Source organism: Micromonospora sp. WMMD714 (genome assembly GCF_029581315.1).
In the GTDB taxonomy this organism is placed as follows: domain Bacteria; phylum Actinomycetota; class Actinomycetes; order Mycobacteriales; family Micromonosporaceae; genus Micromonospora; species Micromonospora rifamycinica.
This window is the reverse complement of record NZ_CP120744.1, coordinates 5,075,001-5,132,671: the sequence shown is the minus strand read 5'-3', so window position 1 is coordinate 5,132,671 and position 57,671 is coordinate 5,075,001. Positions and strand designations below refer to the sequence as shown.

52 protein-coding genes, 2 rRNA genes and 1 pseudogene (2 of these 55 cut by a window edge) are annotated in these 57,671 nt (G+C 72.5%); 33 read left to right on the top strand and 22 right to left on the bottom strand.

What is annotated here, in order from left to right; translation table 11 throughout:
- A protein-coding gene (locus tag O7625_RS21905; protein WP_282341112.1) for a carbohydrate-binding module family 20 domain-containing protein crosses the window boundary here: on the bottom strand, positions 1-529 show its 5' portion. The gene continues 1,670 nt to the left of window position 1, outside the view; the window shows 529 of its 2,199 coding nt (coding positions 1-529); it begins with the start codon at positions 527-529; its stop codon lies off the left edge, out of view.
- Positions 530-834: 305 nt separating this feature from the next.
- On the opposite strand from O7625_RS21905, the gene O7625_RS21900 reads away from it, so the two are divergent.
- Positions 835-2,130 (top strand): low temperature requirement protein A, encoded by a 1,296-nt coding sequence (locus O7625_RS21900; protein WP_282341110.1) that lies wholly within the window; start codon positions 835-837, stop codon positions 2,128-2,130.
- Between the two features lie 90 nt (positions 2,131-2,220).
- On the opposite strand, the gene O7625_RS21895 is transcribed toward O7625_RS21900, so the two are convergent.
- Positions 2,221-3,651: a pectinesterase family protein gene (locus O7625_RS21895; protein WP_282341108.1), complete on the bottom strand. Its 1,431-nt coding sequence runs from the start codon at positions 3,649-3,651 to the stop codon at positions 2,221-2,223.
- 203 nt (positions 3,652-3,854) lie between these two features.
- Here O7625_RS21895 and O7625_RS21890 point away from each other — a divergent pair, with 203 nt between their 5' ends.
- From O7625_RS21890 to O7625_RS21865, 6 genes are read left to right on the top strand one after another with little or no spacing between them, the layout of a single operon-like run.
- Positions 3,855-4,787, top strand: a complete 933-nt coding sequence (locus O7625_RS21890; RefSeq protein WP_282341107.1) for an STM4015 family protein — start codon at positions 3,855-3,857, stop codon at positions 4,785-4,787.
- A gap of 6 nt (positions 4,788-4,793) precedes the next feature.
- Positions 4,794-5,744, top strand: coding sequence for an STM4015 family protein (locus O7625_RS21885; RefSeq protein ID WP_282341106.1), 951 nt, complete (start codon positions 4,794-4,796; stop codon positions 5,742-5,744).
- A gap of 1 nt (position 5,745) precedes the next feature.
- Positions 5,746-6,822: an STM4014 family protein gene (locus tag O7625_RS21880; protein ID WP_282341104.1), complete on the top strand. Its 1,077-nt coding sequence runs from the start codon at positions 5,746-5,748 to the stop codon at positions 6,820-6,822.
- Complete coding sequence (locus tag O7625_RS21875; RefSeq protein ID WP_282341102.1) at positions 6,810-7,613, top strand: STM4013/SEN3800 family hydrolase; 804 nt, start codon at positions 6,810-6,812, stop codon at positions 7,611-7,613. The genes O7625_RS21880 and O7625_RS21875 overlap by 13 nt, the downstream gene beginning before the upstream one ends.
- The gene (locus tag O7625_RS21870; protein ID WP_282341101.1) at positions 7,610-8,935 is read left to right on the top strand and encodes an STM4012 family radical SAM protein; all 1,326 of its coding nucleotides are present in this window, start codon (positions 7,610-7,612) and stop codon (positions 8,933-8,935) included. The genes O7625_RS21875 and O7625_RS21870 overlap by 4 nt, the downstream gene beginning before the upstream one ends.
- Positions 8,932-9,951: an STM4011 family radical SAM protein gene (locus tag O7625_RS21865; RefSeq protein ID WP_282341099.1), complete on the top strand. Its 1,020-nt coding sequence runs from the start codon at positions 8,932-8,934 to the stop codon at positions 9,949-9,951. Before O7625_RS21870 ends, O7625_RS21865 begins: the two co-directional genes overlap by 4 nt.
- A gap of 100 nt (positions 9,952-10,051) precedes the next feature.
- Here O7625_RS21865 and O7625_RS21860 read toward each other — a convergent pair whose 3' ends face one another.
- From O7625_RS21860 to O7625_RS21830, 7 genes are all read right to left on the bottom strand, one after another.
- Positions 10,052-11,545 carry an MFS transporter gene (locus tag O7625_RS21860; protein ID WP_282341098.1) on the bottom strand — a complete coding sequence of 498 codons (1,494 nt, stop codon included), beginning with the start codon at positions 11,543-11,545 and terminating at the stop codon, positions 10,052-10,054.
- Positions 11,542-13,326, bottom strand: a complete 1,785-nt coding sequence (locus O7625_RS21855) for an IucA/IucC family siderophore biosynthesis protein (RefSeq protein WP_282341097.1) — start codon at positions 13,324-13,326, stop codon at positions 11,542-11,544. Before O7625_RS21855 ends, O7625_RS21860 begins: the two co-directional genes overlap by 4 nt.
- Positions 13,323-13,898, bottom strand: coding sequence for a GNAT family N-acetyltransferase (locus tag O7625_RS21850; RefSeq protein ID WP_282341095.1), 576 nt, complete (start codon positions 13,896-13,898; stop codon positions 13,323-13,325). Before O7625_RS21850 ends, O7625_RS21855 begins: the two co-directional genes overlap by 4 nt.
- Complete coding sequence (locus O7625_RS21845) at positions 13,895-15,187, bottom strand: SidA/IucD/PvdA family monooxygenase (RefSeq protein ID WP_282341093.1); 1,293 nt, start codon at positions 15,185-15,187, stop codon at positions 13,895-13,897. The genes O7625_RS21850 and O7625_RS21845 overlap by 4 nt, the downstream gene beginning before the upstream one ends.
- Before the next feature lie 26 nt (positions 15,188-15,213).
- Positions 15,214-16,764 carry an aspartate aminotransferase family protein gene (locus O7625_RS21840; protein ID WP_282341092.1) on the bottom strand — a complete coding sequence of 517 codons (1,551 nt, stop codon included), beginning with the start codon at positions 16,762-16,764 and terminating at the stop codon, positions 15,214-15,216.
- A 173-nt stretch (positions 16,765-16,937) separates the two neighbouring features.
- Entirely contained in the window at positions 16,938-18,182 is a 1,245-nt protein-coding gene (locus tag O7625_RS21835) for an MFS transporter (protein ID WP_282341090.1), read from the bottom strand.
- The gene (locus O7625_RS21830) at positions 18,179-18,889 is read right to left on the bottom strand and encodes a siderophore-interacting protein (RefSeq protein WP_282341088.1); all 711 of its coding nucleotides are present in this window, start codon (positions 18,887-18,889) and stop codon (positions 18,179-18,181) included. Before O7625_RS21830 ends, O7625_RS21835 begins: the two co-directional genes overlap by 4 nt.
- Positions 18,890-18,995: 106 nt before the next feature.
- On the opposite strand from O7625_RS21830, the pseudogene O7625_RS21825 reads away from it, so the two are divergent.
- From O7625_RS21825 to O7625_RS21815, 3 genes and pseudogenes are all read left to right on the top strand, one after another.
- Positions 18,996-21,026: pseudogene (locus O7625_RS21825) on the top strand (penicillin acylase family protein); the annotation flags it as partial.
- A gap of 24 nt (positions 21,027-21,050) precedes the next feature.
- Entirely contained in the window at positions 21,051-21,611 is a 561-nt protein-coding gene (locus O7625_RS21820) for a GNAT family N-acetyltransferase (protein WP_282347046.1), read from the top strand.
- A gap of 61 nt (positions 21,612-21,672) precedes the next feature.
- On the top strand, positions 21,673-22,113 hold the full coding sequence (locus O7625_RS21815; protein ID WP_282341087.1) for a hypothetical protein: 441 nt from the start codon (positions 21,673-21,675) through the stop codon (positions 22,111-22,113).
- Between the two features lie 90 nt (positions 22,114-22,203).
- Here O7625_RS21815 and O7625_RS21810 read toward each other — a convergent pair whose 3' ends face one another.
- The 5 genes from O7625_RS21810 to O7625_RS21790 all read right to left on the bottom strand — a co-directional run bounded on the left by O7625_RS21810 (position 22,204) and on the right by O7625_RS21790 (position 25,472).
- Entirely contained in the window at positions 22,204-22,731 is a 528-nt protein-coding gene (locus O7625_RS21810) for a PspC domain-containing protein (protein ID WP_282341086.1), read from the bottom strand.
- Between the two features lie 3 nt (positions 22,732-22,734).
- A complete protein-coding gene (locus O7625_RS21805) occupies positions 22,735-23,058 on the bottom strand; it encodes a PadR family transcriptional regulator (protein WP_282341065.1) in 324 nt (107 codons plus the stop codon).
- A gap of 114 nt (positions 23,059-23,172) precedes the next feature.
- The gene (locus O7625_RS21800; protein ID WP_282341064.1) at positions 23,173-23,670 is read right to left on the bottom strand and encodes a DinB family protein; all 498 of its coding nucleotides are present in this window, start codon (positions 23,668-23,670) and stop codon (positions 23,173-23,175) included.
- Positions 23,671-23,728: 58 nt separating this feature from the next.
- Entirely contained in the window at positions 23,729-24,508 is a 780-nt protein-coding gene (locus tag O7625_RS21795) for a hypothetical protein (protein WP_282341062.1), read from the bottom strand.
- 82 nt (positions 24,509-24,590) lie between these two features.
- Positions 24,591-25,472: a helix-turn-helix transcriptional regulator gene (locus O7625_RS21790; RefSeq protein ID WP_282341060.1), complete on the bottom strand. Its 882-nt coding sequence runs from the start codon at positions 25,470-25,472 to the stop codon at positions 24,591-24,593.
- A 401-nt stretch (positions 25,473-25,873) separates the two neighbouring features.
- On the opposite strand from O7625_RS21790, the gene O7625_RS21785 reads away from it, so the two are divergent.
- The 5 genes from O7625_RS21785 to O7625_RS21765 all read left to right on the top strand — a co-directional run bounded on the left by O7625_RS21785 (position 25,874) and on the right by O7625_RS21765 (position 30,549).
- On the top strand, positions 25,874-26,074 hold the full coding sequence (locus O7625_RS21785) for a helix-turn-helix domain-containing protein (protein WP_282341058.1): 201 nt from the start codon (positions 25,874-25,876) through the stop codon (positions 26,072-26,074).
- Between the two features lie 638 nt (positions 26,075-26,712).
- Positions 26,713-27,114 carry a hypothetical protein gene (locus O7625_RS21780; protein ID WP_282341056.1) on the top strand — a complete coding sequence of 134 codons (402 nt, stop codon included), beginning with the start codon at positions 26,713-26,715 and terminating at the stop codon, positions 27,112-27,114.
- Between the two features lie 172 nt (positions 27,115-27,286).
- Entirely contained in the window at positions 27,287-27,559 is a 273-nt protein-coding gene (locus O7625_RS21775) for a hypothetical protein (protein WP_282341055.1), read from the top strand.
- On the top strand, positions 27,552-28,163 hold the full coding sequence (locus O7625_RS21770) for a DUF6879 family protein (protein WP_282341053.1): 612 nt from the start codon (positions 27,552-27,554) through the stop codon (positions 28,161-28,163). The genes O7625_RS21775 and O7625_RS21770 overlap by 8 nt, the downstream gene beginning before the upstream one ends.
- Position 28,164: 1 nt before the next feature.
- On the top strand, positions 28,165-30,549 hold the full coding sequence (locus O7625_RS21765) for a tetratricopeptide repeat protein (protein ID WP_282341051.1): 2,385 nt from the start codon (positions 28,165-28,167) through the stop codon (positions 30,547-30,549).
- 125 nt (positions 30,550-30,674) lie between these two features.
- On the opposite strand, the gene O7625_RS21760 is transcribed toward O7625_RS21765, so the two are convergent.
- On the bottom strand, positions 30,675-31,007 hold the full coding sequence (locus tag O7625_RS21760; protein WP_282341049.1) for a hypothetical protein: 333 nt from the start codon (positions 31,005-31,007) through the stop codon (positions 30,675-30,677).
- 11 nt (positions 31,008-31,018) lie between these two features.
- Positions 31,019-31,675, bottom strand: a complete 657-nt coding sequence (locus O7625_RS21755; RefSeq protein WP_282341048.1) for a DJ-1/PfpI family protein — start codon at positions 31,673-31,675, stop codon at positions 31,019-31,021.
- Between the two features lie 101 nt (positions 31,676-31,776).
- On the opposite strand from O7625_RS21755, the gene O7625_RS21750 reads away from it, so the two are divergent.
- A complete protein-coding gene (locus O7625_RS21750; protein ID WP_282341046.1) occupies positions 31,777-32,730 on the top strand; it encodes a helix-turn-helix domain-containing protein in 954 nt (317 codons plus the stop codon).
- A gap of 144 nt (positions 32,731-32,874) precedes the next feature.
- Here O7625_RS21750 and O7625_RS21745 read toward each other — a convergent pair whose 3' ends face one another.
- Positions 32,875-33,756 (bottom strand): LysR family transcriptional regulator ArgP, encoded by an 882-nt coding sequence (locus O7625_RS21745; protein WP_282341044.1) that lies wholly within the window; start codon positions 33,754-33,756, stop codon positions 32,875-32,877.
- 69 nt (positions 33,757-33,825) lie between these two features.
- Here O7625_RS21745 and O7625_RS21740 point away from each other — a divergent pair, with 69 nt between their 5' ends.
- A complete protein-coding gene (locus tag O7625_RS21740) occupies positions 33,826-34,419 on the top strand; it encodes a LysE/ArgO family amino acid transporter (protein ID WP_282341042.1) in 594 nt (197 codons plus the stop codon).
- Positions 34,420-34,593: 174 nt separating this feature from the next.
- Here the strand turns inward: O7625_RS21740 and O7625_RS21735 are convergent, their stop codons facing one another.
- Positions 34,594-34,878 carry a hypothetical protein gene (locus O7625_RS21735; RefSeq protein WP_282341040.1) on the bottom strand — a complete coding sequence of 95 codons (285 nt, stop codon included), beginning with the start codon at positions 34,876-34,878 and terminating at the stop codon, positions 34,594-34,596.
- Positions 34,879-35,255: 377 nt separating this feature from the next.
- On the opposite strand from O7625_RS21735, the gene O7625_RS21730 reads away from it, so the two are divergent.
- From O7625_RS21730 to O7625_RS21655, 16 genes are all read left to right on the top strand, one after another.
- On the top strand, positions 35,256-36,629 hold the full coding sequence (locus O7625_RS21730) for a M23 family metallopeptidase (RefSeq protein WP_282341038.1): 1,374 nt from the start codon (positions 35,256-35,258) through the stop codon (positions 36,627-36,629).
- 506 nt (positions 36,630-37,135) lie between these two features.
- Entirely contained in the window at positions 37,136-38,494 is a 1,359-nt protein-coding gene (locus O7625_RS21725) for an aminotransferase class I/II-fold pyridoxal phosphate-dependent enzyme (protein ID WP_282341036.1), read from the top strand.
- Positions 38,491-39,663 (top strand): MFS transporter, encoded by a 1,173-nt coding sequence (locus O7625_RS21720; RefSeq protein ID WP_282341034.1) that lies wholly within the window; start codon positions 38,491-38,493, stop codon positions 39,661-39,663. Before O7625_RS21725 ends, O7625_RS21720 begins: the two co-directional genes overlap by 4 nt.
- Positions 39,660-40,619: a sulfotransferase gene (locus tag O7625_RS21715; RefSeq protein ID WP_282341032.1), complete on the top strand. Its 960-nt coding sequence runs from the start codon at positions 39,660-39,662 to the stop codon at positions 40,617-40,619. Before O7625_RS21720 ends, O7625_RS21715 begins: the two co-directional genes overlap by 4 nt.
- Before the next feature lie 5 nt (positions 40,620-40,624).
- Complete coding sequence (locus O7625_RS21710; RefSeq protein ID WP_282341030.1) at positions 40,625-41,452, top strand: SDR family oxidoreductase; 828 nt, start codon at positions 40,625-40,627, stop codon at positions 41,450-41,452.
- A gap of 54 nt (positions 41,453-41,506) precedes the next feature.
- The gene (locus O7625_RS21705; protein ID WP_282341028.1) at positions 41,507-42,346 is read left to right on the top strand and encodes a class I SAM-dependent methyltransferase; all 840 of its coding nucleotides are present in this window, start codon (positions 41,507-41,509) and stop codon (positions 42,344-42,346) included.
- A 71-nt stretch (positions 42,347-42,417) separates the two neighbouring features.
- The gene (locus tag O7625_RS21700; protein ID WP_067312704.1) at positions 42,418-43,293 is read left to right on the top strand and encodes a family 3 encapsulin nanocompartment shell protein; all 876 of its coding nucleotides are present in this window, start codon (positions 42,418-42,420) and stop codon (positions 43,291-43,293) included.
- A 12-nt stretch (positions 43,294-43,305) separates the two neighbouring features.
- Positions 43,306-44,607, top strand: a complete 1,302-nt coding sequence (locus tag O7625_RS21695; protein WP_282341023.1) for an FAD-dependent oxidoreductase — start codon at positions 43,306-43,308, stop codon at positions 44,605-44,607.
- A complete protein-coding gene (locus O7625_RS21690) occupies positions 44,604-45,311 on the top strand; it encodes an aspartate/glutamate racemase family protein (protein ID WP_282341021.1) in 708 nt (235 codons plus the stop codon). Before O7625_RS21695 ends, O7625_RS21690 begins: the two co-directional genes overlap by 4 nt.
- A 651-nt stretch (positions 45,312-45,962) precedes the next feature.
- Positions 45,963-48,602, top strand: coding sequence for a class III lanthionine synthetase LanKC (gene lanKC, locus O7625_RS21685; protein WP_282341018.1), 2,640 nt, complete (start codon positions 45,963-45,965; stop codon positions 48,600-48,602).
- A 70-nt stretch (positions 48,603-48,672) separates the two neighbouring features.
- Positions 48,673-48,792: a SapB/AmfS family lanthipeptide gene (locus tag O7625_RS21680; RefSeq protein WP_067312695.1), complete on the top strand. Its 120-nt coding sequence runs from the start codon at positions 48,673-48,675 to the stop codon at positions 48,790-48,792.
- A 90-nt stretch (positions 48,793-48,882) separates the two neighbouring features.
- Complete coding sequence (locus O7625_RS21675; protein WP_067312693.1) at positions 48,883-49,002, top strand: SapB/AmfS family lanthipeptide; 120 nt, start codon at positions 48,883-48,885, stop codon at positions 49,000-49,002.
- 74 nt (positions 49,003-49,076) lie between these two features.
- Entirely contained in the window at positions 49,077-49,196 is a 120-nt protein-coding gene (locus tag O7625_RS21670) for a SapB/AmfS family lanthipeptide (protein ID WP_067312693.1), read from the top strand.
- A 74-nt stretch (positions 49,197-49,270) separates the two neighbouring features.
- Entirely contained in the window at positions 49,271-49,390 is a 120-nt protein-coding gene (locus O7625_RS21665) for a SapB/AmfS family lanthipeptide (protein ID WP_067312693.1), read from the top strand.
- Positions 49,391-49,461: 71 nt separating this feature from the next.
- Positions 49,462-51,129 (top strand): ABC transporter ATP-binding protein, encoded by a 1,668-nt coding sequence (locus O7625_RS21660; RefSeq protein ID WP_282341017.1) that lies wholly within the window; start codon positions 49,462-49,464, stop codon positions 51,127-51,129.
- Positions 51,126-53,051 (top strand): ABC transporter ATP-binding protein, encoded by a 1,926-nt coding sequence (locus tag O7625_RS21655; protein WP_282341016.1) that lies wholly within the window; start codon positions 51,126-51,128, stop codon positions 53,049-53,051. The genes O7625_RS21660 and O7625_RS21655 overlap by 4 nt, the downstream gene beginning before the upstream one ends.
- Here the strand turns inward: O7625_RS21655 and O7625_RS21650 are convergent.
- The 4 genes from O7625_RS21650 to O7625_RS21635 all read right to left on the bottom strand — a co-directional run.
- Entirely contained in the window at positions 52,981-53,856 is an 876-nt protein-coding gene (locus tag O7625_RS21650) for a response regulator transcription factor (protein ID WP_282341015.1), read from the bottom strand. The two genes, O7625_RS21655 and O7625_RS21650, sit on opposite strands and share 71 nt — an antisense overlap.
- Before the next feature lie 110 nt (positions 53,857-53,966).
- Positions 53,967-54,551 (bottom strand): response regulator transcription factor, encoded by a 585-nt coding sequence (locus O7625_RS21645; RefSeq protein ID WP_282341014.1) that lies wholly within the window; start codon positions 54,549-54,551, stop codon positions 53,967-53,969.
- A 416-nt stretch (positions 54,552-54,967) separates the two neighbouring features.
- A 5S ribosomal RNA gene (rrf, locus tag O7625_RS21640) occupies positions 54,968-55,084 on the bottom strand.
- A 111-nt stretch (positions 55,085-55,195) separates the two neighbouring features.
- A 23S ribosomal RNA gene (locus O7625_RS21635) occupies positions 55,196-57,671 on the bottom strand; it runs 637 nt beyond the window's last position.

The window sequence follows — 57,671 nt, the reverse complement described above, 5'->3', positions numbered from 1 at the left end:
GGAAGTCGCCGGTGCCGTAGGGCACGGCCGGGAAGCTGTAGCCGGGGCCGGAGAAGTCGGTGCCGGCGTACCCGACGACCGACTCGGGGTTGTTGGCGCCGGCCATGTGGTTGACCACCGCGTCGACGTACACCCGCACCCCGGCGTTGTGGCAGGCGGTCACCATGTCGGCGAACTGCTGCCGGGTGCCGAACCGGCTCTCCAGTCGGTAGGACACCGGCTGGTAGACCTCGTACCAGGGGTGTACGCCGTCGGCGCTGCTCGGCAGGCTGACCGACTCCTGCGGTGGGGCGACCTGGACCGCGCCGTAGCCGGCCGGGCCGAGGTGGTCGGTGCACGCGGCGGCGACGGAGCGCCAGTTCCATTCCCAGAGGTTGGCGGTGACCTCACTGTCGTTGAGGGCGACGGCGGCGGTCGCGGGGGCGGTGGCCGGCAGCGCGCTCAGCGCGGCGAGGGAGGAGGCGGTGACAGCGAGGGCGAGGAGGCCCCGTCGCAGACGGGTTCCCCGGGGGACGCGGGGTACGGACATCAGGAGTGGACCTACTTCCGGGGGTCGAAGAGGCGCGGTGCGGTGTGGACGGCTGTCCGGTGGAAAGACGATGCGGCATCGATGAAAGAATTTGCAAGACCTTGCGGCAAACTTTTCGACATCCGCCGGCAATGATCCGCAAGGCCCTACCGGCTCGGCGACCGGTCGACCGACCTCGCCGGGCACCCCCGAAGATGCGCGTTTGCCCAGTTCAGCCACGGGAAACCGGGGTCATCCGCACCGTCACGAGGGGGCCGCCGTGACCCGTCCGCCCACCGGCCGGGTCGGCACCCCCTGATGCGCCGATGAACACGCCGTTGCGCCGGGGTCTGCGGCCGGTCACCGAAGCCACCCGGGTCAGCACCGCCGAGGTCTTCTTCGACCTGGTGTTCGTCTTCGCCTTCCTCCAGGTCACCACGTTGATGATCGCCGAGGACAACCACCTGGCGGTGCTGCACGGACTGCTCGTGCTGAGCCTGCTGTGGTGGTCCTGGTCGCTCTTCGCCTGGCTCGGCAACCGGGTACGCGCCAACTACGGGCTGGCCCGGCTCACCCTGCTGGCCACCACCCCGGTCATGTTCGTGCTCGCGGTCACCACCCGGGAGGCGTTCCAGGACGCGCCCGGCGGGATCGACACCCCGGTCTGGTTCGTCGGCTGCTTCCTCGCCGTCCGGGCCTGCTACCTGGGCCTGCGGCTGTACTCCTCACCGGAGCTGCGGGGCCGCGACGTGCTGGCGCTCACCGCGCCCCCGGTGGTGGCCGCCGGCCTGCTGCTCGGCGCGGCGCTGCTGCCCCGCAGCACGCTCCCCACCGACCGGATGCTCGCCGGTCAGGTGCTGCTGTGGGTGCTGGCCGGCCTCGTGGACTACGGCGTCGGCCAGGCCCTGCCGCTGCCGCCACGCGCCGTCTTCTCCGCGCGGCACTGGATCGAGCGGCACAACCTGATCGTCATCGCGGCGCTCGGCGAGGTCCTGATCGCCGTCGGCATCGCCGGCTCCCAGTTGACCAACTCGATCGGCCTGCTGACCGCCTCCGCCCTCGCGGTGGTGGTGGCGGGCACCCTGGAGTGGATCTACATCGACCTCTCCGCGCTGGTCGGTGAGCACGCCCTGCGCGCCGCCCCGCCGGCCGCCCGGGTCGCCCTCGCCCGGGACTGCTACAGCTTCCTGCACCTGCCGATGATCGCCGGGATCATGCTGCTGGCCCTGGGGTTCAAGCACATGCCCTCCCTCGTCGGGGAGGCGGACACCTACCAGCGCGGCCAGCCCCTGGACCACACCGGCCGCTACGCGCTGTACGGCGGCGTGGTCACCTTCCTGCTCGCCCACGCGACGTTCCAGTGGCGGCTCAGCCACACCTGCCGGAACCTGATCTGGCCCCGGCTGGTCGCCGCCGGGACGCTGATCGCCCTGCTGCCGGCCACCGCCGGCATCCCCGCCCTGCGGGCGCTGGCCTGGCTTGCCCTGGTCTGCCTGGCCACGGCGGCCACCGAGTACCTGGTCGGCCGCCGCGAGCGGCAACGGCTGCGCCGGGCGCTCGTCGAGGAGCACGAGGGCGGCTGCGCGGCTGACCGGCCCGGCCCGGGCCGGTCGTTCGGCTGACCGGCCCGGCCCGGGCCGGTCCCCGCGTCGGGTGCCGACGCGGGGACCGGTGTCACCCCAGGGGGCGTTCGTCCACCGTCGGCCGGACGCTCACATCGGGTTCCAGCCGTCGCTGCCGGCCAGGTACCGCTGCGGCGTGTAGGTGGCCGCCTGGGAATCGCTGAGCTGCGGACGATTGCCGTTGGTGCCGGCGCCGGGACCGGTGTTGCGGTACTCGCGGAACCGGGCGTTCTGCCACACGTTGCCGGACATGTCGGTCCAGGGCTGGGCGGTCTTCATGGTCGCGCTGAGCGTCGACTCCCGGTAGAGGACCTGGGCGTCCGGCCCCCACGGGCGGCCGAGCTGGGTGGTGTTGTTCGTCGCCCCGGTGATCGTCGACCGGTAGATCAGCATCCCGTACGTCTTGCTGGCGGCGGTACGGGCGGCGGTGATCGGTCCACCGGTCGACCGCTTCTCGTAGATCGAGGAGCTGTCGATGACGATCGTGCCGCCACCGAAGATGAAGTCGACGGTGCCCTCCACGTAGGAGCTGACCACGTACCCCCGGGTCTTGTCGTTGACCAGGAAGGTGTCCTGGTCGCCGAGGAGCCGGACGTTGCGCAGCACCGCCCGGTCGGCGTTCAGGTGCAGCGCCACCGCCTGCTGGTCGACCCCCGAGGTGTTCTCCACGAAGTCGTTGGAGATGGTGAGGTTCTCGGCGACGAAGTTGGCCCCGTCGACGAACATGCTCGCGCTGTTGAAGGTGCCGTAGGTGGTCCCGTCCGGCTTGCGGGTGCCGGCGGAGTTGTTGTAGACGAGCACCACGTTCGACGGCGACGAACCGAGCCCGCGCAGGGTGACGTTGGTCTTGTTCGAGGCCACCCGGACGACCTCACGGTAGGTGCCGGGCTTGATGGTGATGGTGGTCCGGGCCGAGCTGTTCGCCGGCACGGCGTCGATGGCGGCCTGCACGGTGCGGTACCTGCCGCTGCCGTCCGCCGCCACCGTCGGCGTCCCGCTGGTCGGCGGCGGCGTCGTCGGCGGCGCGGTGGTGACCGGCGGGGGTGTGGTCGGCGGCGCGCTGGTCGGGGGCGGGGTGGTGGGCGGCGCGGCGGTGGTGGGGGTGGTCGTGCCGGTGCAGGCGGTGCCGTTGAGCGTGAAGCCGGCGGGGTCGGGGTTGCTGCCGGTCCAGGTGCCGTTGAACCCGACGTCGACACTGCCGTTGGTGGCGATGGCGGCGTTGTAGTCGAGGTTGGTGGCGACGACGTCACCGCTGGCCGGGCTGGCGGTGAAGCCCCAGGCGCTGGTGATGCTCTGCCCGGCGGGGAAGCTCCAGCCCAGCCGCCAGCCGCTGACGGGGTCGCCCAGGTTCCTGATCGTGATGGCGGCGGTGAAGCCACCGGCCCACTGGGCGCCCACCTGGTAGGTGACCTGACAGCCGGCGGCGGCCTGCGCTGACACGGCGGTGACGACACCGGCGACGAGAGTGGTGGTGACGGCGGTGGCGACGATCGATGCCACCCGCCGGGTGCGATTTCTCACGAAAACTCCCCAGGGGTATCCGAACACGGACAGCCGTGGGAGCGCTGACACGAGACTCGCACAGCCGGCCATGTCTGTAAAGCGTCACCGGTCGGACACCCCCGGTTCTCCCCGGGCCACCGGGCACAACCGGCGCTGATCGTCTTGTCGGGCCGGCCTGTTACGGTCGCGCCGCTGTCACACCAGTCGAGCCGGAGGTAGGCGTGATCCGTTCGCACATGTCGTCGTTCGCCGGAATGCCGGTGGTCCCCTTCACACCGGGGATGACCCTGCCCGACGACCCGTCGGCCGTCGCCTGGCGGCTCGAGGTCGAGGACTTCGAGGCCGAGCCGGAGGAGATGGCCGCTCTGGTCACGGCGCTGCGGGCGGAGGTGCCCGGCGAGGCGGTCCGCGCCCTGGTGATCGGCGAGTGGGGTTCGGCGTACGAGCGGGCGCTCCCGGTCGACCTGCTGGCCGACGCGGCCAAGGACTGGACCGCCCTGCGCGCGGTGTTCCTGGCCGACCTGGTCAGCGAGCAGTGCGAGATCTCCTGGCTCACCCACGGCGACCTCACCCCGCTGCTGACCGCCTACCCGGAGCTGGAGACGCTGTGGGTACGCGGGGCCAACGAGCTGACCCTGCAACCGGTGCGGCACACCGGGCTGCGGGAGCTGGGCTTCCAGACCGGCGGCCTGCCGGCCGAGGTGACCCGCGCGGTGGGCGACTGCGACCTGCCCGCCCTGCGCCGGCTCGACCTGTGGCTCGGCCGGCAGGACTACGGCGGCGACACCGGCACCGACGACCTCGCCGCCATCCTGGCCGGCGACCGGCTGCCCGCGCTACGGCACCTGGCGGTCTGCAACGCCGAGTTCGCCGATCAGGTCGCACAGGCGGTGGCCACCGCCCCGGTGGTGGCCCGGCTGGAGGTGCTCGACCTGTCGATGGGGGTGCTGACCGACCCCGGCGCCGAGGCGCTGCTGGCCGGGCAGCCGCTGACCCACCTGCGCCGCCTCGACCTGCACCACCACTTCCTCTCCCCCGAGGTCGCCCAGCGGCTGACCGACGCGCTGCCCGGTGTCCAGGTCGACCTGGACGACCCGCAGACCCCCGACGAGTACCACGGCACGGTCTACCGGTTCACCGCGGTCGGGGAGTGAGCGACGATGACGTTCGGTTCCCACGCCCAGACGTTCGCCGGTCGGCCGGTGGTCGAGTTCCCCGCCGACGGGCCGCCGCCCGCCGTGGACGGCCCGGTCTGCTGGCGGATCGCCGACTGGCACTTCGACGGGAACACCCGGCAGGACCCGCTGTCGGAGCAGTTCCGGGACCGGTTCGACAGGTTCGTCGAGCAGGTCGGTGACCAGGTCGAGGCGCTGGTCGTCGGGGCCTGGGGATACGCGGCGTTCCACCACGCCCCGATCGCCCAGCTCTGCGCGGCGGCCCCCCGGCTGCCCCGGCTGCGGGCGCTGTTCCTCGGCGACATGGTCACCGAGGAGTGCGAGGTCTCCTGGATGCGGGTCGGCGACGTCAGCCAGTTGCTGACCGCCTTCCCGGAGCTGGAGGTGCTGCGGGTACGCGGCGGCGAGGAGTTCAGCTTCTCCCCGGTGCGCCACGAGCGGCTGCGGACGCTGTCCGTGCAGAGCGGCGGCCTGCCCCGGGAGTTCGTCCGCGCGGTGCTCGACTCGGAGCTGCCCGCGCTGAACCACCTCGACCTGTGGCTGGGCACCGACGACTACGGTGGCAACACCACCGTGGCCGACCTGGAGGCGCTGCTGGCCGGGAAGCTCTTCCCGGCGCTGCGCCGGCTCGGGCTGCGCAACGCCGAGATCGCCGACGAGCTGGCCGCCGCGCTCGCCGCCGCCGCCGTGGTGCCCCGGTTGGAGTGGCTCGACCTGTCGCTGGGCACCCTGTCCGACGACGGGCTGGCCGCGCTGCTCGCCGGGCAGCCGCTGACCCACCTGGCCGCCCTCGACCTGCACCACCACTACCTGTCGGAGGAGGCCGCCGACCGGGTGGTCGCCGCGTTGCCGGGGGTCGAGGTCGACGTCTCCGAGCCGCAGGAGGCCGACGAGGACGACGGGGAGAGCTACCGCTACACGGCGGTGTCGGAGTGACATGCGACTGACCGTGGTGGGCAACCCCGACAACCGGCGGGTCGCGCTGTTCCGGCGGGCCGTCCGCGCGGCGGGGTTGCCCGATCCGGCGGTGCTGCCCTGGGCGCGGGTGCTCACCGGGGCGGCCCCGCCGGACGCCGACACCCTGGTCCGGGTCGATTCCCCCGGTGAGGACGCGGAGGTGGACCGGCTGCTGCGCGGCGCGGCCACCCCCGCGCGGCACGGGGAGCTGATCGGCCTGGCCGACACGTACGCCGGGCTGGTGGCCGGGATCGGCCGGGTGGCCGCCGGGGGCGCGACGCTGCTCAACCACCCGGACGACGTGGCGGCGCTGTGCGACAAGCGGCGCTGCCACGCGCTGCTGTCGGCGGCCGGGGTGCCGGTGCCGGCGGCGCTGCCGCCGGTCGACGGCTACCCGCAGCTCCGGGCGGCGATGGCGGCGGCCGGCTGGCACCGGGTGTTCGTCAAGCCGGCGCACGGCTCGTCGGCGGCCGGGGTGATCGCGCTCGCCGTCGGCCCCGGCCGGGTACGGGCGGTCACCCCGATCGAGGTCACCCCGGACGGGCTGTTCAACTCGTTGCGGCTGCGCGGCTACGACGACGAGGCGACCGTCGCGGCGCTGGTCGACCGGCTCGCCCCGGAAGGGCTGCACGTGGAGCGGTGGCTGCCCAAGGCGGGGCTGGCCGACCGGGTGGTCGACCTGCGGGTGGTGGTGGTCGCCGGCCGCCCCACCCACGCCGTGGTCCGGGCCGCCCGGGGGCCGATGACCAACCTGCACCTGGGCAACGCGCGGGGCGACCTGGAGGCGCTGCGGGCGGCGGCCGGCCCGGAGTCCTGGGCGGCGGCGATGCGGACCTGCGTCCGGGCGGCGGCGTGCTTCCCCCGGTCACTGCACGTCGGCGTCGACCTGATGTTCCTGCTGGGCTGGCAGCGGCACGCGGTGGCCGAGGTCAACGCGTTCGGCGACCTGCTGCCCGGGGTGCTGGCCGACGACCGGGACACCTACGCCGAGCAGGTGCACGCGCTGACCGGCGGCCGGTGGGACCGGTGGCGGGAGGAGACCGGATGCGCGCCCTGATCGGCAGTCACGACATCTGCCTGGTCACCCTGGACACGCTGCGGTTCGATGTGGCCGACGAGCTGGCCGGGGCCGGGCGGACCCCCGGACTGGCCCGGGCACTGCCGGGCGGGCGGTGGGAGCGACGGCACTCCCCCGCCAGCTTCACCTACGCCGCGCACCACGCCTTCTTCGCCGGTTTCCTGCCCACCCCGGTCGGGCCGGGCCGGCACGAGCGGCTGTACGCGGCGGCGTTCCCGGGCAGCGAGACCGCCGGGGACGACACCTGGGTCTTCGACGCCCCCGACCTGCCCACCGCGCTGGCCGGGGCGGGTTACCACACGCTCTGCCTGGGCGGGGTGGGCTTCTTCAACAGGCGCAGCCCGCTCGGGTCGGTGCTGCCCGGTCTCTTCGCCGAGGCGCACTGGGAACCGGCGTTCGGGGTCACCGCCCCGACCTGCCTGGACGCGCAGCTCGACCGGCTGGCCGCGGTGCTGCCCGACGTCCCGGCCGACCGGCCGGTGTTCACCTTCCTCAACGTCGCCGCCCTGCACCAGCCCAACCGGCACTACCTGCCGGGCGCCGACGAGGACAGCCGGGCCAGCCACGCCGCCGCCCTGGAGTACGTCGACTCCCGGGTCGACCGGCTGTTCGCCCTGCTCACCGGGCGGGGGCGGCCGGTTTTCACGATCGTCTGCTCCGACCACGGCACCGCGTACGGCGAGGACGGCCACACCGGTCACCGGATCGGCCACGACGTGGTGTGGACCGTCCCGTACGCCCACTTCACTCTGCGACCGGGGGAATGGTGACCAGCATCGACACGGGCCTCGACGGCTCGCCCTACCAGCAGTACCTGTACGCGTACCCGCACAAGACCTCCTACCGGGCGCTGCGGCCCCGGCCGCTGCTGGCCGACGTGTGGCGGGCCGAGGCCCGCGACGCCCTCTTCCTCTACGTGCACCTGCCGTTCTGCGAGATGCGCTGCGGCTTCTGCAACCTGTTCACCCGGGCCAACCCGCCGCAGGAGCAGGTGAAGGCCTACCTGCGGCAGCTGCGCCGGCAGGCGGAACGGGTCGCCGACGCGCTCGGCGACGACGCCGGGTACGCCCGGGTGGCGTTCGGTGGCGGCACCCCCACCTACCTGACCGCCGACGAGCTGACCGAGCTGTTCGCCATCGTCACGGGCGTCTCGGGGGCACGGCTGCCGGGCGTACCGCTGTCGGTGGAGACCTCGCCGGCCACCGCGACGCCGGACCGGCTCGCGGTGCTGGCGGCGCACGGGGTGCACCGGGTGAGCATCGGCGTGCAGAGCTTCCTCGACGTCGAGGCGCGGGCCGCCGGCCGCCCGCAGCGGCGCGACGAGGTGGAGGCTGCGCTCGGCGCGATCCGGGCCGCGGCGGTCCCGGTGCTCAACGTGGACCTGATCTACGGCATCGACGGGCAGACGGCGGCGACCTGGCGGCAGAGCCTGGACGCGGCGCTGGCCTGGCGGCCGGAGGAGCTGTACCTCTACCCGCTCTACGTGCGGCCGCTGACCGGGCTGGGCCGGCGGGCGCACGGCCGGGCCGACTGGGACGCCCACCGGCTGGCCCTCTACGAGCAGGCGGTGGAGGTCCTCGGCGCGGCCGGCTACCGGCAGGAGTCGATGCGGCAGTTCCGCCGCGCCGACGTGCCCGCCCCGGACGGGCCGGACTACTGCTGCCAGGACGACGGCATGGTCGGCCTCGGGTGCGGGGCGCGCTCCTACACCACCGCGCTGCACTACTCGTTCGACTACGCGGTCTCGGTGTCGCAGGTGCGGATGGTGCTGGACGACTACCTGGCCCGTCCGGCGGACGACTTCCGGTACGCCGAGTTCGGGTTCGCCCTCGACGGCGCCGAGCAGCGCCGCCGGTGGCTGCTCAAGTCGCTGCTGCGGGCCGAGGGAGTCGACGCGGCGGCCTACGCCGCCCGGTTCGGCCGACCGCCCGGCGAGGACTTCCCCGAGCTGGACCGGCTGGCCGACCGGGGCTGGGCCGACACCGACGGGCTGCGGCTCACCCCGGCCGGGTTGGCCCGTTCCGACGCGATCGGCCCGTGGTTGACCTCCGCCCGGGTCCGGCAGGCGATGACCGGGTACGTCCCCCGGTGACTCCCACCGCCCGGCCCCCGACGCCGTTGCCGCACCCCACCCGCCGGCCGCCGGCCCCGCTCCCGGCGGCGCCCCCCGCCACGCCGCTGGCCGTGCGGCGCGACGAGCCGGCCGCAGAGCTGCCGCCGCGACCCGACGAGCCGGTCGCGGAGCTGGCGGTGCTGTACCGGGGGCCGTTGGCGAGCTGCAACTACGACTGCCCATACTGCCCGTTCGCCAAGCGGGTCGACCCGCCGGAGCTGCTGCGCGCCGACCGGGCCGCGCTGGAGCGGTTCACCGACTGGGTGGCGGCCACCGCCGACCGGCGGCTGTCGGTGCTGTTCACCCCGTGGGGCGAGGGGCTGACCCGCAGCTGGTACCGCGACGCCATGGTGGCGCTGTCCCACCTGCCGCACGTCGACCGGGTGGTCATCCAGACCAACCTGGCCGCCCGGGTGGACTGGCTGGCCGACGCCGACCGGGCCACGGCGGCGCTGTGGACGACGTACCACCCGGGGCAGGTCACCCGGGAGCGGTTCCTCGCCCGCTGCGCCCGGCTGTCCGAGCTGGGGGTGCGCTACTCGGTCGGGGTGGTCGGCCTGCCCGAGCACCTGGCCGAGGCGCGGGCGCTGCGCGCCGCCCTGCCCCCGGAGGTCTACCTGTGGGTGAACGCCGCCGACGGGCACCACTACCCCGCCGAGCAGGAGGCGGCCTGGACGGCGCTGGATCCGCTGTTCGGCTGGAGCGTCCGCCCGCACCGGTCACTCGACCGGCCCTGCCACGCCGGGGAGACGGCGATCTCCGTCGCGGGTGACGGCACGGTGCGCCGCTGCCACTTCCGGCCCGCGCCGATCGGCAACCTCTACGACGGGTCGTGGCGGGCCGCCCTGCGACCCCGGGCGTGCGACGCCGCGCTCTGCGACTGCCACATCGGGTACGTCCACCTCAAGCCGCTCGGGTTGCGCGACGTGTTCGCCGGTGGGCTGCTGGAACGGATTCCGGCGGCCTGGCCGGTGGGCAGCCGGTCGACCCGCTGAGCGGCCGGCGCGCTCGGCGGATGCGCCCGACGGCGGGCACACTCAGCGGGTGCGCTCGGCGGCCGGCACACTCAGCGGGTGCGCTCGGCGGCCGGCACACTCAGCGGGTGCGCTCGGCGCGGCGCAGCAGGCCGGCGGCGAGCAGTCCCCCGGCCAGCACCGCCACCGCCCCGGCCGTCTGCCCGGTGACCAGCGCCGACGAGAAGGCGTCGGTGACCCGGGCGCGTTCGGCGTCGCCCGCGGCGGCCGCCAGCGCGGCCGGGTAGGAGCCGGCCCCGGCCACCGCGACCGGGACCAGGGCGGCGAACCGGGCGTTGAGCACCGCCCCGAGGACGGCGATGCCGAGGCTGCCCCCCACCTCGGCCATGGTGCCGTCGATCCCGGCACCGACACCGGCCTTGGCCGGGGGGATGGCGCTCATCACCGCCTCGACGATCGCCGGGTTGGCCAGGGCGCAGCCGAAGCCCATCACCAGCAGCCCGGTCAGCAGCACCGCGTACCCGTCGGAGCGGACGTGGGTGATCAGGGTGAGGCCGGCGGAGAGCAGCACCATGCCCAGCGCGATGGCCCCGGGCACCCCGAGCCGGCGGATCAGCCGGGTGGCGACCCCGCCGAGGTTGAGCAGCACGATGGAGAGCGCGAACGGCACCATCCGCAGCCCCGCCTCCCAGGCCGGGTAGCCCCTGACGAACTGGAGATCCTGGGTGAGCAGGAACAGCGCGCCGGTGGAGCCGAAGGTGATCAGGACGACCCCGGTGACCGCGCCGACGAACCGCCGGTCGGTGAAGAAGTGCATGTCCAGCATGGGGGCGGCGATCCGCCGTTCCCACCCGACGAAGGCGGCCAGCAGCAGCACGCCGACGCCGGCCGCGCCGAGGATGGCCGGTGAGGTCCAGCCGCGTTCGGGACCGTCGATGATGGCCCAGACCACACCGGTCAGGCCTGCGGTGGACAACAGCACCCCGCCGAGGTCGGGCCGCCCGCCGACCGGATCCCGGGACTCCGGCACCAGGGCGAGGGCCGCCGCCAGGCAGACCAGCACGATCGGCACGTTGACCAGGAAGATCGCGCCCCACGGCAGGTGGGCCAGGATGATCCCGCCGATCGGCGGGCCGGCGGCGTAGCCGAGGGCGCTGGTGGCCGCCCAGAGGCCGATCGCCCGGGACCGTTCGGCCCCGTCGAAGACCTGCATGGCGACGGCGAGGGTGGCGGTGACCAGCAGCGCCCCGCCGACCCCCATGCCGGCGCGGGCGGCGATCAGCTGGTCGCCGGAGCGGGCCAGCCCGGCGGCCAGCGAGCCGACGCCGAACAGGACCAGGCCGGCGACGAGCATCCGGCGGCGGCCGTACCGGTCGGCGGCGCTGCCGGCGGTGAGCAGCAGCCCGCACTGCACCAGCGCGTACGCGTTGATCATCCACTGGATGTCGGTGGTGGTCGCGTCCAGCTCGGTGGTGAGCACCGGCACCGCCACGGTGAGCACGGTGTTGTCCAGCACCACTGTCAACTGGGCGAGGCAGAGCACCGCCAGGATCAGCCAGCGCGACCGCAGCGGGGTCGCCGGGCCGGGGGGCGCGGCGGACAGCGCGGTGGTCATCGGGGCGGGGCGTGGCGGGCGAGCGGGTTGGTCAGGGTGCCGGCGAACTGGAGCGCCGCCGACGGGTCGGCCAGGTCGACCATCTGCTGGTTGTTGCGCAGCTGCAGCCGGTTGAGGCAGGACAGGATGAACTCCGCGACGAACAGGTCGTGCCGGCGCAGCCGGTCGGCCAGGTGCGGCACCCGGGCGGCGTAGTCGGTCGCGCAGTCGGCGACGGTACGCCAGAAGTCGTCCTCGTCGAGCACCCCCTCGGCGGCCAGCACGGCGTTGAGGTGGCGGAAGAAGCAGTCGAAGACGTCGGTGAAGATGGTCAGCAGCTGCTCGTCGTCGGGGATCACGGCGCGGACCCGCCGCACCGGCGGCGGCAGGTCGGCGTCGGGGTCCATCACCACGATCTCCTCGGCGATGTCCTTGAAGATGACCCGCTCGACCGCGCCGTCGTGCAGCACCAGGATGACGTTCTCACCGTGCGGCATGAAGGCCAGCCGGTGGGCGTAGAAGCTGTGCAGCAGCGGCACCAGGTAGGCGTCGAGGTAGCGGCGCAGCCACTCCCGAGCGGGCAGGCCGGACTCGGCGATCAGGGCGGCGGCGAGCGAGCGTCCGTCCCGGTCGGTGTGCAGCAGGGCGGCCATGGTGGACAGCCGCCGGCCGGGGGCCAGGCCGGGCACCGGGCTCTCCCGCCACAGCGCCGCCAGCATCTTGCGGTACGGCGAGTAGCGGTCGGTGGCCGCCTCGTACTGCGGGTGCCGGTAGCCGACGGCGGCCCGCTCCCGGATGATCGTCAGTCCGGTACCGGCGAGCACCGGGTCGGCGGCGACCAGCTCGACGAGCCAGTCGTTGATCGCCGGGGTGGCCTCCATGTAGGCGGCCGACAGGCCCCGCAGGAAGCCCATGTTCAGCACCGACAACGCGGTCTTGACGTAGTGCCGGTGCGGTTCGGTGACGTTGAAGAAGGTCCGGATGGACTGCTGCGGCAGGTACTCGTCGGGGCCCTCGCCGAGGCAGACCAGGCGCTGCCGGGCCACCTCACCGGCGAAGGTGACGGCGAGCCGGTTCCACCACTGCCACGGGTGCACCGGGATCAGCAGGTAGTCGTCCGGGTCGAGACCGGCGTCGGTGAGCGTGCCGGTGAACCGGGCCAGGGTGTCCGGGCCGAGTTCGGTGCGCAGCAGCGTCGGGTAGTCGAGGTCGGCGGCGCTGCTGAAGGTGGCGTGGTCGCGGTGCGCGGCGACCCAGACCAGCCGGACCGGTCGGCCGGTCTCCGGGGCGTACGCGTGGTATTCGTGCACGCCGAAGCCGATCCGGCCGTTGTTGGCCACGAAGCACGGATGCCCCTCGGTCATGCCGGTCTCGATCGCCTGGAAGTCGGCTCGGGCCAGCTCGGCCGAGCTCACCGCCGGCCGGTCCAGCTTGAACGCGGTGCCGGCCAGGGTGGAGGTGATCTCCTCCAGGTAGACGGGGAGCACCTGGTCGCTGAGGCCGAGCGCGTCGCGCAGTTCGAGGCAGAGGTCGACGGCGTCGGGCGGCAGGTCCTCGTCGCCGCGTCGCCGGGTGATGCTGTCCGGGTCGATCCGCCAGTGGTCGAGGGCGAAGCGGCGGGCGGTGAACCGGTACTCCACGGTGCCGTCGTCGGTGCGGACCGCCCACCGGCCGTCGTCGGTGGGGGCGGGGTGGATCAGGCGTTCGTGGGCGAACTCGGCCAGCGCCTTGCCGACCAGCAGCCGGTTGGCGTGGGTCCAGGTGGCCGGGTTCAGGTGGGCCACGGATGCGGCGGGGTTCACGCGGGCAGGTCTCCTCGGGTGGCGGCCAGGAACTGGTCCCGGGTGCAGACGCTGAGCAGGGCGTCCTTCTCGGGTTTGCGGATCGGCCCGACGACGGTGAAGCCGACGGCGGCGTTGAGAGCGTGCACGGCGGTGTTGCGTACGTCGGGTTCGACCACCACCCGGCGGGTGACCGGGTCGGCGAAGAGCCAGTCCAGCACGGTGGTGATGACGGCCCGGGTGAAGCCGTGCACCGGCTGGCCGGTGGGCGCGCAGAGGAAGTGCATGCCGACGTCGCCGGGTTGGGCGGGGTAGAGGCCGACGAGTTCGACCCGGGCCGGGTCGTAGCGTTCGGCGAGGAACGCCGGCCGGTCGCGCCAGAGCCCGAGGTACGCGGCGTGGTGCGGGTGGTCGGCGATCCCCCGGTACTCCCGGGCGACCCGCTCGACGTCGGCGTCCTGCATCAGCCAGAACGCCGCCTTCGGGTGGGTCACCCAGCCGTGCAGCAGCCGGGCGTCCCCCTCCGGGTCGAGCGTGCGCAGCGCGAACTCACCGAGCCCCGGGTCGTGCCGCCGGTGCACGACGTCGGTCACCGGTGGGCTCCGGCCGGTACGCCGAACTCCTGGAAGGCGATCCGGTCCTCGATCGGGTAGTGCTCGCGGCCGGTCAGCTCCCGGATGATCCAGGAGTTCCGGTACGGCCCCATGCCCAGGTCGGGCGAGGTGATGCTGTGGGTGTGGGTGCCGGCGTTCTGCAGGAAGACCCCCCGGCCGGTGTGGTCGATGCTGTAGTTGCGGGCCACGTCGAACCGGCCGTGGGAGTCCCAGCGCAGCCGGTCGTGGATCGGGGCCAGGAACTCCGGCACCCGGTAGTGGTAGCCGGTGGCCAGCACCAGCCCCTCGGTGTCGAGGGTCAGGTCGCGCTCCTGTTCGACGTTGCGCAGCCCGAGGGTGTACGTGCCGGCGGTCTCGTCGTACCGGGCGCTGGTCAGCTCGGTGTTGGTCAGCAGCCGGGTCGGCACCGGCCCGTGCACCCGGTGGGCGTACAGCAGGTCGAAGATGTCGTTGATCAGGTCGGCGTTGATCCCCTTGAACAGGCCCTTCTGGCTGCTCTCCAGCCGGTAGCGGGTCGCCTCGGGCAGCGCGTGGAAGTAGTCCACGTAGTCCGGTGAGGTCATCTCCAGGGTGAGCTTGGTGTATTCGAGGGGGAAGAAGCGCGGCGACCGGGTGACCCAGTTGAGCTGGTAGCCGCAGGTGCCGAGGTCGGCGAGCAGGTCGTGGTAGATCTCGGCGGCGCTCTGTCCACTGCCGACGACGGTGATGCTGCGCTTGGCGCGCAGCGCCGCCCGGTGTTCCCGGTAGCGGGAGTTGTGGATGACGTCGCCGCCGAGGTCGCGGCAGGCGTCCGGGACGTGCGGCGGGGTTCCGGTGCCGAGCACCAGGTGCCGGGCCCGGTGGGTGACCCGTTCGCCGTCGACCACGGCGTGCACCACGTACCGGTCGTCGGCGGGGTTGTACTCCACGGAGGTGACCCGGTGGCCGAAGCGCACCGAGGGCAGCTTCGTCGCCGCCCACCGGCAGTAGTCGTTGTACTCGTGGCGCAGCGGGAAGAAGCTCTCCCGGATGTAGAACGGGTAGAGCCGGCCGACCTCCTTCAGGTAGTTGAGGAAGGAGTACGGCGAGGTCGGGTCGGCCAGGGTGACCAGGTCGGCGATGAACGGCGTCTGCAACCGGGTGGCGTCCAGTAGCATCCCGGGATGCCAGTCGAAGTCGTCCCGGGCTTCGAGGAACAGGCCGTCGAGGTCGTCGAGCGGCGCGGTCAGGCAGGCCAGCCCGAGGTTGTACGGGCCCAGCCCGATGGCGATGAAGTCGTGCGTCGACACAGGGGTTGTCTCCAGGGCGGGGATGGTCAGCCGACGGGGCTGGACAGCTCGGCGGTGGCGCGGGTGCGGGCGTACCAGCCGGCGTGCTCGGCGATCAGGTCGAGCACGTGGGCGATGTCGTCCAGGGTGGTCTCGGGGTTGAGCAGGGTGAGCTTGAGGTGGTGGGCGCCGTCGACCTTGGTGCCGGCGACCAGGGCGGCGCCGGTGGCGGCCAGCGCCTCGCGGGCGTGCAGGTTGGCGTCGTCGACGACGTCCCGGCCCGCGCCCGGTGGCAGGTAGCGGAACACCACGGTGCTCAGCTGTGAGCGGGTCACCACCTCGAACCGGGGGTCGTCGGCGAGCAGCCGCCAGGCGGCGGCGGCGAGGTCGACCACCTCGTCGAAGAGGCTGCCGACCGCGTCCGGACCCATGATGCGCAGGGTGAGCCAGAGCTTGAGGGCGTCGAACCGGCGGGTGGTCTGCAGGCTCTTGTCGACCTGGTTGGGGATCCGCCGTTCGACCATCCGGGCCGGGTTGAGGTAGTCGGCGTGCCAGGTGGCGTGCCGCAGCACCCGGCGGTCGGCGACGATCAGGGCGCTGGAGCTGACCGGCTGGAAGAACGCCTTGTGGTAGTCGACGGTGACCGAGTCGGCCCGTTCGATGCCGGCGAGCAGGTGCCGGCGGGTCGGCGAGACCAGCAGCCCGCAGCCGTACGCGGCGTCGACGTGCAGCCAGACCCCGGCCGCGCGGCAGATCTCGGCGATCCGCTCCAGCGGGTCGATGGTGCCGAAGTCGGTGGTGCCGGCGGTGGCGACCACGGCGAGCACGGTCTGACCGTCCCGACGGCACCGGTCGAGGGTCTCGGCGAGTTCGTCGGTACGCATCCGCCGGCCGGCGTCGGTGGCGATGGTGAGCACCGCGTCGGCGCCGAGGCCGAGCAGCTTGGCGGCCTTCTGGACGCTGAAGTGGCCGGCGGTGGAGGTGATGATCCGCAGCCGGGACAGCACCTCGGGCCGGCTGGGGCGGCCGGTGCCGCCGCCGACGATCCGGGCGTACGCCTCCTCCCGGGCGAGCAGCAGCGCCTGCAGGTTGGACTGGGTGCCGCCACTGGTGAAGACGCCGTCGGCGGCCGGGCCGAAGCCGATCCGCCCGGCCGTCCAGTCGACCAGCCGGCGTTCGATCAGGGTGCCGCCGGCGCTCTGGTCCCAGGTGTCCAGGGAGGAGTTGACCGCGCTGAGCACCGCCTCGCCGAGCAGGGCGGGGATGACCACCGGGCAGTTGAGGTGCGCCAGGTAGCGGGGGTGGTGGAAGTAGACCGCGTCGCGCAGGTAGACGTCGTGCAGTTCGTCGAGGGCGGCGCCGGTGTCGCCCAGCGGTCGGTCCAGGTCGATGCCGGCGACCCGGGGGGCCAGCTCGTCGGGGGTGATGCCGGTGCCGGGCTGGTCGACGCCGGCCACCCGGGCGGCGACCCGGTCGATCCCCTCGACGACGGCCCGGCGGTAGTCCTCGACGGTGCCGGCGGTGAACAGGTGGGCGCGGGGCGGGGTGGGCCGCGTCCCGGTCACGGGGGCCTCGACAGTGGATCCGGGCAGGCACATGGGCAGTCCTCGACAGTCGGTGACGGGCGCGTGGGCGGGGGGACCGTGACGTCCCCGGTCGTCCCGGCGGTCCAGTTGATCACGAGTTAGGTTACCCTAACCTAATTTCTTGTCAACGCCGACACTCCCGCGCCCCCGTCGCCGGTCGACCGGGGGCACCGGATCCCCAGCGGTCAGCCGGGGGCGGCCACCGGCTCGACCACCGGTTCGGACGGTCGCGCCGGGGTGACCCGGAACCGGCGCTGGTGCCCCAGCCCCACCAGCACACCGACGGCGACCAGCACCACCGAACCGACCGCGACGGCGGGATAGCCGAACCGGTCGGCCGCGGCCAGCCCGACAGACGCCGCCAGGAACGAGCAGATCAACCCGAACGACGACAACACGGTGAAGTCGGTCCCCCCGGTGCCGGGCCGCGAGTAGTCCATGTTGACCACGTAGAGCACCACGTTGGCCACCGTGTACGCGGCCATGAAGCAGCACAGGGCGAGCACCGTCGTGGTCAGCGGCGCCCGCCCGTTCATCAGCGGCAGCAGCAGCCCGGTGGAGACCGCGAGGGCCGCTCCCCCGACGACGAGCAGCCGCCCCCGGCCGAACCGGTCGACACCGATCCCGGCGAGCAGGCCGGCGACGATCGCCGGGGCACTGATCACCACGCCGGTCACCACGCCGATGCGGGCCAGCGACCAGCCCGCGTCGACCAGCGCCGGGGTGACCAGGGCGTAGGCCGCACCGGCTCCGGTGTAGACCAGCGGCACCACGCCGAAGGTCCACCAGCGGCAGCCGGGCTGGCCGAACACCGACAGCAACGCCCGGTACGCCTGCCCGGCACCGGCCACCCGGTCGTCCCGGGCCGGCTCGCGCAGCCGCCACACCACCCACAGCCCGACGGCGGTCAGCGCGGCCAGCAGCCCGATCGCCGGCACCCAGCCGTACCGGTCGTAGACCAGCACGCACGCGCCACCGCCGAGCAGGTTGCCCAGGTAGCTCGCGGCTACCTGGATGCCGTTGCCGGCCCCCCTGGTCCCCGCCGACAGCACCCGGACGGCGACCGCGTCGACGGCGATGTCCTGGGTGGCGGAGAGGAAGACGTAGGCGGCGCAGATCGCCACCACCGGGCCGAGCTGCCGGGTCGGGTCGGCGAACGGCAGCAGCGCCAGCAGGGACAGCACCAGTCCGGCCTGCAGGGGCAGCAGCCAGGAGCGGTAGTGACCGTGCCGCCGGGAGCCGTACCGGTCGAGCAGTGGTGCCCAGAGGAACTTGAGCGGCCAGACCAGGCCGACGAACTGGAGCAGGGCCAGGGTGTCCAGCGAGGTCCCGCCGTCGCGCAGGATGGCGGTCAGCCCGACGGTGATGAAGCCGATGCCGAGGTACTGGGTGACGTAGAGCGTGGTGAGCGTGCCGAGGTGCCCCTTCACCGGGCGCTCCAGTACGCCAACGCGGTGAGCTGCTGCTTGCCGACGCCGAGGGTACGCCGCACGTGCCGGGTCAGCGCGCGGGTGCTGCCCGCCTCGCAGGCCAGCCAGTAGTGGGCGTCCGGCGCGGCCGGCAGCTCCGCCCGCACGGTGTCGACGAGCTGCTGCCCGTCCTCGCCGCGCGGCACCCAGGTGACCCGGTGCTGGTCGCGGGCGCGCGGGGCGAGCGCCTGCTCCCCGTCGTGGGCGTACTCCAGCCAGACCGTGGCGGGGATCGCGGGGGCGGCGTCGAGCAGGCTGTTCACCGCCGGCAGCGAGGCGGCGTCGCCGACCAGGTAGAGGTGCCGGGGCGTCGGGTCGGGCAGGGCGAAGGCGCTGCCCTGGAGGGTGGCCACGATGGTGTCACCGACCTGCGCGGCGCTCGCCCAGCGGGCCGCGCAGCCGTCGTGCAGGGCGAACTCCAGGGTGAACCGGCCGGCCGCCGGATCCGGGTCGACCAGGGTGTACGCCCGCTGGTGCGGGCGGCCGGCGTCGTCGAACCAGAGCCGGATCCACATGGTGGGGTGCACCTTGCCCGCCGCCAGCAGGCCGCCGTCGTCCATGACCAGACGCTGGTAGTGCCCGCCGACCGACTCGGTGCCCCGCACGGTCAGCCGGAAGTCCCGGCCGCCCATGGCCTTGAGCACCAGGGCCTCCCAGTTCCGTTTCACACGCCCTCCAGGTAAGGTCCGCCTAAGTTAGGCGAGGGTAACTTACCTGGGGAGTCCTGTGGAGAGTGGGACCGGAAGGCCGCCGGGGGCACGGCCGGCGGCCGGCGTGCACCGTGACCGGTGGGGGGTGCCGCACCTGTGGGCGGAGACCGTCGACGAGCTGGCCCGGTGGCAGGGCCGGGTGACCGCCACCGACCGGGCCTGGCAGCTGGAGGTCGAACGGTGGCGGGCCGAGGGCCGGCTCGCCGCCCACGTCGGCCCCGCCGAACTCGGCTGGGACCGGTTCGCCCGCCGGGCCCGGCTCGACGACACCGCCCGGCGCTGTTTCGACCAGCTCACCCCGGCCACCCGACGGTGGGTCACCGCGTACGCCGACGGCGTGAACGACGCCCTGGCGGCCGGCGCGGCGGCGGCACCGGAGTTCGCCGCCACCGGCAGCGCGCCCGGCCGGTGGCGACCCTGGTCGCCGCTGGGCGTCTTCCTGGTGCAGCACATCCTGTTCGGCACCTTCCCGCAGAAGCTGTGGCACGCCCACGTCGCCGCCACCCTCGGCCCCGCCGCCCGGGAGCTGTTCGCCGTCGAGGGGCCGGGGGGCTCCGGCAGCAATGCCTGGGCGCTGCCCGCCGACCCGGTGACCGGCCGCGCGCCGGTCATCGCCGGTGACCCGCACCGGCTGCTCGAACTGCCCGGCATCTACCAGCAGATCCGGCTGGCCTGCCCGGAGTTCGACGTGGCCGGGCTGGCCTTCCCCGGGGTGCCCGGGGTGCCGCACTTCGGGCACGCCGGTGACGTCGCCTGGGCGGTCACCAACGCGATGGCCGACTACCAGGACCTCTACCGCGAACAGCTGCGCCACGACGGCGACCGGGTGCTGGTCCGCGACGCCGACGGCTGGGTGCCGGCCCACCGGCACGTCGAGCGGATCGCGGTACGCGGCGGCGCGACCGAGACGGTCGAGGTGATCGAGACGCCGCGCGGCCCGGTGGTCGACCACGACCGGCACACCGGCGAGGCGCTCAGCCTGCGCACCCCGGCCCGGGTGACCGGGAGCCTCGGTTTCGAGGCGCTGCTGCCGCTGCTGCGGGCGCGCACCGCCGACGACGTCGCCGACGCGCTGCGTGGCTGGGTCGAGCCGGTCAACAGCGTGCTGGTCGCCGACCGGCACGGCACGGTGCACCAGCTCGTCGCCGGCCTGGTGCCCCACCGTGACGACCGGTGCCGGCGGGAACCGGTGCCCGGCTGGGCTCCCCGCTACCGGTGGCGCGGCGACTACGCCGCCGGCAAACCCGTCGCCGTCGCCGGGCCGGCGGTCTGCGCCAACGACCGGCGCGACGACGTGGCCGACCTCGGTGTCGACTTCGCCCCGCCGCACCGGGCCCGCCGGATCCGCGCGCTGCTCGCCCAGGGCGTCGCCGCGCCGGCCGTACACACCGACACCCGGCACGGATCGACGGTACTGCGCGGTCTGCTCGACCGGCTGGACCCGGGGCCGCTGAGCGGCCCGGCCCGGCGGCTGCGGGACCGGCTGACCGGGTGGGACGGTCGGATGGCCGCCGACAGCGTCGAGGCCGGGGCGTTCGCCGCCTGGCGGGCCGCGCTGGTCCGCCGACTGTCCGCGCACCCCGTCCTGGCGCCGCTGCACACCCCGGGTGGCTACGACCCGCTGTTCGCGCCGTGGACCGACCCGCTGGCCCGGATCGGGCACGCCGTCGAGGGGGTGGTCGCCGGGCTGCACCGCCTCGGCGGCGAGGTCGAACCGCTCGCCGTCGCCGCACTGGAGGAGGTCGCGGCCGGCGACCCGCCCGGGGCCTGGGGCCGGCGGCACCTGCTGCACCCGCTGCACCTCGGGGTGTCCACGGCGGTCGCGGACCGGGTCGCCGCGATGCGCGACGGCACCGCGCTCGGCGGCGACACCGACTGCGTGCTGGCCACCTCCAGCGTGCCCGGGGTGTCCGACGCGTGCTGGCGGGGGCCGGTCGCCCGGTACGTGTGGGACCTCACCGACCGGGCGGCGAGCCGGTGGATCGTCCCCTTCGGCGTCTCCGGCCGCCCCGACGACCCGCACTTCGCCGACCAGCTTCCACTGTGGGCCGCCGGGGAGCTGATCCCCGTCGACACCGACTGGCCCGACCTGACCCGAGCACCCCGAGACGAGGATCCCGTGACCTACCAGGAGACGATCCCCGGCTTCGGTGAGCTGACCCTCACCGTGGTCGACCCGGACGCGCACGCCGCGCTGCTGCACGGCTGGGTGACCGCGCCCGGCGCGGCGTTCTGGGGCATGGGTGACCACACGGTGGCCGAGGTCCACGAGGTCTACTCCTTCGTCGACTCGCTGAGCACCCACCACGCGTACCTGATCGGGCTGGACGGCACGCCGGTCGGCCTGTTCCAGAGCTACCGGCCCGAGGCCGACCCGGTGGGCGAGCGTTACCGGGTACGCCCCGGCGACGTCGGCATGCACCTGCTGCTCGCCCCGGGTCGCCGGCCGCCCCGGGGGCTCACCACCGCGGTCGGCCCGGCGCTGGCCCGGTTCCTGTTCCGCGACCCCGAACACCGGCGGATCGTGGTCGAGCCCGACGTGCGCAACCGGTTCGCGCTGCGCCGGCTGGAACGGGAGGGGTTCACCTTCGCCGAGGAGATCGACATGCCCGACAAGCGGGCACAGCTGGCGTTCCTCACCCGGGAGCGGTTCGAGGCCGACCACCCCGTCCCGGCCTGACCTACCCGCCCCGGCCTGACCTGCCCAGGGCGGACAACTGCCGGCCGGCTAGTTTGCAGGGATGACTCTTCTCGACGACGTGGCCAGGCGGGACGACTGGCGGTGCTGGGTGTGCGACGAGCCGGTCGACGCCGACAGGTCGGTGAACGACCCGCGCGGTCCCAGCGTCGACAGCCGTACCGCCGACCGGAAGGCCAAGGTGGTCGAGCGGCTCGCGCACCGGGCCTGCAACACCCGCAAGGGTGCGGTCAAGGTGGTCATCGCCTGGCCGGACCGCCTGCACGTGGTGGAGCCGGCACCGCTGATCGCCGTCGCCGAGCGGCTCGAACGCAAGGGCGGCCGGGAACTGGTGGCCCGTTGCCCGAGCCGGAAGGACGCCCAGGAGGCCGCCGACTGGCTGGTCGACCGGTTCTCCCGGCTGGTGCCCGGGCTGCCGGTGACCGCCAGCGTCGACGCCGGCGGCGGGCAGTACCTCGTCGCCCTGGCCACCGGCCGCCGCTGACCGGCGGCCCCGCCGGCCGGCCGGCGACGGGGAGGTGGGCACGGTGGGCGGGAACGCGGTCCTTCGGAACGGCAGCGGACGCTGCCGGTCTCAGGCGTGTCGCGGCGCGTCCCGTTGGCGCTCGTAGTCGGCGACCGTGGGGACCACGGGGAGCACGAGCAGCAGGGCCAGGTACGCGACGGCGAGCAGTCCACCGCTGAACAGGGTCAGCAGCAGCACGACGGTGCGTACCCAGTCGACGCGGAACCCGCCGTACGCCGCGATTCCCAGGCAGACGCCGCCGAACCAGCCTCCTTCGTGGATCCGGCACCAGAACCGGCCACGCGGCCTCCCCGCGGCGGAGGGCAACGCGGGACCTGCCGGGCTCACCGGCCCGACCTCGGCCAGGATCGCTGCCATCCGGGCACCGGTCACCGGGGCGTCGCCTGAGCCCACGAGCGCGCTCAACCGGTCGCCGATCGCGGACTCGAGATCGCGGACGATGTCGTCGGCGTCCGGGTCGGAGCGCAGCGTGCGGTGCGCCTCGTCGAGGTACCGCCGCAGGGTCTCGCATGCCTCATGGGTGGCGGGGTAGGCCGCGACGTGCCCGGTGAGGCGGATGATCGTCGGGTCTTTCATGGGTCAGCGTCCGATCGCGTTGATCATGTGGGTCAGCTCGTTCCAGTAATCACGGAACGCGGCGAGTTGGTTTCTGCCCGCATCGGTGAGGGAGAAGTACTTCCGGGGAGGTCCTGACGGCGACTCACGCCACTCGTGGTGGACGAGCCCGTCGCGCCGGAGCCTGCTCAGCAGCGGATAGAGCGTTCCCTCCTGGGCGGGGAAGTTCGCCTCCTGCAGCACGGCGAGGATCTCCGCTGCGTACCGCTGCCGGGACTCGACGGCAGCCAGGACCAGTGGCTCGAGCAGGCCGCGCCGCAACGCGACGAGCTTGGGATCGACCTGCATACCACTACCTTGCCACAGCAAGGTAGTGGTCGCAACATGAGGCGCGTCCGGCTCCGGACCGCGCGGCGCGGGTGGGCACTGCCCGGCACCGACAGCGACCACCCCATCGGCGTGCTAGCCGTGGAGGAGCTGCTCGCGGAGGATGTCCGCGTGCCCGCAGTGCTGGGCGAGTTCGCGCAGCACGTGCAGGTACACCCAGCGCAGCGGAAGCGGACCCCGCCGGTTCCCGCGCAGGATGTCGTCGAGGCCCAACGACGCCGTCGCCCGGCGGGCTGCCGCGCAGGCCTCCCGGTGCGCCTGCCGCACGCTGGCGATCGTGTCGTGGTCGTCGAGGAGGAACGAGTCTTCCGACCGCTCGGGGAGGCCGAGCTCGGCGCGCGAGCGGCAGGTGACGGCCTCGTCGAACCAGACCCGCTCCACGAAGGTCGCGTGCTTGACCAGGCCCAGCAGCGTCGTCCGGGACGGCACCAACGACCGGCGGGCCTGTTCCTCGGTCAGCCCGTCCAGGCAGCCGTCGAGGGCACTGCGGTGCTCGTCGAGGAACGTCTCGAACTGGTCCCGGAGCGGCTGGGCGACGACCCGGTCGGCGAAGCTGGGCGGAAAGGTGGGCATGGGAGGAGCATTCCAGACCCGTCGGACCGGGCGGACCCCACCAGGTCCGCCGCCCCGCTCAGCCGCGGTAGACGATCGTCGCGTCGTCGGTGGCGACGCCCTCGCGGGCCTCGGCCTGTCTGACCCGACGGATGACCTCCTCGGGGCCGGCGGAATCCAGCAGCTCCAGCAGGCCCGCCCAGTCGGTGCGTCCGAAGGTGTCCACCAGCCGGCTCGCACCGTTGCTGAGCAGCGCCGCCCCGGTCACCCCGGCGGCCGGGCAGCTGCCGGTGACCGCCTCGGCCACCACCCGGGGGTCGTCCTTGGCCACCCAGAAGCCACCCGGGCTGTTCCGCTGCGCCCGCAGCTCACCCAGCAGCTGCCGGTACCGGTCACTGCCCGAGGGTACGCCCCGCAACCGCTGCTCGACGGAGCGGGCGATCACCACCTCACGCGGATCGTGGGCCACGAACGGCTCACCGTCCGCCCGGCCGAGGACCACCACCGCGTCGCCGAGGACCAGATGCTCGACGCGCCCACCGACGAACCGGAGCATCGCCACCGCGGCGAACGGGCTGATCGGGTGGGTGACGTCGCAGGTGTCGCGGTGCTCGTCGGTGATCCGCTCGATGCCCTCGGCCAACACCTCGCGCAGACCGTGGCCCAGGGACAACGCGCCCAGCAGGGCACCACCGAGCCGGGTGGCATACCAGGTCACGCCGTGGTGGCAGACCCGGACGGCGTCGGCGATGCCACCGGCGCCGTCGACGAGCACCAGCCCGTCCGCGACGGCACCGGCGAAGTCCTCGTTGGCCCGCCCGGGATGCCCGGCGTCGGTCGCCATGACCACCCGCACCACCCGACCATCGTACGGTCGGCACGGCGACCTCCCACCCACCGTCCCGGCCACCAGGGAGCGAGGACGGGGAGCCGGTGGGCGGTCAGACATCCCGGTGGTGGACGTCGGTGCTGATCTTCTCGATCAGCCGGCGGGACTCCTCGTGATCCAGGGCCACCGCGTCCAGACCGGCCCACGCCTGCTCGTACTCGGCCACCTCCGAGGCCCGGTCAAGATAGAGCGCCCCGGTCAACAACTCGCGATAGACCACCGACGGATCCGGCTCCACCCGATCAACCGGCGGAAAGTCCAACAGCAGGAACGGACCCGCCAACAGTGCCCGATGCACCCCGACACCCAACGGCACCACCCGCAACGACACCTGCGGCAACCGGCTCACCTCCACGAGGTGCCGCAACTGCCCGACCATCACCGCGCGATCGCCGACTGACCGCAACAACACCGCCTCGGCCAGCACCACCTCCAACCGGGGCGCCACCGGCAACCGCCGCAACACCTCCTGCCGCCGCAGCCGCACCTCCACCAACCGGCCCCGCTCCCCCACCGTGAAGTCCGGCCGTCGCCGGCACACGGCCGTCGCATAGTCGCGCGTCTGCAACAACACGGGGATCATCCCGTCGGCGTGCTCACGGAGCCGCCGGGCATCGGCGGCCAGACTGACGTACGGCTCGCACCAGCGGGGAAGCGGATCACCGTAGGCGTGCCACCAACCCCGCGCCCGCGTCTCCCCCGCGAGAGCGACCAGCGCACCGGCCATCTCGGGCCGCGCAGCGTAACGCGCGCACATGTCCCGCACGTCGCCGCCGCTGACGACACACCGGCCCGCCTCCACCTGCCACAGCTTCCGCCGGCTGAACGACAACGCCTCCGCCGCACCGTCCACCGACATGCCCGCCTCGACCCGCAACCGCCGCAACACCCGCCCCAGATGCCGACGCGGCACCGACGACCCGCCGTCAACCACCGACCCGCTGCCCCTCGCCCGGCCCGCTCCCCCGCCGCCCGTGACACCCACCCGACGGCAGCAACACGTAACGACCCGCCCGCTGGTTCCGCACCACCCCCACCCGCCGCACGGCCCCGGACCGCACCACACCGCCACCCCGCAAGGGCTCAAGCTCATCGGGTACGCCCACCAGCCGGCCCGACGGCCGCGAACACCCCGCCGGCACGACCCTCCCCAGCAGGTCAACACCTACCCGCCCCACCCACACGAACCACTCCCACCGCCGTCCCATGGAACCTCCCTGCCTCAGCCTCATCAAGCGAGTGAGCACGTGCACAGCCTATACGCACATAAGCGTGTGCACAGTGCGTTCGCTCAGGAAGCATCTGTTCAGTTCGGGTGCTCCTAGCGTTGTTTCCGTGGGAAAGCTCCGGCTGGTAGCGAGCCAAGAGGTGCAGGAGATGCTTGGCGTCTCCCGCACGCGCGCCTACCAGATCACCAACTCGAAGTCGTTCCCTGATCCGGCGGCCGTCCTGTCAGTCGGACGCATCTGGCGGACAGAAGACGTCGAGCGGTGGATCAAAGACCACCGACCGGACCTACAGGACACGGAAACCTAAGGGGCCAGACCCAACCTCACGCGACCCGCTCCGCGGTCGGCGACACCGCGAAGAACACGTCGCCCATGCCGCCCGACCCGAGCGGCGCGACGATCTCGTAGCCGCCGGTCCTGCCCCACGCCATCCGGCCCCCCTTACGGCGAATTCCACCCGCCTCGACTACTACCGGGCCGACCTCGCGAGCAACGGACGCGTCCGCACACGGTGGACGATCATGCGGACCAGCCGTAGGGCGACCGCACTGCCGCCGTACGGCCGTCAGATATCCGACCGCGCCCGCCTCGCCCCCGCCCGGCGGGTCGCCAAGCGGCCGGCGGCACCACCGACGGGACGCCCGCCGCGCTCGGCGAGCGCCCGGGGAGACCCGGGGGGCACTCTCCCGAGTCGGGGCAGCCCCGCCCAGAGGTCGACCAGACCCCGATCACACATGACATCGCCGCAGCTCAGCGCCGTGATCGAATAGTCGCTTGTCCATGATTGGACACCGTTACCCCTGGCTTGATCTGAGCCGGAGTGCCTACCGTTTAACTCATAAAGGGGCATTGATCAGATTCAACCGTCACGAGATATCTGATCACCAAATTTTTCCTTTTACCACCACACTGCCGCATCCACGCGGCCCCACCGAAGGAGGCACCATGTCCACCGAGTCCACCAAGCAGGCCGCCCAGCCCGTCGCGAGCGCCAGCGACATCGCCGAGGCCACCGCGCTCCTCGTCCCGGCCACCTCCGCCGGCATGCCGCCGACAGCGCAGCTCTTCTGGGCGGTGGTCGAGTCGACGGGCGTGCTGAACCGCGGTTTCGGGGTGGTCTCGTCCATCCGTCTGGCCGTCGGGCAGTACCAGGTGGTGTTCAGCCACGACGTGACCCGCTCCGCGTACGTCGGGAGCATCGGCCTGACCGGTTCCGTCGGGGGCTCACCCAGCGGTGAGATCGCGGTGGTCGGCCGGGCCGGGGTGCCGAACGGCGTGTTCGTCCAGACGTTCACCTCGGCGGGCGCGCCCGCCGACCGGGCGTTCCACCTGACGATCTCGTCGTGACACCCGCGCATCCAGGTCCCCGCCATCGGTCGATGGCGGGGACCGCTCACGTCTGCCGGCTACGGGTTCGCATGCGCGCTGCGTCGGGAATACGACAGCTGGCGGAGCGCCGGCATCAGCCAACTCGATAATACGGTCGACGTTTCATACGTGATCCCGCCTGGAGGTCCAGATGAGTGGGAGCCGTTGGCGGGCGGACACCTCAGCTGAGCTCACTCGGCGCTGGGGAAAGTCGTCGCACGAGTTGGGTAACACCTCCGGCGACGGAAGCTGCCCGGACATCTGGGAGCTGAGCAACGGCGACGTCGCGATGATCGGACAGGACGCCACCGACGAGTACCGCAGCCGGCTGCCCGACGGGGTGTCGATCGACCCCGGCGAGCGCCTGATCATCGTTCCCCGGTCCACCGTCGTCGCCGCGAAGGTGGACATTCCTGATGCATGACCTTCTCGGCGGCGATCCCGGCAAGCGGCTCGGCCTGGCGGATTACTGGGCGGATTTCGAGGACCGGTTCTGGAAGACGGCGGCACCGGGGTTCTGGAAGCTGGAACGGCAGCAGACCTTCCAGGAGCCCGGTGACGAGGGCTGGCGGGCCTTCGCCGAGGGTCGTTGGGCCGACTCGCTGCGCATCCTGGAGGGTCGTCGTCTCGAGTTCGCGGACTACTACCGCCGGGTCGCCGAGAGCGGATTCGCCACTCGACGGGTCCGGGTCGTCGACGAGCCGCTCACCCCCTATCTTCAGTGGGAGTTGCACGTGCTGCGGCTGCGCCACGAGTATGGCGGCCTGACCCGGGTGGTCGACTCGGCCCGGGTCGCCGACGCCGAGTCGGCCGGCGTGCTACCGGAGATCTACACCCTGGGCACCGAGGTCATGTACGAGGCGGTGTACGACGCCGACGGGGTGCTGGCGGCGGCCCGTCGCTGGCGCGACCCGGAGGTGGTGGCGCGTTGCCAGGCGTTCATCGAGTCGCTATACCGCGACGGCGAACCACTCGATGCGTTCTTCGCCCGCGCCGTGGCGACCCTGGGGCCACCACGGACCGACTGACGTGAGTGAGTGGGACGACCAGCAGCCGACGCCCCGCCACGTCAACCGGTCGGACCTGAACGGCCCCGCCGATCTGGTCCAGGCGCGCGACGTCTACGGCGGCGTGCACTTCCACGGTGACCCGGTCGACCGTGAGCCGCCGCCCCGGCAGCTCCCCGGTGACGTGCGCGGTTTCGTCAACCGGGTCGCGGAGCTGAGCGCCCTCGACCGGCTGACCGGCGACGACGACGCCCGGCTGGCCCTCGCGGTGATCACGGGAACGGCCGGGGTGGGCAAGACCTCGCTCGCTCTGCGCTGGGCGCACCGCGCCCGGCACCGCTTCCCTGACGGACAGCTCTACGCCAACCTGCGGGGATACGATCCGGGCGAGCCGATCCGGCCGGAGGCGGTGCTCGACCGGTTCCTGCGGGCGCTCGGCGTCCCGGCTGCCGCCATTCCCGCCGACCGGGAGGACCGCGAGGCGCTCTACCGCTCCCGGTTGGCCGACCGGCGGGTACTGCTGGTCCTCGACAACGCCGCCACCGCCCGACAGGTGCGTCCGCTCCTGACCGGCTCGGACACCTGCCTGACCATCGTCACCAGCAGGAGCATGCTCTCCGGTCTGGTCACCCGCGACGGCGGTCGGCGGCTCACCCTGCCCATGCTGACCGAGGACGACGCCGTCGTCCTGCTGCGCAGCGTCACCGCCGACCACCGGGCCGGCGACGACCCCGACGAGCTGATCGAGTTGGCGCGGCTCTGCGCCCGCCTGCCGCTCGCCCTGCGGATCGCCGCAGAACGGGCCGCGGGACGCCCGTTCATGCCGCTCGGGGAGCTCATCCAGGACCTGCGCGACGAGTCGGCGCTGTGGGACGCGCTCACCGCCGAGGACGACGAGGAGGCCGACGCGGTGCGGACCGTCTTCGCCTGGTCCTACCGTGGGCTGGGCACCATGGCGGCCCGCGTGTTCCGGCTGATCGGGCTGCATCCGGGGCCGGACTTCAGCGTGCCGGCGGTCGCCGCGCTGGCCGGAGTCCCGGTTTCCCAGGTACGGCAGCCACTGGATGCGTTGGTCACCGCCCATCTGGTGGAGCAGCACGCGTCCGGGCGTTTCCACCTGCACGACCTGTTGCGCGCGTATGCGGTCGACCAGGTACGGCAGTTCGAGGATGAGGAGGACCGGCGGGAGGCGCTGCGTCGCGTACTGGAGTGGTATCTGCACTCGGCGGACGCCGCGCTGGCGCGGACGTTGCCGTTCAACCGCACCGTGCCGCTGGAAGCACCGGCCGATGTCGTGTCGCTGGCCTTCGCCAGTGCCGCCGAGGCGGACGCCTGGTTCGATGGTGAACGCGACAACCTGGTCGCCGCCACCCGGGCTGCCGCCGACGCCGGCATGCCGCGCGTGGCCTGGCAGTTCGCCGCGATTCTCCGTAGCGTCTTCATGCACCGCAACGCCTTCGAAGGCTGGTTCGCCACGGCCCGGATCGGGTTGGCGGCGGCCCGCTCGCTCGGCGACCGACGGGGCGAGGCGGAGGCGTTGGAGAGTCTCGGCAAGGCCCACTTCCAGGCCCGTCAGCTCGACGAGGCGGCCGAGCACCACCGGGCCGCGTTGGCGATCCGGCGCGACATCGGCGACGCGCACGGCACGGCGGTGTCGGTGAACGCGCTCGGCCTGCTGGGGCTGCGGCACCGCCGGCTCACCGACGCGCTCGACCACTTCACGGACGCGCTCACCCGCTTCGAGCGGCTCGGCAACCGCCGGTGGCAGGCCCTGCTGCTGAGCAACCTGGCCGAGACCCGCTACGAACTCGGCGAGCCGACGCGGGCCGTCGAGTTGCTGGAGCGGGCGCTCGCCGTGCAGCCGGAGATCGCCGATCGGGGGCAGGAGGGCAACTCGCTGTTCTTCCTCAGCATGGCGTTGCGGGACCTCGGGCGGATCGGGGAGGCCGAAGCAGCCATCGGGCGGGCGCTCGCCATCGCCGAGGACACTGGGAGCCCGGTGTGGCTGGCGCACTGGCTGGTCGAGCAGGCCCGGGTGCTGCGCGCGTCGGGGCGCCCGGCCGAGGCGCTGGAGGCGGTGCATCGGGCGGCCACGATCCAGCGGCGGTTGGGCGACCGCAGCCGGGAGGCGATGGCGCTCGACGGCGCGGGCGAGGCGTACCAGGAGTTGGGCCGGGCGGAGGAGGCCGTCGCGTTCCACCTACGGGCGGCGGCCTCCCATCGAGGGCTCGGCGACGCCTGGCAGCTGGCTGTCTCCCTGGCGAATCTGGCCGCCGCCCTGGTCGGGGCGGGCCGCCCTGAGGAGGCGGAGCCGCCGCGACGGGAGGCGTGGGACCTGCTCGCCAGGTTCGATGACGCCCGCGCCGCCGCCCTGCGGCACCGCATCGAATCTTCCGGAAGCAGATGAAGCGCGCCGCTCACCCCTCAACCGGCCCCTCGTCGATCCTGAGGCTCAGCCGGAGGTGTCGCGGCTGATCGCCGACGGGACCATCCGACGCCGAGATCGCCATGCTGCCGGTTGTCAGCCAGCGGCTACCCGGCGGGTCGGGTGACCGGAGCGGGCGGGCGGCGGGTGCCGGTGACCACGGTGCGGGGCAGCCGGCCCGCGCGGGAGTGACCGGCCAGGGTGTCGCCGTCCACCACCACGTCGAAGTCCAGGTGCAGGCGCATCGGCCGGGTCACCGACTGTCGCCAGGTCACCCGGGGGCCGGTGCAGGTCACCGCGACCAGCGCCACGGTCTCCGCCGCCGTCGACGCGGTGCCGGTGAGCGCCCCGCCGGTGTCGTGGAAGACGTAGGTGGCGCGGAGCGTGCCGATGGGGGTCTTCAGGCTGACGTCCCAGCTGCCGATGACGGGATGCACCATCGTTTTTCTCCTCAGACCGTGACGGGGAGATGGCCGGCGGCACGCCACACGGTGCCGCGTCGCTCGTACTCGAAGAGGGTCTCCACGGCGTGCGCGACCCGGGGGCCGAACTCCCGTTCCAGGAGGTGCAGGCCGAGGTCCAGGCCGGAGGTGACGCCGCCTGCGGTGACGAGGTCGCCGTCGTCGACGACCCGCGCCGGCACCGCGTGCACGCCGGTGGCGTCGAGCACGTCCATGCCGAGGCGGTGGGTCACCGCGTGGCGGCCCTCGATCAGGCCGGCCATGGCCAGGGCGAGCGACCCGCCGCAGACGGCCGCCACCGTCACGTCGGGGTTGTCGAGGGCGGCGCGCAGCAGCGGTACGGCCGCCGAGTCGGCGACCCGGGCCAGGAGCACCGGGATGGTCACCGTGCCCTCGTCGGGGTCGCCGGTGCTGGGCCCGCTGGCCCCTGGCACCACGACGTAGCCCGGCCGGGTCGGGTCCAGCGTCCCGGTCGCCCGCAGCGTCAGGCCACGGGTGCCGCTGACCACCTCCCGCGGGCCCTCCGCCGAGACCAGCTCCACCGCCAGGGCACCCTCGACGGTGTCGCTCCCGGCGGCGAGGACCTCGAAGGGCGCGATGACGTCGAGCGGGTCGAACCCGTCGAACAACACGATCTGTACCAGCATGCCTCCGATCCTCGACCTCGCCGCCTGAGCCGACCAGTGGCAGGATTGCCATCGTCCGACTGTTTCTTGCCATACGTGATCGACCCCGGGGAGGTGCCGTCGTGCACACCGTGCTGGTCCTGGCGCTCCCGGGCACCATCGCGTTCGACCTGGCCACCCCGATCGAGGTGCTGGGCCGGGTGCGGTTGCCGGGCGGCCGGGCCGGCTACCGGGTGCTGGTCTGCGGCAGCGGGCCGGTCGTCGACGCCGGCCCGCTGCGGCTCGCCGTCGACCACGGCCTCGACGCGCTCGCCGACGCCGACACCGTCATCGTGCCGGGCCGGTACGACCCGGCCGCGCCGCTGCCCGCTGCGGTGCTGGACGCGCTCCGAGCCGCCGCTGCCGCCGGCGTCCGGATCGCCTCGATCTGCGTGGGCGCGTTCACCCTCGCCGCCGCCGGGTTGCTCGACGGTCGGCGGGCCACCACGCACTGGGCCGCCGCCGAGCGGTTCCAGGCGACGTTCCCGGCCGTCCAGGTGGACCCGGCCGTGCTGTACGTCGACACCGGTCAGTTCGTCACCTCCGCCGGGGCGACCGCGGGCGTGGACATGTGCCTGCACCTGGTCCGCCGCGACCACGGGGCCGCGGTCGCCGCCGACGCGTCCCGGCAGGCGGTGGCCCCGCTGCACCGCGACGGTGGGCAGGCGCAGTTCATCGTGCGCCCCGGCGCGGACCCTGCCGGGGCGGGTCTCGGCTCGGTCCTGCGCTGGCTGGAGTCGCACGCCGACGAGCCGCTGACCCTGGCCGACGTGGCCGCCCGGGCCGGGCTCAGCGTGCGGACGCTCAACCGTCGTTTCCACGAGGAGACCGGCCTCACCCCGATGCAGTGGGTCGCGGCGGTGCGGATCCGCCGCGCGCAGGAGCTGCTGGAACGCACCGACCACGGGGTCGACCGGATCGCCCACCTCGTCGGTTTCGCCTCACCGGCGCACTTCCGGGTCCAGTTCAAGCGGCTCAGTGGAGTGTCGCCGCAGGTGTACCGCCGGACCTTCGTCGCCGGGGCGGTGCCCGGCTGAGCGGGCGTTCCGGCGTGAACGGCACGTGGCGCGCCGTCGCCGCCGGGTTCGTCGGCGCCTGGTCCCGTCGCCGTGCCCCGGTGGTCGTCGGCATGGTGTCGTCCACGGATCTGCCGGGCGGACGGATGCGCCCGGCCGCACCCGTCAGTACAGCGCTGTGTCGGCGGCGGCCCGGACCGCCGCCGTCAGTGCCGCCAGCGCCGCCGACTCCAGTCGCCAGCACTGCCAGTACAGCGGGACGTCGAGATGGTGTCCGGCGGCCAGGTCGACGAGCCGACCGGCGGTGATGTCGGGCCGGGCCTCGGCCTCCGGGAGCAGGCCCCAGCCGAGGCCGAGCCGGATCGCCCGGGCGAAGCCGGCCGTCCCCGGCACGACGTGCGTCGGCGGGTCGACGTCGCGGCGGGTGAGCGTACGGGCGAAGCGATGTTGCAGGGTGTCCTTGCGGTCGAAGCGGACCATCGGCGCGACGGGGAAGGTCGCCGCGGGCGGCCGGTCGGCGAACCACAGCGCGTGCAGGGCGGGTGTGGCGACGGCGCGGTACCGCATCGCGCCGAGGCGGAGGACCCGGCAGCCCTGCACGGCGACGCGTTCGGTGGTGACCGCCGCCATCACGGTGCCGTCGCGCAGCAGTCGGGCGGTGTGCGCCTCATGGTCGGTGTGCAGGTCGACCAGCAGGTCGGGCACGGCGGTCAGCGCCGGGAGGAACCAGCCGGCGAGGGAGTCGGCGTTGACGACGACGGCGACCCGGGTCCGGGTGTGGTCGCGCAGCGCGCCGCGGGCGGCGTCGAGGGCCTCCTGTTCCAGCAGCGCCACCTGCCCGCCGAGGCGTACCAGGGGTGCTCCGGCCGCCGTCGGCACGCACGGCCGGGTGCGTCGCACGAGCACCTGCCCGACGGCCTGCTCCAACGCCTTGATGCGCTGGCTGACCGCCGAGGGGGTGACGCGCAGCGCCCGGGCGGCGGCGTCGAAGGTGCCGTGGGCGACGACCGCCTGGAACGTCTCCAGCTGGACCGGGTCGAGTGACATAAGCAATGCTAACGCTACTGAAGAATCTTTAGCTGGAGTGCAGGACGCCCGCCTCCTAGCCTGGCCGTCATGGGTTCCGTGCTCGCCGGATTCGGCTTCTCCCTCGCGTTGATCGTCGCCATCGGGGCGCAGAACGCCTTCGTGCTGCGCCAGGGGTTACGCCGCGAGCACGTGCTGCCGGTGGTGGCGATCTGCGTGGCCGGCGACGTCACCCTGATGACCGCCGGTATCGCCGGCCCGGGCGCGCTGCTGAGCGGGACACCGACCGCGTTGGCCGCCGTCCGGTGGGGCGGGGTCGCCTTCCTGCTCGGGTACGCGGTGCTGGCCGCGCGCCGCGCCCTGCGTCCCACCGCCCTCACCCCGCTGGACCGCCCGCCGGCCACGCTGCGCGCGACACTGCTGACCTGCCTGGCGTTCACGTTCCTCAATCCGCACGTCTACCTGGACACCGTGGTGCTGCTCGGCACGGTCGCCCACCAGGATCCGAACCGGTGGGCGTTCGGCGCCGGGGCGGCGACGGCGAGCCTGGTCTGGTTCACCGGACTCGGGCTCGGCGCCCGCCGGTTGGGGCCGCTGCTCGCCCATCCGGCGGCGTGGCGGGCCATCGACGGGACGATCGCCGTGATCATGGTGGCCATCGCTGCCTCGGTGGCCGTCGGCTGAGTCACCCGACCCCACAACTGAACGGCCAACCACTCTGGCCACCTCGTCGGCGCAGCGGCACAACTGCGGAACGAATGCCCTGTCGACGACCGGCCCCCGCGCCGTGTATGCGGGAACGACGCTTCCCGCGCCACCGGAATAGAAGCCGGTGGCGCGGGAAGCGGGATTACTGCATCACTGGTAGTAGCAGCTCTCCTGGATGATCCGGATGCGCTCGAGCTGACCCACGGTCGAGTCGTAGCGGGCGAGATAGTGGAGCGCCCCCCGGTAATCGAGAATGCGGACCAGCGCCCCCTGGGGGACGTAGATACCCGAATCCGGGCTCGTGTAGAGAATGGCCGGACTGTTGGTGCGGCACAGCTGGTTCGGCTGGGCGGCCTGGGCAGCGACCGGCGCCGCCAGGACGATAGCGGAGGTCAGGGCAGCGAAGACCGCGCCACGCCGCAGGAGTTTTCGCATTCTCTTCCTCATTTCGTGTGGGATCCAGCCGGAGAGCCGAGCTCTCCATCGCACTGGATTCGGCCGATGTCGAATCGCCGGCGAGTCGACCTCAGCATCTTCGAGCATTCCACCGAGGTTCGCAACTACGGGCCGGCATCCCGCTTCACCAGAACTGGGCACCACCAGCTCATTGGGCTCTTACTCGTCCGTTTATTGAGTGGCCGGTCAGCCTCCCTCCGGGACTGCGACGCCCACCGGATAACGCGAACAGTATTACTGTTTTTCGGTGCCGACGTCGGCGGCGACGTAGCACGGAACAGGCCCCCCGGACGGAGCGCCCCACCCGTAGGATCGACACCCTTCTACCTTTACTCCCATCAGGAGGGAACTCCGTCATGACGGGTCCACTCGCCCGGGTCCTCACGTCGGCGTGTCTGGCGCTCGCCACCGCCGGTGCCGCGGTGCTCGCGGTCGCCGGCACCACCGCTGTCGTGGCCGGCCCGGCCCAGGCCGCCGGGCCACGACCGAACTTCCAGCTGCCGGTGCCCTGCGGCGAGACCTGGCGGCTTGCCACCTACTACGGTCACGACGACTACGACATCGACCTGACCTTCACCGGCGGGGCCAGCAACGGCCGGCCGGTCCTCGCCTCGTACGGCGGCACCGTCACGTTCGCCGGCTGGGGCAGCGGCGGCGGCTGGCATGTGATCATCGAACACGGCGGCGGTTGGCGGACACTCTACCTGCACATGATCGAGACGCCGATGGTCGCCGCCGGGCAGTGGGTGTCGACCGGCCAGCAGCTCGGCCGGGTCGGCAGCACCGGTAACTCCACCGGCCCACACCTGCACTACGAGCAGGTCCGCGACGGCGTCAAGACCGAGTCCTACTTCGACGGCGCACCCTCCGGCATCACCTCCGACGGCAGTCCGTCCACCGGCCCGCTGTACGTCTCCGGCCCCACCTCGCCGGCCCGGAACATGACCAGCCGCAACTGCGGCCAGGCCGCCAACCGCCAGGTGTACGAGTCCGGCAGCCACAGCGGCTGGCAGATGCTGCCGGTCAACAGCATCACCGGCTCGGTCACCGCGTCGATGGTCATGGGCGGCAACAAGCTGCTCTACACGGTCAACGACGGTCGGGTCTACGAGGCGTCCAGCGACACCGGTTGGCGCAACCTGTGGACCGGCATCTCCGGCGTCAGCAACAACGCCCTCGCCGTGATCAACGTGGACGGTGTGAAGTACATCTACACCGTCGTCGGCGGCTGGGTACACGAGGCGAGCAGCGCCAACGGCTGGAGGAACCTGAACACCGGCATCTCCGGGGTCAGCAGCAACGCCCTCGCCGCCGTCAACCACAACGGCGTGAAGATCATCTACACCGTGGTCGGCGGGTCGGTGCACGAGGCGGCCAGCAACAACGGCTGGCGCAACCTGTGGACCGGCATCTCCGGCGTCAGCAACAACGCCCTCGCCGTGATCAGCATGGACGGCGTGAAGTACATCTACACCGTCGTCGGCGGCTGGGTACACGAGGCGAACAGCATCAACGGCTGGCGCAACCTCAACTCCGGCATCTCCGGGGTCAGCCCCGACGCCCTCGCGGCGATCAGCTTCAACGGCGTGAAGATCATTTACACCGTGGCCGGCGGGATGGTGCACGAGGCCGCCAGCAACAACGGCTGGCGCAACCTCAACTCCGGCGTCCGGGGCACCGCCGTCTCGGCGACGAGCATCAGCGGCGTCAAGGTCCTCTACACCGTCTGACGGTCATCCCGACCCGTCCGGGCGGCCAGGCGCCGGTCCGGGTGCCGCCTCGTCGACGGCACCCGGACCGGCCACCGGCACCGCCGGTGGCCGGTCCACCGCGGCCGGGATGTCTGCCCGGCAGGGCAGACCGGCACGGACCGTAGGGCAGTCCGGCACGGACGGCGGGAGGCCGCCACCCGGTCGGCACCGCATATCCGCAGGCCGGGCACAAGGACGTCGCGGGCCACACCCCCATTCGCCATTCCCAATCGTCACTGTGTGCGATGACGACCACGGCCGACTCTCCTCAACGGATGCTAAGTCGGGGCACGACACCGGACGGATGGTTGACGGCCCGCATCCCGACGGCAATCATGTTGTTCACTGGATTCCCGGCCCGCGCAAATGTCGGATCTGGTGGTTGTTTCGGCGTTTTCGATGCGGTTGCCCGCCGGGTGGAAAACCCGCGCGCATTTCCTATCGGCTATGTCGGAAAACCGCCGCAGACAGTCAGGAGCACACCGGTGAACGGGAACGACGAAGCTCCCGCGTCAACCCGACCCGAAGCCGGGTCGCACGGCGTTGAGCTGCACCAACAGCTCGCCATCCGGGGCGGGGCACCGGTCCGGCGCAGCCCCTGGCCGACCTACGACAAGGGCGCCGTACACGTCTGCCGGGAGGACGAGGAAGCGGCGATCCGGGCAATCCGCAGTCACCTCTACTTCCGCTACGACCACCGTAACGAGTCGGAAACGGAGTGCGGGCAGTTCGAGGCCGAATTGTGCCGCTACTTCGGCACCCGGCACGCACTCGCGGTATCCAGTGGCACCGCCGCGCTCGCGCTGGCCATCATGGGTGCCGCCGTTCCCCCCGGCGCATTGGTGGCCTGCCCCGGATTCACCTTCGTGGCCACCCCCAGCGCCATTGTGCTGGCCGGGTGCCGACCATTCCTGGTCGAGGTCGACGACGACCTGCGGATGGATCTGGACGACCTGCGCCGCCGCTGGCGACCGGAGATCAAGGCGATCCTGGTGGTGCACATGCGCGGCTTCGCCGCCGACGTGGCGGCGCTGGCCGCGTTCGCCGCCGAGATGGGCGTCCCGCTGATCGAGGACGCGGTGCCCGCCCTCGGCGCCGAGCTGGACGGTCGCAAGCTCGGCACGTTCGGCGTGGCGGGGGCGTTCAGCACCCAGTCCGACAAGGCGCTCAACTGCGGCGAGGGCGGCTTCCTGGTCACCGACGACAGCACCCTGTTCGGCCGGGCGGTGGCGCTCTCCGGGGCGTACGAGGGGCGGCTACGGCGGCACTTCCCGGGCACCGAGCCACCCGTCGACGGGTTGACACTGCCCCTGCTCAGCCTGCGGATGGACGAGATCCGGGCCGCCCTGCTGCGCGCCGAGCTGACCCGGCTGCCGCAGCGGCTGGCCCTGTTCCACCGCAACTACGCGCAGGTCAGCGGCGCGCTGGCCGACCTGCCGGGGATCGCCGTCCGCAACCCGGTCGCGCCCGGGGCGTACCTCGGCGAGGCGTTCGTGTTCCGGGTGCCCGGCGGCGACGCGGGGTGGTTCGCCCGCGCGCTGCGGGCCGAGGGCATCGATGCCCGCAACATCGGCGCGGACGACGACCTCAACGTCCGCGCCTTCTGGAACTGGCGGTTCATGTACGACGACACCGACCCGGCGCGGATCCGCGCCACCCTGCCGCGCACCGCCCGGCTGCTCGCCGAGACGGTCGACGTGCCGCTGTCGTCCAGTCTGACCCCCGACGACTGCGACCAGCTGATCCGCGCCGTCCGCAAGGTGGCCGCCGCGCTGCCCCCCGCTCCGGCGGGGTCGGGGTCGTCCATCCCGGAGCCCGTCGGGGTGGAGCCGGTGCGCGCATGACCGCCACCCCCACCCGGGACACCGCCGTCCCCCGGCTGGCGATGGTGGGCATCTTCGGTGGTCTCTTCGCCGGCTACCTGGGGCTCACCGCCGTCATCCCGGTGCTGCCGGCGTTCCTGCGCGACCGGCACGACGCCGGGGACTTCGCCGTCGGCCTGGTGGTCACCGTCACCGCGGTGACCGCGCTGCTGGTCCGGCCGGTGGCCGGCGCGCTGGCCGACCGGCACGGCCACCGCACGGTGATGCTGGCCGGGGCGCTGGTCGTCGCCGCCGGGGGTCTGCTCTACCTGCTGCCGTTGAGCGTGCCCGCGCTGGTCGCGGTGCGGCTGCTGCTCGGCGCGGGCGAGGCCGCCCTGTTCACCGCCGGTGCGGTGTGGACGGTGGCGCTCGCCCCGCACCACCGGCGCGGCCAGCTCATCGGCCTCTACGGGGTGAGCATGTGGGGCGGCATCTCCGCCGGCACGTTCCTCGGCGCCACCCTGCAACAGGTGTCGTTCACGGCGGTCTGGGCACTCAGCGCCGCCGCGCCGCTGGTCGCCGCCGGGCTGATCGCCATGGTGCCGACGCCGCCCCGGACCGCCCCGACCGGCGGCGGTGGGTTGCTGCTGCGGCCGGCGCTGCTGCCCGGGATCGCGCTGACCTTCGGCGCGGCCGGTTACGCCGGGCTCGCCGCGTTCGTGGTGCTGCACCTGGACACCCGCGACATCGGCCACGGGGTGGTGGTGCTGAGCTGCTTCAGCGCCGTCTACGCCGGCACCCGGCTGGTCATCGGCCACCTGCCCGACCGGCTCGGCCCGCGTCGGGTGGCCGCCTGGTGCGGGGTGGGCGAGGCGGTCGGGCTGGCCGTCATCGCGGTCGCCCCCAACCTGGCGGTCGCCGTCGTCGGCAGCGTGGTCATGGGGGTCGGCTTCTCGCTGCTGCACCCGTCGCTGGCGTTGATGGTGATGAACCGGACGGACCCGGCGCGGCAGGGCGCGGCGATCGGCGCGTACACCTCGTTCTGGGATCTGGGGCTCGCGGTGTGGGGGCCGGTCACCGGCCTGGTCGCCGCCGGCTTCGGCTATCCGGCGGTGTTCACCGTCGGCGCGGCCTGCGCGCTGCTCGCCGCCGTGCTCGCGGTACGGATCGGCCGCCCGGCCGCCGCGCCGACGGAGGTGCCGGCCGGATGAGCACACCGTTGACCGTCCTCTGCGTCACCGGCTGGTGCCGCAACGGCAGCACCATCATCGGCAACGTCCTCAACGAGGTGCCCGGCTTCTTCCACGTCGGTGAGCTGCACTTCCTGTGGAAGAACGCCACCGGCCGGGGGGTCAACGACCGGTGCGGCTGCGGCGAGGCGCTGACCGGCTGCCCGATCTGGTCGTCGGTGCTGCCGATCGGCCGCCCCGAGGGCATGTCGCCCGACGCGCACGCCGAGACGGTGATCCGCCGGCAGTGGAGCCGGGTGCGGACCCGGCACACCTGGCGGGTGCTGCGGCGCGGCCTGTACGACGACGAGATCCGGGCACACGCCGACCTGATGGGCCGGGTCTACCGGGGCATCGCCGAGCGCACCGGCGCGCGGGTGATCGTGGACACCACGAAGATCCCCGGTGAGGCCGCGCTGCTGTCCCACCTGCCCGGCATCCGGCCGTACTACGTGCACCTGGTCCGCGACCCCCGGGCGGTGGCGCACTCGTGGCGGGAGCCGAAGCAGTACGTCTACGCGATGTCCGCCGCCCGGAGCACCGCCTACTGGCACGGCTTCAACCTGGCGTCCGCCGCGATCACCCGCCGGCACCCGGACCGGTCGGTGTTCCTGCGCTACGAGGAGTTCGCCGCCGACCCGACCGGCACCGTCGACGCGCTGCTGCGGCTCTGCGGCGCCGACCCGGCCGGCAACCCGGTGCACGAACGCACCGTGCAACTGCACCCCAACCACACGGTCACCGGCAACCCGGACCGGTTCCGCACCGGGCCGACCGTGATCCGGGACTCCGACGACGGCTGGCGGCGCACCCTGTCACCCCGCCGCCGGCTGGCCGCCACCGCGCTGGCCTGGCCACTGTTCGGCCGCTACGGCTACCGGTCCACGACCGGTCCCGCCGCGGCACGGGTCGGCACTGCACCGGACAACGGGAGGTAACAGGCGTGGATCTCGGGCTCAAGGGGCGGGTGGCCCTGGTCGCGGGGGGTTCCAGCGGCATCGGGCTGGCCTGTGCGAAGGAGTTCTCCGCCGAGGGCGCCCAGGTGGCGATCTGTGGTCGTGACCCGGAGCGGCTGGCCGCCGCCGAACGGGAGCTGGCGCAGGTGGCGACCGGTCGGGTCAGCGCCACCAGCGTCGACCTGACCGACCCTGACGCGGCCCGCCGCTGGGTCGACGCGGTCGCCGCCGAGCTGGGCGGGGTGCACGTGCTGGTGGCCGGCGGCGGCAGTCCCCCGGTCGGCACCGCCACCGGCTTCGACGTCGCCGACTACCGGGCCGCCGTGGACCGGGTGCTGCTGCCGGCGGTGGCGCTGGCCACGGCCGCGCTGCCGCACCTGCGGGCCGCCGGGTGGGGTCGGCTGCTCTTCGTCGCCTCCGAGACCGCCTGCGTGCCGATCGGGCCGCTGGTGCTGTCCGGGGTGACCCGGGCGGCGCTGGTCCGCTTCGCCCAGGGCCTCGCCGTGGACGTCGGCCGGGACGGCATCACCGTCAACGTGCTGGCCCCGGGCGGGGTGCGGACCCCACCGATGGAACGCGCCGCGGCCCGACTCGCCACCGACGGCGACGTCGAGGCCCGGCTGCGGGCGATGGGGCACCACAGCGCGCTGGGCCGGCTGGCCCGGCCGGACGAGGTGGCCGCCGTGGCCGCCTTCCTGGCCAGCGAGCGGGCCTCGTTCGTCACCGCCGGGGTGCACCTGATCGACGGCGGGGCCGCGGCGACCGGTCCGGACCTGCCCCACCTGACCGGGGTCCGCAAGGACACCTACGCCTGACCCCCGCCCGGCCGCGCCGGCCCGACGCCCGCCCCCGCACGAAGGAGTGCCCGCATGTCCACGACCAGCCAGTTCACCGAACGGGACGTCTCCGAGTTCTTCGACCAGACCACCCAGACGTACCTCAGCTTCTGGGACAGCGAGGGGGTGCTGCACACCGGCTACTTCGCCGGCCCGGACGACACCGACTACCCGGCGGCGGCCGACCGGACCTCCGATCTGCTCGCCACCGAGGCCGGCATCGACGCCTCGGCCACGGTGCTGGACGTCGGCTGCGGCTGCGGCAACTTCCTGCTGCGGCTGGCCGAGCGCACCGGGTGCCGGGGGGAGGGGGTGGACCTGAGCATCGAGCGGGTCCGCTTCGCGCTGGGCAAGCTCACCGAGCGCGGCGACGGGTTGCCGGTCGCCTTCCGGCACGGCTCGGCCACCGCGCTGCCGTACGACGACGGCGGCTTCAGCCACGTGGTCAGCCAGGACGCGCTGTTCCTGGTGCCGGACAAGGCGCGCAGCCACGCGGAGATGTACCGGGTGCTCGCCCCCGGCGGGACGCTGGCCGTCACCGACTTCCTGCAACCCGTCGCCGAGATCGGCGAGGCGGCCCGCCGGCACGTCTACGACCGGGTCCGGTGGAGCAGCGGCTACTCCCTCGACGGCTACCGGGAGGCGTTGACGGCGGCCGGGTTCGAGGTGACCGTCGCGCGCAGCCTGGACACGCACATCAGGCAGACGTACCGGGTGCTGGGCGAGACCGCCCGGCAGCGGGCCGCCGCCACCGACGACGAGGCCGCCCGGCAGTGGATCCTCGGCTTCGCCGCCTCCTGTGACGAGATCCAGGCCGCGATCGACCGGGGCGAGTTCGGTTGGGGGATGTTCGTCGCCCGCAAGCCGGCCTGACCGTGCCCGCCGACGCGCACCCGCGCCGGCCCGCCCCGCACACCAGCACAGCCCAGGAGGGGAAGTAAGTCATGCAGCGCACCGACACCGTCAAACGGACGATCGCCGAGGTCGTCGCCGAACGCCGGACCCAGATGTCGCCCGGCGGCATGTTCGTCGAGGCGTTCGGCCGGGACGGGTTCGACACCGCCGTCGACTACGACGTCACCATCACCGACTCGCTGACCAGTTCCCGGCGCAAGCCCCGCTACCCGTCGCGGAACATGCTCAAGGTGGTGGACCTGTCCCGGGAGCCGCAGGAGTTCTACTGGCACGAGAGCCCACCGCGCCCCGGCGACCCGACGGTGGACGGCGCGGACCTGCGCCGGGAGGCCGCCAACCACTTCCACCGCTCCCCCATCCCGGAGCTGCTGACCACCCGGGCCTGGGTGCAGGTGCCCGACGAGCTGTGGCACGACCCGGTGGGTTTCGCCCAGTTCATCGACTACCGTCTGGTGGTGCGGCTGGCCACCGCCGAGAACCACACCATCCTGCGCGGCGAGGGCGGGCTGCTGAACATGCCGCAGCTCGGCCGGCTCACCGACCCGGCGCCGTTCGCCTCGACCATCCTGGCCGCCTGCAACGAGGTGGAGCAGATGGGCAGCACCGCCGACGGGCTGATCATCAACCCGGCGGACTACTACCGGCTGCTCGGCGAGGGCCACCTGCTGCGCGACGTGGAGGACAACGGCGTCTTCATCGTCCGGACCCGGCTGGTCGATCCGGGCACCGCGATCGTCGGCGACTTCGGCCACGGCGCGGTGCTGTTCGACGCCGGCCGGTCGACGATCAGGTTCGCCGAGCCACCGCCGGGGACCTTCGCCGAGCCGGGTCGGGCGCTGTGCGCCGAGATCTGGGAGCGGGTCGTGGTCAACCTGCCCACCTGCTTCTTCGTCGTCACCCTGTAGCCGGGGGACGACGTGGCGACGACGCCCGCGCCGGGCGACGTACCCGGGCGCGACGATCCTGACGTGCTGGTCGTCGGCGCGGGCGTGGCCGGGCTGTTCTGCGCCTGGTTCCTGCGGCGGGCCGGGCTGACGGTGACCGTGGTGGACCGGGGCGGGGTCGGTGACCCGGCCGCCTGCTCGTCGGGGAACACCGGCTTCGTCGGCACCCAGGGCGCCGCGCCGCTGGCCGAACCCGGCGTGCCGGCCAAGGGGCTGCGCTGGCTGCTCGACCCGGAGAGCCCGTTCCACGTCCGGCCCCGGCTCGACCGGGAGCTGCTGACCTGGTTGTGGCACTTCCGCCGGCACTGCACCGAGCGGCAGGCCCGTGCCGGGTTCGAGGTGCTGCTCGACCTCAAGCAGCGCAGCCTGGCCATCCTGCGGGAGGTCTGCGCCCACGACGAGCTGGCCGGCACCCTCACCGCCCGCGGCATGGTGCTGGCCTGCAAGACCCCCGAGGGGTACGCGCAGGCGCGGGCGACGCTGCCGGCGGCGGTGGCCCGCGGGGTGCCGCTGCGGGTGCTGGACCGGGCGGAGCTGGCCCGGCTGACGCCGGGGGTGGAGTTCGCCGTCGCCGGGGCGCTGCTCAACGAGGAGGGGGCGGCCCTGCGCATCCCGGCGTTCCTGCTGGCCTTCGCCCGGCTGTTGCGCGCCGCGGGGGTGGAGATCCTCACCGACACCGAGGTGAAGGGTTTCCACACCGTCGACCGGCAGGTCCGCACGGTCCGCACCAGCCGGGGTGACCTGCGTCCCGGTGAGGTGGTGCTCGCCGCCGGGGTGTGGTCGGCGGCCTGCGCCCGCCAGCTCGGCGTCGGCCTGCCGCTGCAACCCGCCAAGGGGTACGCGGTGACCGTCGACGCCGGTCCGACCACCCCCACACTGCCGGTGCTGCTCAACGAGGGGAAGGTGGCGATCATGCCGTTGGGGGACCGGGTCCGGCTCGCCGGCACCCTGGAGCTGACCGGGCTGGACACCACCGTGTCCCCGCGCCGGGTGGCGGGGATCCTGCGGACCGTGCGGTCGTACCTGCCGGCGATGGACACCGACGGTCAGGTGCAGGTGTGGACCGGGCTGCGGCCGTGCACCCCGGACAGCCTGCCGTTGATCGGCCGGCTCGGGTCGTACCGCAACGTCAGCGTCGCCACCGGGCACGGGCACATCGGGATGGGGCTGGCTCCGGCCGGGGGCCGGCTGCTCGCCCAGCTCGTCACCGGCACGCCCCCGGACGTGCCGACGGCGACCTTCGCGGTGGACCGGCACCGGCGGGGGCACCGGTGAGCGCCCCGGCGGTCGGGGTGCTCTGCCTCCAGACCAGCTTCGACAAGATCCCGGGGCACATCCGCAACCCGGCCACCTTCGACTTCCCGGTGGTCTACCGGGTCGTCGAGGGGGCCACCCCGCAGCGGCTGGTCCGCGAGGCCGACCCGACCCTGCTGGAACCGTTCGTCTCCGCCGCCCGGGACCTCCAGGCCGCCGGGGTGGCCGCGATCACCGGGGCGTGCGGCTTCCTGGTGCTGTTCCAGGCCGAGCTGGCCGCCGCCGTGGACGTGCCGCTGCACTCGTCGAGCCTGCTCCAGCTGCCGATGGTGCACCGGATGCTCGGTCCGGGCCGGACAGTCGGCGTGCTGACCGCCGACGCGGCGGCGCTGACCCCCCGGCACCTGGCCGCGATCGGGGCGCAGGACGTGCCGATCCGGGTGGCCGGGATGGCGGACGCCCAGGAGTTCCGCGAGGTGATGCTGGAGGGCCGACGCGACGCCCTGGACGTGGACCGGCTGGCCGCCGAGGTGCTGGAGCGGGCGGCCTCGCTGGCCGGGCCGGACCTGGGCGCGCTGGTCATCGAGTGCACCGACCTGGTGCCGTTCGCGCACCTGGTGCAGGCCCGGCTCGGGGTGCCGGTCTACGACATCGTCACGCTCACCACCATGGTGCACTCCGGGCTGGCCCGCCGCCCGTACACCGCCGCCACCGGCGACCGGTAACCGCACCGCCCGTCCCGCCGGTCGGCGGGGTCCTGACCGGACCCTGCCGGCCGGCGTTTCGTCGTGCGCGGGCAGGCCCGTCCCGCCGGCCGCACCCCGACCGCCCGGCGCACCCGGCACCCGGACAGACCTCCTGATCACCGGGGCCGGGGCACACTGCTGACCCACCCGGCCCCACCACCTCGCCCCACTCAGCGAGGCGGGTCGGTGACCAAGAGGTTTACGTCAGCAATCCGGCACGGGACTGACGCAAACCTCATGATCACCAGCGTCCGACACACCACCTCACCCCACCTGGGCGCGATGCGGGTTGGTGACCAAGAGGTTCAGGTCACCAACCCGCCGCGAGGTTGACGCAAACCTCTTGATCACCGAGGGGGACGCGCGTCGGGGTTGCCCTGGGGAGGGGAGTGGGCAGGGGGAGAGAGGCAGGGGGCTCGGTGGGTCTGGGCCGGGCAGCGTCCGTGCGCGAACCCGCAGGTGATGCCGTATTCACGATTTCAAACTCCGCTATTGTCACGAGTTTCCGGCCGGAATCTCACCCTGGGTCGATGACGCATCACACTGTGCCCCGCTGTCCCCCGATTGCAGGATTGACCCGAACCGAACAGGGGACGACACGAACCGATCAGGGGACGGGAGGCAGCCGAGATGGACGAACGGTACGACTCGTACTGCGCGGTCGATCCGCTCTTCTACGACTCGTTGTCCAGCGCGAGCGCCACCGCCACCGGCATCGGCTACGCCGCGGACCGCCCGCAGCCCGCAGGCTGGGAATCCGAGGTCAAGGACGACTGGCTGATCCACGCCCCGGTCGGCGGCACCCTGCCGGCCCAGGGTTGGAAGATCCACGTGTCGGCCCGGCTGGACAACGCCGAGCGGGTGCTGACCCGGGTGATGGACTACTGCCAGCCGCGCGGCATCCCGTTCAAGCACCTGCGCGGCCCCCGGATGCTGCTGATGCGCAACAGCAAGTACGCCCGCCGGGGCGGCAGCGGCAAGTTCGTCACCGTCTACCCGCGGGACGACGCCGAGCTGGAGCTGGCCGCCAAGGAGCTGGCGGCGCTGCTGCACGGTGAGCAGGGGCCGTACATCCTGAGCGACCTGCGCTACGGCGACGGGCCGGTCTACCTGCGCTACGGCGGTTTCGCCGCCCGCTACTGCCTGTCGGCCGAGGGCCAGGTGGTACCGGCCATCGAGGACGCCACCGGCACCCTGGTGCCGGACCGCCGCGACCCGGTGTTCCACCTGCCCGACTGGGTCACCCTGCCGGACTTCCTCGCCCCGCACCTGGCCGCCCGCAACGCCGCCAGCACCACCGAACTGCCCTACCGGATCGAGAAGGTCATCCACTTCTCCAACGGCGGCGGCCTCTACCAGGCCCAGGACACCCGCACCGGGGACCGGGTGGTGTTGAAGGAGGCCCGCCCGTACGCCGGTCTCGACGCCACCGGCGCGGACGCGGTGACCCGGCTGCGCCGGGAGGCCACCGTGCTGCGCCAGCTCGCCGACGTGCCGCACCTGGTGCGGGTGCACGACGAGTTCAGCTTCGGCGGCCACGAGTTCCTCGCCCTGGCCTACGTCGAGGGCGACCCGCTCAACAAGGTCGTCGTGCAGCGCTACCCGCTGGTGCACCCCGACGCCGACCGGGCCGAATACACCCGCTGGGCGCTGGACGTGCACCGGCAGGTCGCCGAGGCCGTCGAGGCCATCCACGCGCACGGCATCGTCTACGGCGACCTGCACATGTTCAACATCATGGTCGGCGACGACGGCGCGGTCACCCTGATCGACTTCGAGGTCGCCGCGCCGGCCGCCGAGGCGGGCCGACCGGCCCTGCGCAACCAGGCGTTCGCCGCGCCCCGCGACCGGGTGGGTTTCGCCGTCGACCGGTACGCCCTGGCCTGCCTGCGCCTGGCCCTGTTCCTGCCGCTGACCGCGATGCTGCGGCTGGCCCCGGAGAAGGCGGCGCACCTGGCCGACCTGGTGGCCGAGAACTTCCCGGTCGACCGGGCGGTGCTCGACCAGACCGTCGCGGTGATCGTCGGCGACCCGCCGACCGCCACCGCACCGACCGCCACCACGCCGCCAGCCACCGCACCGACCGCCACCGGCCCGGCAGCGCGCTCCGTCGCGGAGACGCCGCTGACCCCCGACGTGGTACGGGTCGACCCGGCGGACGACTGGCCCGGTCTGCGCGACCGGCTGGTCCGGGCGATCACCGCCAGCGCCACCCCGCACCGCGACGATCGGCTCTTCCCCGGCGACATCCGCCAGTTCAGCGGCACCGACGGCGGGCTGAACCTCGCCCACGGCGCGGCCGGGGTGCTCTGGGCGTTGCACACCGCCGGCGCCCCCGTCGACCCCCGGCACGTCGACTGGCTGGTCGACCGGGTCCGGGAACCCGCCTCCGGCAGCCGGCTCGGCTTCTACGACGGGCTACACGGGGTGGCGTATGTGCTGCACCTGCTCGGACGCCGCGACGAGGCCCGCCGGCTGCTCGACCGCTGTCTCGACGAACCGTGGACGGACCTCGGCAACGACCTGATGGGCGGCCTGGCCGGCGTCGGGCTCAACCTCGACCACTTCGCCGCGGTGACCGGCGAGTCCCGCTACGCCACCGCGGCCCGGCGGGCCGTCGAGCTGGTCGTCGAACGACTCGGCGACGTCGACTCGGTGGGCGAGATCAGCGGCGGCCGGCACCCGTACGCGGGACTGATGCGCGGCGGTGCCGGGGTGGCCCTGCTGCTGCTGCGCCGGCACGAGCGGGAACCCGACGAGCGGTTGCTCGACCACGCCGCCACCGCGCTGCGCCAGGACCTGCGCCGGTGTGTCCGCCGCGAGGAGGGACACCTGGAGGTCAACGAGGGCTGGCGGACCATGCCGTACCTCGCCGAGGGCAGCGTCGGGGTGGGGCTGGTGCTCGACCAGTACCTGCGCCACCGGCCCGACGAGACCCTCCGCGAGCAGGCCGACGCGATCCGCCGCTGCGCCGACTTCCCGTTCTACGCCCAGTCCGGTCTGTTCGCCGGCCGCGCCGGCATCGTGGCCTACCTGGCCGGTCGGGGCGAGGACGAGGCGGCCCACGCCCAGGCGCGACTGCTCGGCTGGCACGCCCTGCCGTACGCCGGTGGCACCGCCTTCCCCGGCGACCAGCTGCTGCGGCTCTCCATGGACCTGGCCACCGGCACCGCCGGCGTGCTGGCCGGCGTGGCCGCCACCCGGCCCACCGATCCGGTCCGGCTGCCGCTGCTGACCCGCCGGCACGACGGCACCACCCCGGCCGACTGACGGCCCACCCGCTCCCCGGGGGTCACCCCGGGGTCCACCCGACCCGACGAGCCACGGAAGGAGGAAAGACATGGCCCTGCTCGACCTTCAGGGGATGGAGCTGCCGGCCGCCGGACGTACCGGCGGTGGGAGCCAGGCGAGTCTGCTGCTCTGCGGCGACAGCTCGCTGAGCGTCACGACCTGCAACTGAGGTGACGGTCGTCGACCACGACGGCCGACCGACCTCACCGTCAGGCACCTCCGTAAACAGGAATCCACATCGACAGAAAGAGGTAAGACCATGGCTCTGCTCGACCTCCAGGCGATGGAACTCCCGGCCACCGAGCGCACCGGCGGCGGCAGCCAGGCCAGCCTGCTGCTCTGCGGCGACAGCTCGCTGAGCGTCACCACCTGCAACTGAGTCGCGGTCGTCGACCGACGGCCCGACCGAGTTGACCACCAGGAACGTCCTATTCGAGAGAAAGAGGTAAGACCATGGCTCTGCTCGACCTCCAGGCGATGGAACTCCCGGCCACCGAGCGCACCGGCGGCGGCAGCCAGGCCAGCCTGCTGCTCTGCGGCGACAGCTCGCTGAGCGTCACCACCTGCAACTGAGTCGCGGTCGTCGACCGACGGCCCGACCGAGTTGACCACCAGGAACGTCCTATTCGAGAGAAAGAGGTAAGACCATGGCTCTGCTCGACCTCCAGGCGATGGAACTCCCGGCCACCGAGCGCACCGGCGGCGGCAGCCAGGCCAGCCTGCTGCTCTGCGGCGACAGCTCGCTGAGCGTCACCACCTGCAACTGATCGACCGGTATCGCATGGCCCCGGACCGGCACCCGCCGGTCCGGGGCCGCGCGGCGTAGGAGGGAGGTGCGATGACGCCGGCTGACCGGCTCCTGCTGCGCGCCGTTCGCGCCGCCGGCTGGTGGACCCCGACGCTGACCGTGGCCACCGTGGCCGCGACGGCGGCCGAACTGGCCCTGCCGGCGGTCCTGGGGCGGGCCGTGGACGCCGCCGTCGGCACCGCCCCGCAGTCCTCCCCCGGCCGCTGGCTGGCCGCCGTGACCGCACTGATCGCCCTCCTGGTCGTCGCCGGCGTGCTCCGCGACTACGGCACCGGCGCGGCCACCGCCCGCTCGGTGGCCCACCTCCGGCACACCCTGGTCCGGCACCTGTTCGCCCTCGACCCGCGCGCCGCCGCCCGCCGCCCGGTGGGTGACCTCGCCGGCCGGGTGGTGGGGCAGGTCGCCGACGCCGGACAGGCCGCACCGACGGTCGTGACGGCCGCCACCGTGGCGCTGCCGCCGGTAGGCAGCCTGGTGGCGCTCACCCTGATCGACCCGTGGCTCGGCGGCACCTTCGTGCTGGGCCTGCTGCTGCTCGCCCTGCTGCTGCGCGGCTTCGTCGCCGACGCCTCCGCCGCCGTCGCCGGCTACCAGCAGGCCCAGGGGGACCTCGCCGGCCGGCTGGTGGAGACCCTGGCCGGGGCGCGCACCATCGCCGCCGCCGGCACCGCCGAGCGGGAGGTCGACCGGGTGTTGACCCCCCTCGCCGCGCTGCACCGGCACGGCGCGCGGACCTGGACGGTGCTCGCCGGGGCGGCGACCCGGGGTGCGGTGCTCAATCCGCTGCTCCAGGTCGCGATCGTCGCCGTCGGCGGGCTGTCGCTGACCGCCGGCCGGTTGACGCCCGGGGAGCTGCTGGCCGCCATCCAGTACGCCGCCCTCGGTGCCGGCCTCGGCACCGTGGTCGCCGCCCTGAACACCGCCGTCCGGGTCCGCGCCGGCTGCCGTCGGGCCGCCGACGTGCTCGCCGAACCCGCCCGGCCGTACGGCACCCGTCCCCTGCCGCCCGGACCGGGCACCCTGGAACTGCGCGGGGTGACCGTGCGTGACGCCGACGGCCGGCCCCTGCTCGACCGGGTGGACCTGGCGGTGCCCGGCGGCACCCTGCTGGTCGTCGTGGGCGCGTCGGGGGCCGGCAAGTCGCTGCTCGCCGCCGTGGCCGGCCGGCTGCGCGACCCGGACGACGGAACCGTGCTCCTGGACGGGGTGCCGCTGCCGGAGCTGAGCCCGGCCGCCCTGCACACCGCCGTGGGTTACGGATTCGAACGACCGGTGCTGGTCGGCGACACGGTCGGCGCCGCCGTCGGGGTGGGCGCGGACCCGGTGCCGCTGGCCAGGGCCGCGGCCATCCACGACTTCGTCGAACGGCTGCCCGACCGGTACGGCACCCCGCTGGCCGAGGTCGCCATGTCCGGCGGTGAACGACAGCGGCTCGGGTTGGCCCGCGCGCTGCGCGCCGGACGACTGCTGATCCTCGACGACGCCACGTCCAGCCTGGACACCGCCACCGAGTACCAGGTGACCCGGGCGTTGACCGGTCCCGGTGACCGGCGTACCCGGGTGGTGGTCAGTCACCGGCTCGGCATGGCCGCCCGCGCCGACCTGGTGGCGTGGGTCGCCGACGGGCGGATCCGCGCGGTCGGCCCGCACCCGGCGCTCTGGGCCGACCCCGACTACCGGGAGGTGTTCCGGTCGTGACCACGGTGACCGGCATGACCCGCGCCGCGCTGCGGGACCGGCGGGCGCAGCTGTGGCGGCTGGCCGGCTGGTCGGCTGCCGAGGTGCTGCCGGCGGCCCTGTCCGGGCTGCTGACCGCACACGCCGTCGACAGCGGTTTCCTGGCCGGTCGACCGGGGGTCGGGCTGGCCTGGCTGGCCCTGCTCGGGCTCGCGGTGCTGGTCGGCGCGGCCGGCACCCACCGGTCGTACGCGCTGCTCGGCGAGGTGGTGGAGCCGTTCCGCGACGACCTGCTGCGCCGGGTGGTACGCGGCGCGGTGGCCGGCGCGGCCGGCGGTCGGGCCGACGACGCGGCGGTGGCCCGGCTGACCCACCAGGTGGAGCTGGTCCGGGACACCTACGCCGGGCTGCTGATGGTGGTGCGCGGTTTCCTGTTCGCCTTCGGCGCCGCCGTGCTCGGCCTGCTCTCGCTGGCCGCGCCGGTGGCCCTGGTGGTGGCGGTGCCGGTGCTGGCCGGCCTCGGCCTGTTCGCGGTGGCGCTGCCGGTGATGGTGGCCCGGCAGCGGGAGTACGTGCTCTCCGACGAGCGGCTCGGCCGGGCCGTGGTGACCGCGGTAACCGGTCACCGCGACGTCACCGCCAGCGGCGCGCGGGACCGGGTGACCGACTGGGTCGGGGCGTCCGTCGACGCGCAGGCCCGGGTGGAGCGACGGCTGGCCACCATGGCCGCCACCCGCGGCCTGACCCTCGCGCTGGGGGGCTGGCTGCCGGTGCCGGCGCTGCTGCTGGCCACGCCGTGGCTGGTCCGTCAGGGGCTGGGGCCGGGTGCGGTGCTCGGCGCCCTGGTCTACGTGACGCGGGGGGTGCAGCCGGCCCTGCACAGTCTGGTCCAGGGGGTCGCCGCCGGTGGTCTGCGGTTCGCCGTCACCCTCGACCGGCTCCTGAAGGCCGCCGCGTCGTTCGACGGCACCACCGACCGGCCGGGACCGCCGCCCGCCCCCTCCGCATCCCCCGGTGCGGCCGTCGCCTGCGGGTCGGCCAGCTGCGGGTCGGCCGGTGGGGACGCCGCCTGCCCGGGCGCCGGCGGGACCGTCGGCTGCGGGTCGACCGGGTCGCTGGCACCGCCCACGGCACCGCGGGCCGGGTCGGCGTTGTCGCTGCGTGCGGTGACCTTCCGGTACGGTCCACACGCCGATCCGGTGCTCGACCACCTCGACCTCGAGGTGCCCGCCGGAGACCACCTGGTGATCGTGGGGGCCAGCGGGATCGGCAAGTCGACACTGGCGGGCCTGGTCGCCGGGGTGCTGCACCCGCAGTCCGGCACCGTCCACGTCGGCGGCTCGCCGGTGGCCGGGGCCACCCCGCGCCAGCTCGCCGACCGGCGGGTGCTCATCCCGCAGGAGGCGTACGTCTTCACCGGCACGCTCCGGGAGAACATCGACTATCTGGTCCCCGGACTGCCGGACGACGCGATGGACCGGGCGGCGGCCCGGCTGGGCCTCACCGGCCTGCTCGCCCGCCTCGGCGGCTACGACGCGCTGCTACGCCCGGCCGACCTGTCCGCGGGGGAACGCCAGCAGTTGGCGCTCCTGCGGGCCTGGCTCTCCCCCGCCGCACTGGTCATCCTCGACGAGGCGACCTGTCACCTCGATCCGGCGACCGAGGCTCGGCTGGAGGGTGCCTTCGCCGCCCGGCCCGGCACCCTCGTGGTGATCGCCCACCGGGTCAGCTCGGCGTTGCGCGCCCGGCGGGTACTGCTGCTCGATGGGCGGGCCGCGCTGCTGGACACCCATCAGGGACTACTTGCCCGGTCCCCGGCCTACCGCGCGCTGGTCGGCTACGGCGACCAGGGGACCACGCTGCCGGAGGCGGTCACAACCAACCCGACTCGCGGGCGATCCGCACCGCTTCCCAGCGGGTCCGCGCCCCGGTCTTCGCCATGATCCGGGACAGGTGGTTGCGTACCGTTCCGGCCGACAGCACCAACCGTTCGGCGATTTCCTGGACCGGATGCCCCTCGGCCACCACGTCGAGCACCTCCCGTTCCCGGTTGGTCAACGGGCTGTCGGCGACCTCCAAAGCCGCGACCACCAGGTCGGGGTCGAGGACGACCCGCCCCTCCGCGAGCTGACGGACCCCGTCGACGATCCGACCGGGCGGCACCTCCCGGCTCAGGAAGCCGATCCGGTGGCCGTGCTCGGCGAGCAGCGGCCCCAGCCGACCGGCACGTCGCTGCTCCACCAGGACCAGCAGCGCCCCCACCGGTGGGCCGGCGGGCCGGGACGGCGACCCGGTGCCGGCACGTGCGGTGACAGCCGGGTCGGTGCCCGGCTCCTCTTGGGCGGTCGGGTCGGTGCCCGGCTCCCGGGCGATCGGATCGGTGCCCGGCTCCCGGGCGATCGGATCGGTGCCCGGCTCCCGGGCGGTCGGATCGGTGCCCGACTCCTCCCGGGCGGTCGGGACGACGGCCCGCCTCTTCCCTGCGGCCGGGGCGGTGCCGGACTCCACCCGGGCGTCCAGCGAGGATTCGGCGGTGGGCTCGGCGGTAGCCAGGCGGACCAGTTCCGCCACGGTCAGCATGTCGAACTCGACCACGGCGACGTCGGGACGTTCGGCCCGGACAGCCGCCCTCAGCCGACGCGGACTGTCCACCTCGCCCACGATCTCGATGTCGTGTTCGGCGGAGAGCACCTGCGCGAGCGCCCCGCGGAGCAATCCGCCCTGGAGAGCGAGCAGCGTGCGAACCATAAGCGACTCCCGACATAAACCCCGTGTTGACGAAATGTGTGCGCTCGATGACGCACGGTTGGGAATCTTATTGACTTCGTAACGTGTTTGACACCCCTTCCCACCGGTATTCAGATCCAGCCGGCGTCCTGCGCCCGCTGGACAGCCTCCCACCGGTTACGGGCGCCGGTCTTGCGCAACACCGCGGACAGGTGGTTTCGCACCGTGCCGGGGGCGAGGTGCAGCTCGCCGGCGATCTCCTTTGTCGACAGGCCTCGGGCCGCAGCGGCGGTCACCTCGCGCTCCCGCTCGTTCAACGGATTGACCGCGGCGTCGAGCGCGGCCAACGCGGTCACCGGATCGATCGCCCGTCGCCCCTCGGCGACCAGCCGTAACTGGTCCAGCAATTCCTGGGGCGGCACATCCTTGGCGATGACTCCACGCACCCGCGCCCCTAGCGCCCGGCGCAGTACCCGGGCGGTTCGTCGGGAGGTCAGCACCACCACCGCGCACTCCGGTAGCCGCGCGTGCAGCTGCTCGGTCAGGGTCGCGGGGTCGTCGATCGCGTCCAGGTCGACCAGGACCACGTGCGGACGCCGGGTGATCACACCCTCGGCGAGGTGGCGGTCGGGGTCGCTCTCCCCGGCCAGCTCGAAGCCGGGGGTCGCGGCCAGCACCGCCGCCAACGCGGTACGCAACAGACCGGGCGGCCCCACCACCACTACCCGAATAGTCGGTGGACATGAGTTCGATTCCGGTTTTGCTGATCGGCCAGCATCCGAATCCGGTGACAGCTGTTTCCGGCTCGTCAGTTCTTCCACTCATGACATTTTCCCAACGGGGAGCCAAATAAGCCACAACTGTCAGAATGACGACGGACCGGAGTCGCAAAAATGGATGAAGCCCGTCAGGAGTGGAGTATGCAGTAAGTCCCCGTTTTCCGGGACGCGCGATCTCGGCCCGGCCACCCCGTCGGCATCGACCAGGCAGGAGCAAGGGTCGACTCCCGCGAAAGGAGCACAACGCACAATACCCATCCCCTGTCCGGGGATGGGTATTTCACGATGGCGTCACCTACGACGCTACGCAGTCGAGGGCCGACCCGGATGGGGCGGCCCTCGACTGAAAGATTGTCCGGCGGTGTCCTACTCTCCCACACCCTCCCGAGTGCAGTACCATCGGCGCTGGAGGGCTTAGCTTCCGGGTTCGGAATGTAACCGGGCGTTTCCCCTCCGCCATGACCGCCGTAACCTTATGAACATATCAAACAACACACACACCCACACCCGTGACCACTCACCCGGTGTGGGGGGTTGTCTGGTATTTGTTCAGAGTTGCACAGTGGACGCGTAGCAGCTTCGTAGTCAAGTCCTCGGCCTATTAGTACCGGTCAACTGAACCCGTTACCGAGCTTACATTTCCGGCCTATCAACCCAGTCGTCTAGCTGGGGGCCTTACCCCACCAAAGGTGGATGGGATACCTCATCTTGAAGCAGGCTTCCCGCTTAGATGCTTTCAGCGGTTATCCCTTCCGAACGTAGCTAACCAGCCGTGCCCCTGGCGGGACAACTGGCACACCAGAGGTTCGTCCGTCCCGGTCCTCTCGTACTAGGGACAGCCCTTCTCAAGTATCCTACGCGCACGGCGGATAGGGACCGAACTGTCTCACGACGTTCTAAACCCAGCTCGCGTACCGCTTTAATGGGCGAACAGCCCAACCCTTGGGACCTGCTACAGCCCCAGGATGCGACGAGCCGACATCGAGGTGCCAAACCATCCCGTCGATATGGACTCTTGGGGAAGATCAGCCTGTTATCCCCGGGGTACCTTTTATCCGTTGAGCGACACCGCTTCCACACGCAAGTGCCGGATCACTAGTCCCGACTTTCGTCCCTGCTCGACCTGTCAGTCTCACAGTCAAGCTCCCTTGTGTACTTGCACTCAACACCTGATTGCCAACCAGGCTGAGGGAACCTTTGGGCGCCTCCGTTACCCTTTAGGAGGCAACCGCCCCAGTTAAACTACCCACCAGACACTGTCCCTGAACCGGATAACGGTCCGAAGTTAGATACCCAAATCAACCAGAGTGGTATTTCAAGATTGCCTCCACCCATACTGGCGTACAGGTTTCACCGGCTCCCACCTATCCTACACAAGCCCATTCAGATACCAATGTCAAGCTATAGTAAAGGTCCCGGGGTCTTTCCGTCCTGCCGCGCGTAACGAGCATCTTTACTCGTACTGCAATTTCGCCGGGCCTGTGGTTGAGACAGTGGGGAAGTCGTTACGCCATTCGTGCAGGTCGGAACTTACCCGACAAGGAATTTCGCTACCTTAGGATGGTTATAGTTACCACCGCCGTTTACTGGCGCTTAAGTTCTCCGCCTCGCCCCCAAAGGAGCTAACAGGTCCCCTTAACGTTCCAGCACCGGGCAGGCGTCAGTCCATATACATCGAATTACTTCTTCGCATGGACCTGTGTTTTTAGTAAACAGTCGCTTCCCCCTGCTCTCTGCGGCCATACAACGCTCCACCCGCACGGGGCTTCACGTCTCCGGCCCCCCTTCTCCCTAAGTTACGGGGGCAATTTGCCGAGTTCCTTAACCACAGTTCGCCCGATCGCCTCGGTATTCTCTACCTGACCACCTGTGTCGGTTTGGGGTACGGGCCGCTAAGAACTCGCTAGAGGCTTTTCTCGGCAGCATAGGATCACTGACTTCACCTGAATCGGCTCGGCATCACGTCTCAGCCCTGTGTACCGCGGATTTGCCTACGGCACGGCCTACACGCTTACCCCGGCACAACCACCGGCCGGGCTCAGCTACCTTCCTGCGTCACCCCATCGCTTGACTACTACCCACCAGGTTCCTGCGCTCACCATTCTTGGTCCGAAGACCGCCAACAGCTCGGACAGTTAGCACAACAGGGTTCATCACGGGCGCTCTTTCGCGGGTACGGGAATATCAACCCGTTGTCCATCGACTACGCCTCTCGGCCTCGCCTTAGGTCCCGACTCACCCAGGGCGGATTAGCCTGGCCCTGGAACCCTTGGTCATCCGGCGGAAGGGTTTCTCACCCTTCTTTCGCTACTCATGCCTGCATTCTCACTCGTGCCGCGTCCACAACTAGGTCACCCCGCTGCTTCACCCCCGGCACGACGCTCCCCTACCCACCCACACACCTGCACCAGACACCAAAATGCCTGACGAAGTATCATGTGAGTGCCACAGCTTCGGCGGTGTGCTTGAGCCCCGCTACATTGTCGGCGCGGAACCACTTGACCAGTGAGCTATTACGCACTCTTTAAAGGATGGCTGCTTCTAAGCCAACCTCCTGGTTGTCTATGCGACCCCACATCCTTTTCCACTTAGCACACGCTTAGGGGCCTTAGCTGGTGATCTGGGCTGTTTCCCTCTCGACTACGAAGCTTATCCCCCGCAGTCTCACTGCCGCGCTCTCACTTACCGGCATTCGGAGTTTGGCTGATTTCGGTAAGCTTGTAGGCCCCCTAGACCATCCAGTGCTCTACCTCCGGCAAGAAACACACGACGCTGCACCTAAATGCATTTCGGGGAGAACCAGCTATCACGGAGTTTGATTGGCCTTTCACCCCTAACCACAGATCATCCCCCAACTTTTCAACGTTGGTGGGTTCGGCCCTCCACGCGGTCTTACCCGCGCTTCAGCCTGCCCATGGCTAGATCACTCCGCTTCGGGTCTAGAACATGCGACTACAACGCCCTCTTCAGACTCGCTTTCGCTACGGCTACCCCACACGGGTTAACCTCGCCACATGCCACTAACTCGCAGGCTCATTCTTCAAAAGGCACGCCGTC

Coding starts and splice junctions, on each gene's coding strand:
- O7625_RS21900 (WP_282341110.1), top strand. CDS start 835: ATGAACACGCCGTTGCGCCGGGGTCTGCGGCCGGTCACCGAAGCCACC.
- O7625_RS21780 (WP_282341056.1), top strand. CDS start 26,713: ATGTCCACCGAGTCCACCAAGCAGGCCGCCCAGCCCGTCGCGAGCGCC.
- lanKC (WP_282341018.1), top strand. CDS start 45,963: ATGGACGAACGGTACGACTCGTACTGCGCGGTCGATCCGCTCTTCTAC.
- O7625_RS21770 (WP_282341053.1), top strand. CDS start 27,552: ATGCATGACCTTCTCGGCGGCGATCCCGGCAAGCGGCTCGGCCTGGCG.
- O7625_RS21670 (WP_067312693.1), top strand. CDS start 49,077: ATGGCTCTGCTCGACCTCCAGGCGATGGAACTCCCGGCCACCGAGCGC.
- O7625_RS21675 (WP_067312693.1), top strand. CDS start 48,883: ATGGCTCTGCTCGACCTCCAGGCGATGGAACTCCCGGCCACCGAGCGC.
- O7625_RS21755 (WP_282341048.1), bottom strand. CDS start 31,675: ATGCTGGTACAGATCGTGTTGTTCGACGGGTTCGACCCGCTCGACGTC.
- O7625_RS21815 (WP_282341087.1), top strand. CDS start 21,673: ATGACTCTTCTCGACGACGTGGCCAGGCGGGACGACTGGCGGTGCTGG.
- O7625_RS21880 (WP_282341104.1), top strand. CDS start 5,746: ATGCGACTGACCGTGGTGGGCAACCCCGACAACCGGCGGGTCGCGCTG.
- O7625_RS21885 (WP_282341106.1), top strand. CDS start 4,794: ATGACGTTCGGTTCCCACGCCCAGACGTTCGCCGGTCGGCCGGTGGTC.
- O7625_RS21775 (WP_282341055.1), top strand. CDS start 27,287: ATGAGTGGGAGCCGTTGGCGGGCGGACACCTCAGCTGAGCTCACTCGG.
- O7625_RS21740 (WP_282341042.1), top strand. CDS start 33,826: ATGGGTTCCGTGCTCGCCGGATTCGGCTTCTCCCTCGCGTTGATCGTC.
- O7625_RS21720 (WP_282341034.1), top strand. CDS start 38,491: ATGACCGCCACCCCCACCCGGGACACCGCCGTCCCCCGGCTGGCGATG.
- O7625_RS21660 (WP_282341017.1), top strand. CDS start 49,462: ATGACGCCGGCTGACCGGCTCCTGCTGCGCGCCGTTCGCGCCGCCGGC.
- O7625_RS21875 (WP_282341102.1), top strand. CDS start 6,810: ATGCGCGCCCTGATCGGCAGTCACGACATCTGCCTGGTCACCCTGGAC.
- O7625_RS21680 (WP_067312695.1), top strand. CDS start 48,673: ATGGCCCTGCTCGACCTTCAGGGGATGGAGCTGCCGGCCGCCGGACGT.
- O7625_RS21735 (WP_282341040.1), bottom strand. CDS start 34,878: ATGCGAAAACTCCTGCGGCGTGGCGCGGTCTTCGCTGCCCTGACCTCC.
- O7625_RS21650 (WP_282341015.1), bottom strand. CDS start 53,856: ATGGTTCGCACGCTGCTCGCTCTCCAGGGCGGATTGCTCCGCGGGGCG.
- O7625_RS21800 (WP_282341064.1), bottom strand. CDS start 23,670: ATGCCCACCTTTCCGCCCAGCTTCGCCGACCGGGTCGTCGCCCAGCCG.
- O7625_RS21760 (WP_282341049.1), bottom strand. CDS start 31,007: ATGGTGCATCCCGTCATCGGCAGCTGGGACGTCAGCCTGAAGACCCCC.
- O7625_RS21700 (WP_067312704.1), top strand. CDS start 42,418: ATGCAGCGCACCGACACCGTCAAACGGACGATCGCCGAGGTCGTCGCC.
- O7625_RS21810 (WP_282341086.1), bottom strand. CDS start 22,731: ATGAAAGACCCGACGATCATCCGCCTCACCGGGCACGTCGCGGCCTAC.
- O7625_RS21665 (WP_067312693.1), top strand. CDS start 49,271: ATGGCTCTGCTCGACCTCCAGGCGATGGAACTCCCGGCCACCGAGCGC.
- O7625_RS21860 (WP_282341098.1), bottom strand. CDS start 11,545: ATGACCACCGCGCTGTCCGCCGCGCCCCCCGGCCCGGCGACCCCGCTG.
- O7625_RS21705 (WP_282341028.1), top strand. CDS start 41,507: ATGTCCACGACCAGCCAGTTCACCGAACGGGACGTCTCCGAGTTCTTC.
- O7625_RS21745 (WP_282341044.1), bottom strand. CDS start 33,756: ATGTCACTCGACCCGGTCCAGCTGGAGACGTTCCAGGCGGTCGTCGCC.
- O7625_RS21840 (WP_282341092.1), bottom strand. CDS start 16,764: ATGTGCCTGCCCGGATCCACTGTCGAGGCCCCCGTGACCGGGACGCGG.
- O7625_RS21730 (WP_282341038.1), top strand. CDS start 35,256: ATGACGGGTCCACTCGCCCGGGTCCTCACGTCGGCGTGTCTGGCGCTC.
- O7625_RS21715 (WP_282341032.1), top strand. CDS start 39,660: ATGAGCACACCGTTGACCGTCCTCTGCGTCACCGGCTGGTGCCGCAAC.
- O7625_RS21805 (WP_282341065.1), bottom strand. CDS start 23,058: ATGCAGGTCGATCCCAAGCTCGTCGCGTTGCGGCGCGGCCTGCTCGAG.